Origin of the sequence: Mesorhizobium sp. M1409 (assembly GCF_040317535.1) — a bacterium.
Classification (GTDB): domain Bacteria; phylum Pseudomonadota; class Alphaproteobacteria; order Rhizobiales; family Rhizobiaceae; genus Mesorhizobium.
The window spans coordinates 1-53,612 of record NZ_JAMYKV010000038.1 but is presented as its reverse complement, the minus strand read 5'-3'; the positions used below and the strand labels follow the sequence as shown (position 1 = coordinate 53,612).

Annotated in this window: 62 protein-coding genes (1 of these 62 running past the window's edge); 35 read left to right on the top strand and 27 right to left on the bottom strand. The window is 64.0% G+C overall.

Annotated elements, in window-relative coordinates:
* On the top strand, positions 1-420 hold the 3' portion of the coding sequence (locus NKG99_RS25065; protein WP_352871481.1) for a glycoside hydrolase family 5 protein. It extends 840 nt beyond the left edge of the window; only the last 420 of its 1,260 coding nucleotides appear in the window; the start codon falls outside the window, past its left edge; the stop codon is at positions 418-420.
* Here the strand turns inward: NKG99_RS25065 and NKG99_RS25060 are convergent.
* Both NKG99_RS25060 and NKG99_RS25055 read right to left on the bottom strand, forming a co-directional pair.
* A complete protein-coding gene (locus NKG99_RS25060; protein ID WP_352871480.1) occupies positions 383-1,726 on the bottom strand; it encodes a VpsF family polysaccharide biosynthesis protein in 1,344 nt (447 codons plus the stop codon). The genes NKG99_RS25065 and NKG99_RS25060 overlap by 38 nt on opposite strands.
* Before the next feature lies 1 nt (position 1,727).
* The gene (locus NKG99_RS25055; RefSeq protein ID WP_352871478.1) at positions 1,728-3,821 is read right to left on the bottom strand and encodes a GumC family protein; all 2,094 of its coding nucleotides are present in this window, start codon (positions 3,819-3,821) and stop codon (positions 1,728-1,730) included.
* Positions 3,822-4,071: 250 nt separating this feature from the next.
* Here NKG99_RS25055 and NKG99_RS25050 point away from each other — a divergent pair, with 250 nt between their 5' ends.
* Positions 4,072-5,568, top strand: coding sequence for a glucosamine inositolphosphorylceramide transferase family protein (locus tag NKG99_RS25050; protein WP_352871513.1), 1,497 nt, complete (start codon positions 4,072-4,074; stop codon positions 5,566-5,568).
* Positions 5,569-5,664: 96 nt separating this feature from the next.
* Positions 5,665-6,861: an FAD-dependent oxidoreductase gene (locus NKG99_RS25045; RefSeq protein ID WP_352871475.1), complete on the top strand. Its 1,197-nt coding sequence runs from the start codon at positions 5,665-5,667 to the stop codon at positions 6,859-6,861.
* Positions 6,862-7,072: 211 nt separating this feature from the next.
* Here the strand turns inward: NKG99_RS25045 and NKG99_RS25040 are convergent, their stop codons facing one another.
* Both NKG99_RS25040 and NKG99_RS25035 read right to left on the bottom strand, forming a co-directional pair.
* Positions 7,073-7,282, bottom strand: coding sequence for a hypothetical protein (locus tag NKG99_RS25040; RefSeq protein WP_352608685.1), 210 nt, complete (start codon positions 7,280-7,282; stop codon positions 7,073-7,075).
* 336 nt (positions 7,283-7,618) lie between these two features.
* A complete protein-coding gene (locus NKG99_RS25035) occupies positions 7,619-8,668 on the bottom strand; it encodes a LacI family DNA-binding transcriptional regulator (RefSeq protein ID WP_352871474.1) in 1,050 nt (349 codons plus the stop codon).
* Between the two features lie 145 nt (positions 8,669-8,813).
* Between NKG99_RS25035 and NKG99_RS25030 the strand changes: the two genes are divergently transcribed.
* Positions 8,814-9,845, top strand: coding sequence for a hydroxyacid dehydrogenase (locus NKG99_RS25030; RefSeq protein ID WP_352871472.1), 1,032 nt, complete (start codon positions 8,814-8,816; stop codon positions 9,843-9,845).
* A gap of 407 nt (positions 9,846-10,252) precedes the next feature.
* Here the strand turns inward: NKG99_RS25030 and NKG99_RS25020 are convergent, their stop codons facing one another.
* A complete protein-coding gene (locus NKG99_RS25020; protein ID WP_352871469.1) occupies positions 10,253-10,456 on the bottom strand; it encodes a hypothetical protein in 204 nt (67 codons plus the stop codon).
* A 572-nt stretch (positions 10,457-11,028) separates the two neighbouring features.
* Here NKG99_RS25020 and NKG99_RS25015 point away from each other — a divergent pair.
* The 3 genes from NKG99_RS25015 to NKG99_RS25005 all read left to right on the top strand — a co-directional run bounded on the left by NKG99_RS25015 (position 11,029) and on the right by NKG99_RS25005 (position 12,554).
* Positions 11,029-11,706 carry a Crp/Fnr family transcriptional regulator gene (locus NKG99_RS25015; protein WP_352871467.1) on the top strand — a complete coding sequence of 226 codons (678 nt, stop codon included), beginning with the start codon at positions 11,029-11,031 and terminating at the stop codon, positions 11,704-11,706.
* A 195-nt stretch (positions 11,707-11,901) separates the two neighbouring features.
* The gene (locus NKG99_RS25010; protein ID WP_352871465.1) at positions 11,902-12,111 is read left to right on the top strand and encodes a hypothetical protein; all 210 of its coding nucleotides are present in this window, start codon (positions 11,902-11,904) and stop codon (positions 12,109-12,111) included.
* Between the two features lie 77 nt (positions 12,112-12,188).
* Positions 12,189-12,554, top strand: coding sequence for a hypothetical protein (locus NKG99_RS25005; protein ID WP_352871464.1), 366 nt, complete (start codon positions 12,189-12,191; stop codon positions 12,552-12,554).
* A gap of 46 nt (positions 12,555-12,600) precedes the next feature.
* On the opposite strand, the gene NKG99_RS25000 is transcribed toward NKG99_RS25005, so the two are convergent.
* Entirely contained in the window at positions 12,601-12,816 is a 216-nt protein-coding gene (locus NKG99_RS25000) for a hypothetical protein (RefSeq protein ID WP_352871462.1), read from the bottom strand.
* Between the two features lie 539 nt (positions 12,817-13,355).
* On the opposite strand from NKG99_RS25000, the gene NKG99_RS24995 reads away from it, so the two are divergent.
* Positions 13,356-14,030, top strand: coding sequence for a Crp/Fnr family transcriptional regulator (locus NKG99_RS24995; RefSeq protein WP_352871461.1), 675 nt, complete (start codon positions 13,356-13,358; stop codon positions 14,028-14,030).
* Positions 14,031-14,229: 199 nt separating this feature from the next.
* On the opposite strand, the gene NKG99_RS24990 is transcribed toward NKG99_RS24995, so the two are convergent.
* On the bottom strand, positions 14,230-14,523 hold the full coding sequence (locus tag NKG99_RS24990; RefSeq protein ID WP_352871459.1) for a hypothetical protein: 294 nt from the start codon (positions 14,521-14,523) through the stop codon (positions 14,230-14,232).
* 361 nt (positions 14,524-14,884) lie between these two features.
* On the opposite strand from NKG99_RS24990, the gene NKG99_RS24985 reads away from it, so the two are divergent.
* The 3 genes from NKG99_RS24985 to NKG99_RS24975 all read left to right on the top strand — a co-directional run bounded on the left by NKG99_RS24985 (position 14,885) and on the right by NKG99_RS24975 (position 18,168).
* Positions 14,885-15,190, top strand: a complete 306-nt coding sequence (locus tag NKG99_RS24985; RefSeq protein WP_352871458.1) for a hypothetical protein — start codon at positions 14,885-14,887, stop codon at positions 15,188-15,190.
* A gap of 406 nt (positions 15,191-15,596) precedes the next feature.
* On the top strand, positions 15,597-17,579 hold the full coding sequence (locus NKG99_RS24980) for an acyltransferase family protein (protein ID WP_352871456.1): 1,983 nt from the start codon (positions 15,597-15,599) through the stop codon (positions 17,577-17,579).
* Positions 17,580-17,859: 280 nt separating this feature from the next.
* Entirely contained in the window at positions 17,860-18,168 is a 309-nt protein-coding gene (locus NKG99_RS24975) for a hypothetical protein (protein WP_352871454.1), read from the top strand.
* Between the two features lie 59 nt (positions 18,169-18,227).
* Here NKG99_RS24975 and NKG99_RS24970 read toward each other — a convergent pair whose 3' ends face one another.
* Positions 18,228-18,824, bottom strand: a complete 597-nt coding sequence (locus NKG99_RS24970) for a DUF6456 domain-containing protein (RefSeq protein WP_352871453.1) — start codon at positions 18,822-18,824, stop codon at positions 18,228-18,230.
* Positions 18,825-19,149: 325 nt separating this feature from the next.
* Here NKG99_RS24970 and NKG99_RS24965 point away from each other — a divergent pair, with 325 nt between their 5' ends.
* Positions 19,150-19,431 (top strand): DUF982 domain-containing protein, encoded by a 282-nt coding sequence (locus tag NKG99_RS24965; RefSeq protein ID WP_352871452.1) that lies wholly within the window; start codon positions 19,150-19,152, stop codon positions 19,429-19,431.
* A gap of 108 nt (positions 19,432-19,539) precedes the next feature.
* Complete coding sequence (locus NKG99_RS24960) at positions 19,540-19,848, top strand: DUF982 domain-containing protein (RefSeq protein WP_352871511.1); 309 nt, start codon at positions 19,540-19,542, stop codon at positions 19,846-19,848.
* Positions 19,849-20,090: 242 nt separating this feature from the next.
* On the opposite strand, the gene NKG99_RS24955 is transcribed toward NKG99_RS24960, so the two are convergent.
* Together NKG99_RS24955 and NKG99_RS24950 are read right to left on the bottom strand one after the other, a co-directional pair.
* Complete coding sequence (locus tag NKG99_RS24955) at positions 20,091-20,774, bottom strand: GcrA cell cycle regulator (protein ID WP_352871451.1); 684 nt, start codon at positions 20,772-20,774, stop codon at positions 20,091-20,093.
* A 114-nt stretch (positions 20,775-20,888) separates the two neighbouring features.
* Positions 20,889-21,287, bottom strand: coding sequence for a hypothetical protein (locus tag NKG99_RS24950; RefSeq protein ID WP_352871449.1), 399 nt, complete (start codon positions 21,285-21,287; stop codon positions 20,889-20,891).
* Positions 21,288-21,355: 68 nt separating this feature from the next.
* On the opposite strand from NKG99_RS24950, the gene NKG99_RS24945 reads away from it, so the two are divergent.
* Positions 21,356-22,060, top strand: a complete 705-nt coding sequence (locus tag NKG99_RS24945) for an XRE family transcriptional regulator (protein ID WP_352871448.1) — start codon at positions 21,356-21,358, stop codon at positions 22,058-22,060.
* Positions 22,061-22,116: 56 nt separating this feature from the next.
* Here the strand turns inward: NKG99_RS24945 and NKG99_RS24940 are convergent, their stop codons facing one another.
* Entirely contained in the window at positions 22,117-22,419 is a 303-nt protein-coding gene (locus NKG99_RS24940) for a hypothetical protein (protein WP_352871447.1), read from the bottom strand.
* A gap of 186 nt (positions 22,420-22,605) precedes the next feature.
* Between NKG99_RS24940 and NKG99_RS24935 the strand changes: the two genes are divergently transcribed.
* On the top strand, positions 22,606-22,968 hold the full coding sequence (locus tag NKG99_RS24935) for a hypothetical protein (protein WP_352871446.1): 363 nt from the start codon (positions 22,606-22,608) through the stop codon (positions 22,966-22,968).
* 193 nt (positions 22,969-23,161) lie between these two features.
* On the opposite strand, the gene NKG99_RS24930 is transcribed toward NKG99_RS24935, so the two are convergent.
* The 4 genes from NKG99_RS24930 to NKG99_RS24915 all read right to left on the bottom strand — a co-directional run bounded on the left by NKG99_RS24930 (position 23,162) and on the right by NKG99_RS24915 (position 27,276).
* A complete protein-coding gene (locus NKG99_RS24930) occupies positions 23,162-23,422 on the bottom strand; it encodes a hypothetical protein (RefSeq protein WP_352871445.1) in 261 nt (86 codons plus the stop codon).
* Positions 23,423-23,505: 83 nt separating this feature from the next.
* Positions 23,506-24,516, bottom strand: a complete 1,011-nt coding sequence (locus NKG99_RS24925; protein ID WP_352871444.1) for an ABC transporter permease — start codon at positions 24,514-24,516, stop codon at positions 23,506-23,508.
* Positions 24,513-26,078 (bottom strand): sugar ABC transporter ATP-binding protein, encoded by a 1,566-nt coding sequence (locus NKG99_RS24920; protein WP_352871442.1) that lies wholly within the window; start codon positions 26,076-26,078, stop codon positions 24,513-24,515. The genes NKG99_RS24925 and NKG99_RS24920 overlap by 4 nt, the downstream gene beginning before the upstream one ends.
* A 250-nt stretch (positions 26,079-26,328) precedes the next feature.
* Positions 26,329-27,276, bottom strand: a complete 948-nt coding sequence (locus NKG99_RS24915; RefSeq protein WP_352871441.1) for a substrate-binding domain-containing protein — start codon at positions 27,274-27,276, stop codon at positions 26,329-26,331.
* Positions 27,277-27,741: 465 nt separating this feature from the next.
* Between NKG99_RS24915 and NKG99_RS24910 the strand changes: the two genes are divergently transcribed.
* Positions 27,742-28,440, top strand: coding sequence for a RibD family protein (locus NKG99_RS24910; protein ID WP_352871440.1), 699 nt, complete (start codon positions 27,742-27,744; stop codon positions 28,438-28,440).
* Positions 28,441-28,515: 75 nt separating this feature from the next.
* On the opposite strand, the gene NKG99_RS24905 is transcribed toward NKG99_RS24910, so the two are convergent.
* Entirely contained in the window at positions 28,516-29,406 is an 891-nt protein-coding gene (locus NKG99_RS24905; protein WP_352871439.1) for an SDR family oxidoreductase, read from the bottom strand.
* A gap of 90 nt (positions 29,407-29,496) precedes the next feature.
* Here NKG99_RS24905 and NKG99_RS24900 point away from each other — a divergent pair, with 90 nt between their 5' ends.
* The gene (locus tag NKG99_RS24900; protein WP_352871438.1) at positions 29,497-30,330 is read left to right on the top strand and encodes a helix-turn-helix transcriptional regulator; all 834 of its coding nucleotides are present in this window, start codon (positions 29,497-29,499) and stop codon (positions 30,328-30,330) included.
* Positions 30,331-30,370: 40 nt separating this feature from the next.
* Here the strand turns inward: NKG99_RS24900 and NKG99_RS24895 are convergent, their stop codons facing one another.
* Positions 30,371-30,499, bottom strand: a complete 129-nt coding sequence (locus NKG99_RS24895; protein ID WP_352871436.1) for a hypothetical protein — start codon at positions 30,497-30,499, stop codon at positions 30,371-30,373.
* A gap of 160 nt (positions 30,500-30,659) precedes the next feature.
* Between NKG99_RS24895 and NKG99_RS24890 the strand changes: the two genes are divergently transcribed.
* From NKG99_RS24890 to NKG99_RS24880, 3 genes are all read left to right on the top strand, one after another.
* Positions 30,660-31,412 carry a pseudouridine synthase gene (locus NKG99_RS24890; RefSeq protein WP_352871509.1) on the top strand — a complete coding sequence of 251 codons (753 nt, stop codon included), beginning with the start codon at positions 30,660-30,662 and terminating at the stop codon, positions 31,410-31,412.
* Between the two features lie 150 nt (positions 31,413-31,562).
* The gene (locus NKG99_RS24885) at positions 31,563-32,309 is read left to right on the top strand and encodes an SDR family NAD(P)-dependent oxidoreductase (RefSeq protein WP_352871435.1); all 747 of its coding nucleotides are present in this window, start codon (positions 31,563-31,565) and stop codon (positions 32,307-32,309) included.
* 42 nt (positions 32,310-32,351) lie between these two features.
* Entirely contained in the window at positions 32,352-33,395 is a 1,044-nt protein-coding gene (locus NKG99_RS24880; protein ID WP_352871434.1) for an RNA polymerase subunit sigma-70, read from the top strand.
* Between the two features lie 282 nt (positions 33,396-33,677).
* Here the strand turns inward: NKG99_RS24880 and NKG99_RS24875 are convergent, their stop codons facing one another.
* On the bottom strand, positions 33,678-34,259 hold the full coding sequence (locus NKG99_RS24875; protein WP_352871433.1) for a histidine phosphatase family protein: 582 nt from the start codon (positions 34,257-34,259) through the stop codon (positions 33,678-33,680).
* 205 nt (positions 34,260-34,464) lie between these two features.
* Here NKG99_RS24875 and NKG99_RS24870 point away from each other — a divergent pair, with 205 nt between their 5' ends.
* The 3 genes from NKG99_RS24870 (at position 34,465) to NKG99_RS24860 (ending at position 35,780) form a co-directional block, all read left to right on the top strand.
* A complete protein-coding gene (locus NKG99_RS24870; protein ID WP_352871432.1) occupies positions 34,465-34,914 on the top strand; it encodes a universal stress protein in 450 nt (149 codons plus the stop codon).
* 84 nt (positions 34,915-34,998) lie between these two features.
* Positions 34,999-35,289, top strand: a complete 291-nt coding sequence (locus NKG99_RS24865; protein ID WP_352871431.1) for a type II toxin-antitoxin system TacA family antitoxin — start codon at positions 34,999-35,001, stop codon at positions 35,287-35,289.
* Positions 35,286-35,780 carry a GNAT family N-acetyltransferase gene (locus NKG99_RS24860; protein ID WP_352871430.1) on the top strand — a complete coding sequence of 165 codons (495 nt, stop codon included), beginning with the start codon at positions 35,286-35,288 and terminating at the stop codon, positions 35,778-35,780. The genes NKG99_RS24865 and NKG99_RS24860 overlap by 4 nt, the downstream gene beginning before the upstream one ends.
* A 24-nt stretch (positions 35,781-35,804) precedes the next feature.
* Here the strand turns inward: NKG99_RS24860 and NKG99_RS24855 are convergent, their stop codons facing one another.
* Both NKG99_RS24855 and NKG99_RS24850 read right to left on the bottom strand, forming a co-directional pair.
* Entirely contained in the window at positions 35,805-36,554 is a 750-nt protein-coding gene (locus NKG99_RS24855) for a sulfite exporter TauE/SafE family protein (protein WP_352871429.1), read from the bottom strand.
* A gap of 21 nt (positions 36,555-36,575) precedes the next feature.
* Positions 36,576-36,791, bottom strand: coding sequence for a hypothetical protein (locus NKG99_RS24850; RefSeq protein WP_352871428.1), 216 nt, complete (start codon positions 36,789-36,791; stop codon positions 36,576-36,578).
* Between the two features lie 147 nt (positions 36,792-36,938).
* On the opposite strand from NKG99_RS24850, the gene NKG99_RS24845 reads away from it, so the two are divergent.
* From NKG99_RS24845 to NKG99_RS24815, 7 genes are all read left to right on the top strand, one after another.
* Positions 36,939-37,814 carry a LysR substrate-binding domain-containing protein gene (locus tag NKG99_RS24845; protein WP_352871426.1) on the top strand — a complete coding sequence of 292 codons (876 nt, stop codon included), beginning with the start codon at positions 36,939-36,941 and terminating at the stop codon, positions 37,812-37,814.
* 125 nt (positions 37,815-37,939) lie between these two features.
* Positions 37,940-38,440 carry an Lrp/AsnC family transcriptional regulator gene (locus NKG99_RS24840; RefSeq protein ID WP_027035297.1) on the top strand — a complete coding sequence of 167 codons (501 nt, stop codon included), beginning with the start codon at positions 37,940-37,942 and terminating at the stop codon, positions 38,438-38,440.
* On the top strand, positions 38,437-39,600 hold the full coding sequence (locus tag NKG99_RS24835) for a saccharopine dehydrogenase family protein (protein ID WP_352871424.1): 1,164 nt from the start codon (positions 38,437-38,439) through the stop codon (positions 39,598-39,600). Before NKG99_RS24840 ends, NKG99_RS24835 begins: the two co-directional genes overlap by 4 nt.
* A gap of 112 nt (positions 39,601-39,712) precedes the next feature.
* On the top strand, positions 39,713-40,501 hold the full coding sequence (locus NKG99_RS24830; protein ID WP_352871423.1) for an ABC transporter substrate-binding protein: 789 nt from the start codon (positions 39,713-39,715) through the stop codon (positions 40,499-40,501).
* Positions 40,502-40,663: 162 nt separating this feature from the next.
* Positions 40,664-41,335 (top strand): amino acid ABC transporter permease, encoded by a 672-nt coding sequence (locus NKG99_RS24825; protein WP_352871422.1) that lies wholly within the window; start codon positions 40,664-40,666, stop codon positions 41,333-41,335.
* Positions 41,332-42,006, top strand: coding sequence for an amino acid ABC transporter permease (locus NKG99_RS24820; protein ID WP_352871421.1), 675 nt, complete (start codon positions 41,332-41,334; stop codon positions 42,004-42,006). Before NKG99_RS24825 ends, NKG99_RS24820 begins: the two co-directional genes overlap by 4 nt.
* 26 nt (positions 42,007-42,032) lie before the next feature.
* The gene (locus tag NKG99_RS24815; RefSeq protein WP_502910908.1) at positions 42,033-42,791 is read left to right on the top strand and encodes an amino acid ABC transporter ATP-binding protein; all 759 of its coding nucleotides are present in this window, start codon (positions 42,033-42,035) and stop codon (positions 42,789-42,791) included.
* Positions 42,792-42,945: 154 nt separating this feature from the next.
* On the opposite strand, the gene NKG99_RS24810 is transcribed toward NKG99_RS24815, so the two are convergent.
* The 5 genes from NKG99_RS24810 to NKG99_RS24790 all read right to left on the bottom strand — a co-directional run bounded on the left by NKG99_RS24810 (position 42,946) and on the right by NKG99_RS24790 (position 45,718).
* Positions 42,946-43,245, bottom strand: a complete 300-nt coding sequence (locus NKG99_RS24810) for a type II toxin-antitoxin system RelE/ParE family toxin (RefSeq protein ID WP_352871420.1) — start codon at positions 43,243-43,245, stop codon at positions 42,946-42,948.
* Complete coding sequence (locus NKG99_RS24805; RefSeq protein ID WP_352871419.1) at positions 43,235-43,480, bottom strand: type II toxin-antitoxin system ParD family antitoxin; 246 nt, start codon at positions 43,478-43,480, stop codon at positions 43,235-43,237. Before NKG99_RS24805 ends, NKG99_RS24810 begins: the two co-directional genes overlap by 11 nt.
* Positions 43,481-43,662: 182 nt before the next feature.
* Positions 43,663-45,096: an aldehyde dehydrogenase family protein gene (locus NKG99_RS24800; protein WP_352871418.1), complete on the bottom strand. Its 1,434-nt coding sequence runs from the start codon at positions 45,094-45,096 to the stop codon at positions 43,663-43,665.
* A 155-nt stretch (positions 45,097-45,251) separates the two neighbouring features.
* Positions 45,252-45,521, bottom strand: a complete 270-nt coding sequence (locus NKG99_RS24795; protein WP_352871417.1) for a GNAT family N-acetyltransferase — start codon at positions 45,519-45,521, stop codon at positions 45,252-45,254.
* The gene (locus NKG99_RS24790) at positions 45,518-45,718 is read right to left on the bottom strand and encodes a GNAT family N-acetyltransferase (protein WP_352871415.1); all 201 of its coding nucleotides are present in this window, start codon (positions 45,716-45,718) and stop codon (positions 45,518-45,520) included. Before NKG99_RS24790 ends, NKG99_RS24795 begins: the two co-directional genes overlap by 4 nt.
* Before the next feature lie 751 nt (positions 45,719-46,469).
* Here NKG99_RS24790 and NKG99_RS24785 point away from each other — a divergent pair.
* The 3 genes from NKG99_RS24785 to NKG99_RS24775 all read left to right on the top strand — a co-directional run bounded on the left by NKG99_RS24785 (position 46,470) and on the right by NKG99_RS24775 (position 49,173).
* The gene (locus tag NKG99_RS24785) at positions 46,470-46,856 is read left to right on the top strand and encodes an ester cyclase (protein ID WP_352871414.1); all 387 of its coding nucleotides are present in this window, start codon (positions 46,470-46,472) and stop codon (positions 46,854-46,856) included.
* 105 nt (positions 46,857-46,961) lie between these two features.
* Positions 46,962-48,017, top strand: a complete 1,056-nt coding sequence (locus NKG99_RS24780) for a YeiH family protein (RefSeq protein ID WP_352871413.1) — start codon at positions 46,962-46,964, stop codon at positions 48,015-48,017.
* A gap of 106 nt (positions 48,018-48,123) precedes the next feature.
* The gene (locus NKG99_RS24775) at positions 48,124-49,173 is read left to right on the top strand and encodes a helix-turn-helix domain-containing protein (RefSeq protein ID WP_352871412.1); all 1,050 of its coding nucleotides are present in this window, start codon (positions 48,124-48,126) and stop codon (positions 49,171-49,173) included.
* A gap of 32 nt (positions 49,174-49,205) precedes the next feature.
* Here NKG99_RS24775 and NKG99_RS24770 read toward each other — a convergent pair whose 3' ends face one another.
* Positions 49,206-49,400: a hypothetical protein gene (locus NKG99_RS24770; RefSeq protein ID WP_352871410.1), complete on the bottom strand. Its 195-nt coding sequence runs from the start codon at positions 49,398-49,400 to the stop codon at positions 49,206-49,208.
* Between NKG99_RS24770 and NKG99_RS24765 the strand changes: the two genes are divergently transcribed.
* Positions 49,372-50,421, top strand: coding sequence for an alpha/beta hydrolase family protein (locus NKG99_RS24765; RefSeq protein WP_352871409.1), 1,050 nt, complete (start codon positions 49,372-49,374; stop codon positions 50,419-50,421). The two genes, NKG99_RS24770 and NKG99_RS24765, sit on opposite strands and share 29 nt — an antisense overlap.
* Before the next feature lie 29 nt (positions 50,422-50,450).
* Here NKG99_RS24765 and msrC read toward each other — a convergent pair whose 3' ends face one another.
* On the bottom strand, positions 50,451-50,948 hold the full coding sequence (gene msrC, locus NKG99_RS24760; RefSeq protein WP_352871408.1) for a free L-methionine (R)-S-oxide reductase MsrC: 498 nt from the start codon (positions 50,946-50,948) through the stop codon (positions 50,451-50,453).
* Positions 50,949-51,409: 461 nt separating this feature from the next.
* On the opposite strand from msrC, the gene NKG99_RS24755 reads away from it, so the two are divergent.
* The coding region (locus NKG99_RS24755) for an autotransporter-associated beta strand repeat-containing protein (protein WP_352871407.1) at positions 51,410-53,612 on the top strand (2,203 nt) is incomplete at its 3' end.

The following is a 53,612-nucleotide window of genomic DNA, read 5'->3' as shown; positions in this document are numbered from 1 at the left end:
ACGCTGGCGTCGGTCAGGGCGCGCATGGCGCAGGACACCGAAACCCCTGAAGACGCAAAGCAGGCCGCTTATGCCGAAACCGAGCGCGTGCTGAAAGTCTATTTCGACGCCCGGCCCGATCGCTGGTTTGTCGACAAGTATCTTGGCGAGGTTCGCGCCTGGGCCGACATCCACGGCCTTGCGCCGGAACGCATCGTCATGGGCGAGTTCGGCGCGCTGCGCACCGACGCGCGCTATGTCGCCGCGCCCAATCCGGATCGCGCCCGCTACATCGCCGACGTCAGGCGGAGCGCCGAGGCGTTCGGCTTCCCCTGGGCGTTCTGGGATCTCTTCGACGGCATGGGTATGATGGACGACACCACGCGGGCGTTGGACCCTGATATCATCGCGGCGCTTGGCCTGGCCATGCCGGCGGACTGACCGGTCTCAACACCGCCCGCGCCGGCCGGTACAGCACCAGAGCCAGCACCACGAACTTGGTCAGCAGCGTCGTCTTCGAAGCGACGCTTTCGGAGGTGTTGATCAGGATGATCCAGCTCAGCATCGGCAACCAGATGCCGGAATGGCAGCGGCGCGCCACCTCAAACAAGAACAGCACGAAGCCGAATGTCAGCAAAAGGGTGAAGAAGGCGCCCTGATAGACAATCGTGCGGATGATCGGGTTCTCGATGCCCTGTTCGAGACCGTTGATACGGCGCAGGCTGTCGATCAGATCGACATCCGGCCCCACGATCAGATCGCGCACCTCCAGGTACTTGAAGAGCTCGAACATCTCGACGCGGGCATTGGCGCTGCCGCTGTCCGACACGAAGCGCTCCAGCAGTGCGTCGAAGAAGCCGTAGGACGCCGCCACGGCGATGACGACCGGCAGCAGCGCGGCAAGCATGAAGCCGAGCGCCGCACCCAGCAGGTTGACCCGTCCCCGGCGCAATTTGGTGATGCCCTGAGAAAGCAGATAGCAGCCGCCGAGCACGATCGTCGTCACCATCGCCGAGCGACCGCCGAAGGCGACGAGTGCCGCCAATTGCAGGCCGATCAACCCAATGCGCACAGGCGTCGACAAGGATCTGGCGCCAGAGAACAGCGCGAGCACATAGATCGCTGTCACCATGGCATTGGCAAGCGGATGCCCCTGCAACGCGCTTGAGCGCAGATCGGTGGTAAACGCCACGCCGTCGAGGCGATAGGGGAAAATCAACGTCTTGGTGGCGAACTCGAAAAGGGCAAGCAATGCATTCGCAGTCATGACCACGTGAACGACGGTCTGCAGCCCGGCGAATGTTCGTTCGTCGTCCTCGCTGAGCATCAGCACCAGAAGTGCCGCGGCCATGAACGTATCGATCATGCCGGCCATGCCGGGACGCTGCCTGGCGATGACGACGAACAGGAGCACGATCGAGATGGCGGCCATCGGCGCGCTGGCCGGCCGCCTGTCGGCGACATGGACGATATAGCCGACCGGATTGCCAAATGTGCAGGAGCGCCAGGCAAGCAAGAGCACGATGAGATAGGTGGACGGGTGGATCTTGGTCGCCGGGTTGCCGAACAGGCCGTCGTAATTGTAGCCCACCAGCCACAGCATGCCGCCCGAGACGCTGAACAGAATCGCCACCGCCGCGATCAATCCGAAGCGCGTCAGCGCATCGACCGACGTGACGGCGCGGGGTGCGGCGGCACCATGGTTCGAAGCGCTTCCGCTCCAACTGGTGGCCCAAGGGGTGGCCATGTCAGGCCGCCTCGTCGACCAGCAAGGCGGCTGTTGGCAACCGCCCCATGACGGAAACAGCCTGCGACGTCGCGGTAACGTCGCGTATCGGCGTGGCGTTCAGCGTGGCGACGAGCACAATCTCGTCGACCATGGCAACCAGCGGCGAGGCATTGAGATTGTCAGCCAGCGCGCCGCCATCGATGACGACGAGTTCGAAGCTCCGGCTGGCGTGGGCCAGCATTTGCTGCGCGTAGTAGATGCCATGCGCTTCTTGGAAGACCGCCTTTGAGCGGCCCGTACCGAGCACCGCAACGTTGCTGCCGGCCGCGTAGTGGCTGACGGCCTCGAACGCATACTCGCCGCGCAGCACGTCGAGGATTCCCGGCTGGGCGTCCTTCTGGCCACCACCGCTGGCATTGGCATCGATGAAAAGGACACGGCTGCCCCTGGATGCTGCTGTATTGGCCAGCAAGCGTGCCACCCGGCTGCGCTGCGCGCCCTCGCCCGGCGACGATGTCACCAGGATGGATGGCACCAGCGGCCAATCCGGCGGACGCTGGCCCGAACTGAACATGCGCCTCAGCGCAAGGCCGACGACGGCATCGGTCTTCTGGCTGGAGGCGGCGGCCGCACTCCCGCCGAACGGCCACCAGCGGCGGACAGTGCCTGACTTTGCCGGCACCACGCCCAGCACCGGCGCCTCGATGGCCGACTGCATCTGGGCGCTGGAAAGCACCGTCGGCGAGGAATATTCGGCGATCAGCGCCAGACCGGTGCCGAGCCCCAGGCCGCCGAAGATCGCGCCGAACAACAGTAACGAAAACGGCGGCCAGCTCTTCTTCAGGGCCGGCATGGCGTTGGAGATGATGCGCGCATTGGTGCTGTCGACATTGATCTGCTCGCGCGTCTCCTGGGCACGCTGGAGATAGTTCGCGTAGACGGAGCGCACCGCCTCGAGATCGCGCTGCAGTTCGCGCAGCCGCACGGAGGCCTGGTCGGTGTCGAGCGACTTGCTCTTCATACCGGCGACCTTGGCTTCCAGCGCCTGCTGGTTGGCGAGCGCCCGCTCGTAGTCGGTCTCGGTGGCGGTGGCGATGCGGCCGAGCTCGCGCGCGATGAGCTGGCGCGTGTCGCGCAGCTGCTGCTGGGCCGCGATCAGCGACGGATGACGCGGCCCCAGTTCCGTGCCGAGCTGCGAGACCTGGTCAACGAGCGTCGCCTCCTGTGCCCGCAGGCTTGAAATCACCGCGGAGCGCATCGCTTCCGAGGTTGCATCCGCCGTGCCGCTCTTGCGGCGCATCTGGTCGACCTGCGCCTTCAGCGCCGCCGTGCGGCTCTGCGCCGCCGAAAGCTGCGTGTTGATCTCGGTCAGCTCTTGGTCGCTGACCAGATTGCCTGCCGCCATCACCATATTGTTGGCCGACTTGTAGGCCTCGACGGCGTTTTCGGCTTGCTGGACGCGTTTGCGCTGCTCGTCCAGCCGCGCGGTGATGGATTCGGAAGCGTCCTTGGCCATCTTCGCGCGCGCACTCGCCTGGTCGACCAGATAGGCCTGCGCGATGGCGTTGGCCAGAAGGGCGGCCTTGTCGGCGCTCTTGGCGGTGACGATGACGTCGAGGACCAGGACCTTGTCGGCCCGCTTCACCGCCAGGCGTCGGCGCAGCGCGTCGAGCGTCTGCCCCGACCTGTCGCCTTCGGCCGATCCCGAACCGAGCAGGCGCGACAGCAAGCCCTGCCCGTTGAATTCGGGATCCTGCGTCAGGTTTGTCGCCGCGATCGCCCGCATCAGCACGCCTGTCGACTGGACCACGCTGACCTGGCTCTCGACCTGCGTGATGCCGCCGTCGGGTGAGATACGGCTCGGATTGACGTCGTTGGTGACCACCTGAAGGTCTTGCGGATCGATGAGGATTTCCGCCGCCGAGCTGTAGAGCGCGGGCGTGAAAAGACCGTAGAGCAAGGTGACCAGCGTCAGCAGCGCGACGGTGCCGAAGATCCAGAACCGGCGGCGCACCAGGATGCGCTTCAGATCGCCCAGTTCGACAGTCGAAGCCGCGTATGATCCCGCATCCGGAGAGTGTTGCTGAGCAACCATTGGCAGGGATGATTGCATGGCTGCCTCCGACAATATTCCATATGCCGGCAAGATCAGATTGCGGCACTAACCTAGCTATTCCTCCAACTGTTAAAAGATTGTTAATTATGTTGAGAGGTCATGTGAATTTTGGCACGCGGTTTGCTTAAAAATATACATACCGAAGTGCTGGGTGCGCGGCGAGCGGAGACGTATGCGGATGGGGCTACAATTTGACCGGATCGGCCTGGTCGGCAGGGGCCGGATACCGCCTTTTCGGGTCTCCAACATGCGGATAAGCCTGCGCCTGGACGGCGACTGCGTCCGCGCTTTTCATGTCGCGCTGCTGGAACGCCTCGCAGCACTTGATGATGTCGAGCTGTCCGTCGACGCTAGGTCCGCGGGCGGCGGCATCCCGCGCAGCGCCGCGGCCCTGTTTCAACTCGAAACGGCGATACACGGCCTGTCCGATGATGGGCTGGCGAAGCGTGTGCCGCTTTCAGCACTCGCTCCTTACCGGACGCAGTCGCCCGCTTCGCCCGACCTGGTGGTCGACCTCTGCGGCGATGTCGAGCTGGAAGGGACGCGGGTCTGGCGTATTACCTATGATCGCGCCAGCGGCGAAGCGGCCTTGCTGGCCTTGATCCTCGCCGGCCGGACGCCGCTTGCCCGCATCGAGGAAAGCGGTGTTGCGATCGCCGCCGGGCGCCTGGGCACCGAATATGGCGGCATCGCGCTCGCTTCCTTCCAGGACATGCTGGCGCGCACGGCCAGCCTGATCGTCGCGGCGATGACCGGCTCGGCCAGATCCGTGCCTGATCTGCCCGAGCCGGCGCAACCCACTGCCCCGCCAATGCCCTCGGCCGGCAAGCTTGGCGTAAGAGCCGGCAAGGCGCTGGCGCGGCGCATCGTCCAGAAGATCTACCACCTTTGCTACAACGCGCCGCACTGGAAGGTCGGCTGGCGGCAAACCAACGGCCGCGATCTGTTCGACCTGCGCGAGCATCCGGCATCGGGCTGGCAAGAGCTGCCGGACGACGGCAGCCGCTTCTACGCCGACCCGTTCCCGATCGCTTACCAAGGCCAGCTAACCCTGTTCGTCGAGGACTATATCCATCGGCTGGGCCGCGCCATCATCTCCGCCGTGCCCTTCGGCCCGGCCGGCCCGCTCGGCTGCCCCGAGCCGGTGCTGGATCTGCCCTACCATCTCTCCTACCCCTTCGTCTTCGAGCGTGACGGCGAGGTCTGGATGGTCCCGGAAAGCTGCGCCAACGGCACGGTCGATCTCTACCGGGCCACCGCCTTTCCCGGCGGATGGGTCAAGGAGGCGACGCTTCTATCCGGCGTCGTCGCCAGCGACGCCACGCTGGTCGAGCATGGCGGCGCCTGGTGGCTGTTCGCCACCATCCGCGACGGCGGAGGAGCCTTCTCAGACGCGCTGCATCTATGGTCGGCGCCGGATTTTCGCGGCCCCTGGACGCCGCACCCGAACAATCCCGTGCTGATCGATATCGCCTCGGCGCGGCCGGCCGGCCGCATGGTCAAGCGCGGCGACGACCTGCTGCGCCCGGTGCAGGACTGCCGCGGGAGCTATGGCGCGGCTCTCGGCATCGCTCGCATTTCTCACCTTGATTTGATCGGCATGGAGCAGGTCGTTGAAACCATCTTAAATCCAGGTGCGCTATGGAGTGGGCGCAAACTTCACACACTCAACGAGGCGGGCGGGTTTGAATTCATCGATGGCTCGGCGATCGCACCGCGCTGGAAACGACGGGTCCGCGATTAACCTAAACATTGTTTCTGCCAGACACGCGTTCCGGTTGCTTGAGGTTGAATTGGGTCCGGCGGATATCTGGAAGTTGCTATCAGAAAGGGCAGCGAAATGAGTATTGCAGAGGCTGGCCAAACCGAAGTCGAAGTGGCGATCGTTGGCGCCGGACTGGCCGGCACCACCTTGGCAACCGTGCTGGGCAAGGCCGGGCGCAAGGTGGCGTTGATCGATCCGCACCGCGTCCATCACGACGAGTTCCGGGCCGAGAAAACCCGCTTCGAACAGATGCAATTATTCGACAAGATCGGCCTCGGTCCCGTCATCAGGCCCCTCGTCACTCCGACGACCGACATCCAAGTCTTCCGCTTCGGACAGTTCTTCAAGCGCAAGCAGGACTCGGAGTTCGGATTCTCCTACGGCCCGCTGGTAAATGGCCTGCGCGAGGCCCTGCCGCCGGAAGTGCCGCTGACGGTCGGCAAGGTCGCCGAGGTCTCAACTGGGCTGGACCGGCAGCGCCTTGTGCTCACCAACGGCACCGTCATTGACGCCAGGCTGCTGGTTGTGGCCACCGGCTACAGCGAAGCGGTGCGGCGCGCCATCGGGGTGGAGCGCGTTGAGCAGTCGAAGGCGCATTCGCTGTCGATCGGATTCGACCTGGCGACCTCGCCGCAGGAATTCGGTTCTCGTTCCCTCACCTTCTACCCCAGGCGCATTGGGCACCGCATTGCCTTTCTTACCGTCTTCCGGATCGGCAATCGGATGCGGGCAAACATGTTTGTCTACCGGACCGTTGCCGAGGCGTGGACGCAGGCGTTTCGCGCGGACCCGCAACAAATGCTTCTGCAACTGATGCCCGAGATATCAGCGCAATGCGGCAACTTCGCCGTCGCCAGCCCGGTCGAATTGAGACAGGTCAGCCTGACGACCACCAGTGGCCACCGCCGGAGCGGCGTCGTCTTCATAGGCGACGCGTTCTCCACGACATGCCCAGCGCAAGGTGACGGCATCCGCCGGGTGGCTACCGATGTCGATCGCCTGTCGACCCACATCCCCGCTTGGCTGGAAACGCCTGGCATGGGCGTCGACAAGATCTGTGCCTTCTACGACGACCCGATCAAGATCGCCGCCGACGCTACCGCCATGCGCTCCAGCCTCTACGCCAAGGCAATCACCACCGAGACCGGATTGGAATGGCGTATCCGCCGGCTGCGCAACAACACCGCCCGTCGCCTGATTATAGTCGGCCGCAAGATCAGACACTTTTCGCCGAGGCGGACGCTCGAGCCTATTCCGGAGAAACGAGCCTAGACGTCCGCCCTCCGCTCGACAGTATCTAGAAAGGCGTTGGCGCTTCGACATCTTCGATAAACTGAAGAAACAGTGCTGCCCCTCCCTGACTGGAAAACCTGTCAGTGAGCGGTGGGCTGAAACAGCACCCATCACGTTTCCGGAACTCCCCCACGTGACGCGCGTCCACCATTTGGACGGCATCCAATAACTCGACAGCATCCAGCAGGAGTCAGCGCCAGGCGGCCTCATTCTTTTGTTCGTAGTCACTGAAGGCCTTTTTCAGGCCGCCGAGGACTTCTGCCGCGGTTTCGAACATCGCCTTGAACTTGGGCTCGTCCACCTTGCCGATGTCCTCGCGAAGATGATCTATGGTGTCCTGCAGGCGTGCCTGCATCTTCTGGGTATGGTGCAGTGGATCGCGGTCGGCTTCGCTGGCCATGACTCTCTCCTTCGTTCTGCTGAATCCACCCGCCGAGTCCGATCGGCGAATTGCCATTTCAACGAACAAGGCTGAAGTCCGTTCCCGACATCGACACCCGAGGCCCGCTTCGAGGGCGTCATGCAACTGAGGCTCGTCGTACGTCGTCGCGAGCCGGCCTCGAAACTCTTCTCCTCGATGTGCATGTGATAGGTGTCGAGATGGATGAAGATGTTGTCGGCGCCGCCGGACCGCGCAATCACAAGGTTTGCAGCCCCAAGATATTCATCAGCTCTGGGCTCTTTGTGCGTGCGTCGCTGCGCTGATGTCGCCGCCGACGATGGCCGACGAATTCGTTCATGTCGGTTTTGGCTGTGACAAGCTTGCCGAGCCAACGGATTCCCGCATCAAAACCTTACAAGGCTCGAGCCGCGCGATCGGCGGCCCCTCCCCACCTCCGATCCTGGCAAACAAGGCCTCCATGGCGTGGCCGGCGATCTGGCGCACCGGCTGCACCACGGCGGCGATGGCCGGCCATGTCACCTGCATCCATTCGGCGTCATCGAAGCCGACCAGCGAAATGTCGTTGGGGCAGTGCCAGCCGCGCCGGCGGAATTCGGAGAGCGCCACCAGCGTACCCTTGAGGAACAGCGAGTAGACCGCTGTCGGCCGCTCTCCCTTTGCAAAATAGTCGCGCAACTGCGCCCTGAGCGGTTCGACATCGGTTTCGGCAAGCACGACGTCGATGCGCACATCCGGCACCAGCGCCCGTGCGGTGGCGCGAAAGCCCTCGAGGCGGGCGCGCATCGTGGCCGCCTGTTCGCCGAGGCCGACCACCAGGATGTGGCGGTGGCCCTTGCCGATCAGTTCGCGCGCCACCTCGGCGCTCGCGGAAGCACTGTCGGCCGATACGGTGTCGAAGGCGTCGTCGGACAGCACGCGGTCGATCAGCACGCCGGTCATGCCGTTGGCCTTCATGAACGCGGCCGCCGGGCCATGCTCGTTGCGCACCGGCGCCAGCACGACACCGGCAACACGCCAGTCATGCATGCGCGACAGGATCTCCTTTTCGCGTGCCTCGGATTCACGGCTCGATGCCGCCACCAGCGTGTAGCCGCGCTGCTCGGCGAGGCTTTCGAGCTGGGTGATCATCTGGCCGAAGAACTCGCTTTCGAACTCGGGCATGATGGCGCCGATGATGCGGCGCTTGGCCCGGCGCATGTCGGAAGCCAGCGGATCGATGCGGTAGCCCAACAGCTCGACGGCGTCGAGGACGCGCTGCGCGTTCTCGGGCTTCACCGTGGTGACGCCGGCCATGACCTTGGAGACTGTGGCGGCCGACACGCCGGCACGGCTTGCCACGTCGTGGATCGACGGACGCCGCTGCTGGGCCTGCCTATGCGCCATTGGTCCTCCTCCCGAGGCGCGGACGTCAGTATTCTTGTCCGCCACCGATGTGAGTAAATCGATTTTTCGTGGTTGTAAATCGTTTAATCCGAGGTAATTAATGCCCCGAGAAAGCGTGATGCGGATCGCGCCGGGAGGAATCATCATGTCGAACAATGCCTTGCCGCTGGTCATCAGCGCGCCGGAGCCACGCACGCTCGACCTCATCTTCACACCGCCGCAACTGGCGCGTCTCAAGTCAAAATACCGTGTCGTCGAGACCACCGCCGACGGCGTTGCAAAACTGCCGGCCGATGTGCTGGGAGAGGCCCGCTACATCGTCGGCCAGCCGCCGATCTCGCCGCGGACGCTGGAAGCGATGAAAGCGCTGCGCTGCGTCTTCAATGTCGAGACCAATTTGATCAACAACATGCCCTACGAAACGCTGTTTCAACGCGGCATCCATGTCGTCACCACCGGCCTCGTCTTTGCCGAACCGGTGGCCGAGCTTGGCCTGGCCATGGCGCTCAACCTCGCCCGTAACATCGTCGATGCCGACCTCGCCTTCCGGAACGGCAAGGAGTTGTGGGGCGGCGATGGCAACCAGACGGCGCGGCTCTTGTCCGGCGCCGATGTCGGCATCATCGGCTTCGGCGATCTCGGCCGCGCGCTGAACCGGCTGCTGTCGGGCTTCCGCACCCGCACCAAAGTCTTCGATCCCTGGCTGCCGCCATCGATCCTCATCGACAATGGCGTCGAGCCGGCGTCGCTCGGCGATGTGCTGTCGACCAGCGATTTCGTCTTCGTCGTCGCCTCGGTGACCAGCGAGAACCAGGGCTTTCTCGGCACCGAGGCCTTCGCCAGCATGCGCAAGGGCGCCGCCTTCATCCTGCTCAGCCGCGCCGGCGTCGTCGATTTTCCGGCGCTGATGGCGGCGGTGAAGAGCGGCCATATCGTCGCCGCCAGCGACGTCTTCCCGGAAGAACCGCTGGCGCCGGATCACCCGGTGCGCGCCCTGCCCGGCTTCCTGCGCTCGGCCCACCGCGCCGGCGCGCTCGACATCGCCTTCAAGCGCATGGGCGACATGGTCCTGGAGGACATGGACCTGATCGACCGCGGCCTGCCGCCGCTGCGCTCCAAGCGCGCCGAGCGCGAGACGGTGTCGCGCATGCGCTCCAAGCCGGCCGACAGGAACTGAGCCAGGTTTTCGGCGCTGGCGGCTGGGGACATGCCTGCCCGCCTCGCCCACCCTTGACGTCTTGACAAGAAGGAGGCCGGCGACGACGCTGCCGCGATCGAACTTTGCGGAGGGAAGCCATGAAGAAGACCTATGAAAAGCCGGTGCTGGTCAAACGGCAGAAGCTGTCGGCCATGACGGCGCAGCAAATCCCGTCATCGGGGTCGGCGGACTGACGCCGACCAGAGCGGTCCCGCGACGAACTTCAGCGCCAGAGCGCGACTCCAGGGCCATGCCGGCGCTGGAACCTTTGCGCGGCGTTTGCGTGTTTCACCCGGATCGTTTCTCATTCGATCCGGAATTCCTCCAATCAAATACCCCATCAGGCTCCGGCCGGCGGGGTTTTTCATTACGCACGGCCAGTCGCATCATGTGTCCGTGGCCTCGTCCTTGACCGGATCCCGGCCGGTCCGAAATATCCGCCTGAGGATGTCGCGCGCTATCTCGGCCCGATGCTTGTCCTGGCCTTGCAACTCGGCGCCGCCCAGCCTTGCCGGAGCGCCGCTCTTGTAGTCCCACACCATCCAGCTGCCAGAGGTTTCCTGCAGGCACTCAAATCTGTCTCTTGGCATCAGACGAGTCTGTCTCTCGGCATCAAGCGTCCTCGTTCACATGGGCCCGGCGATCGAGGCACCTTTATCGCTGGCCGACGCAGGGTCAGGTTGGGCGGGGGGCCGGATCCCGCGTCGGCCAAGGCGCTCCTGAGATCCGCCGCGCTGGAAACCTAGCGAGTTACCGCCAGGCGAACAATTGCGCGGGTCTCTGGGTACGCTTTCGGACAGTTTGCGAAACCATACCCTGCCGAGACAATTGCTTCAGGTGGCGGTGGAGCATCGCGCTTCCCTCAAGCTGATGGTGCTGATCACTCCGCCAATTCGTCGCCACGCCCTCCAGGGAAAAGATGCAAGCAAGCAGCGGTTCTCAAGCAGCGTTTCTAATGACTCGCTAACCGATTGTCGGAAGCGTACAGTGTTTCTGTCGCTGGCCACTGAACGGGCGCTGGCGCTTGAGAGTGTCGATCGTACTCCCGCCCTGCGGGAGTTACACTTTGAACTGCGAAATTCCAAAATCGACTGCCACTGACCAGGCACCGGCTTGTGAGACCTCCTCTCAGTCAAGATTCCGAAATGAATTGCTGCGGAGGATGACCGCCGAGGACCTTGCGCTGCTTGAGCCGAGTTTGCACCGGGTAGCCCTGCCGCTGAGAATGTCCCTCGTGACACCCGACGTGCCTATTGAAGCCGTTTATTTCATAGAGCGCGGAATTGCGTCGGTCGTCGCGCGCACGTCCAGCGGACGCGAGGCCGAGATCGGGTTCATCGGCTTTGAGGGGATGGCTGGGTATTCGCTGGTGATGGCCGACGACCGCGCACCGCAAGCCTGCTTCGTGCAACTCGAAGGCGAAGCAATGCGCATTGACGCAGGCAGCTTCAATGCGGCTTTAACGACCAGTCCCACGTTGCGATTGTTCCTGTTGCGCTTCGTCAATTCTTTACAGACCCAGACCGGATGTACTGCGCTTGTCAACGCGCGGCTGAAGTTGGCGGACCGCCTGGCTCGGTGGCTGCTGATGTGCGATGACCGCGTGGTGGGGGTGCGATTTTCCATCACCCACGAGTTCCTCGCCACGATGCTGGGCGTAAGACGGCCAGGCGTCACCATCGCCCTTCAAGAATTGGAAGGTCTTGCTCTGATCCGGTCGCGCCGGGGTGAGGTCGTCATACTGGACCGCCCTGGACTGATTGCGCTGGCCAATGGCGGATATGGGGAGCCGGAAACTGAATATATCAGGCTTTTGGGAGAGACTGGTTCGGGGGACTGAAGACCGAGACAGAGCCCGTTGCCCTTGGTCGGCCTAACCCGTTTCGTGGCCGGCGCCCCCCTCGCGGCTATGCGCATGCGCTCAATGACAAATGAGATCGGACCGGGATGATATTTTTTCCGTCCTGGACGACTTGTCGCCGGAACATTTCCTCTCGGCCGGCATTTTGAGTGCCACCGAAAGGGGAGAACTTCCTTGACCCGACTGCCTCAGGATAAAGACCGGATCGAACGTGCCACCCGCGAGGCGCAATCGATCATCGCCATCGAGCGCCAGGCGCGTGAGGCAAAGACGGCGCGGCTGCGAGAACTGCGGCTTTCCTCGGAGGCGCCGGCTTCGACCGGAGCGGCAAAGCGCAAGCCCGGCGCGCGAAAGACGACACGCAAAACGATCGACGTGAGGTGAGCTTGTCTCAACGTATTCGAACACCCCTCGCTTCGTGGACCACCCTGAACCAGCGGTTCTGGAGGGCACGCGCCTAAATGGCCTTGCCCGTGATTTTCTGCGGCGCCTCATGTGCCGTCCATCACAGGCAGGCCAACGAGAGGACGCTGACCAGCAGCAAAATTCCGGACGAATTGCTCTTACTCGAACAGACGCCGTGTGATTTTACCGTCCTCGACGATCTGGACGGCCCACTGGCAATCGATACGCTCGATGGAAACGGCGGTCGGCCTCGGCACATCTTCAGCATTCATGGCTGCTTTTTCGACCTGCGCGCGACCGCTTCCATAAAGGAGCGCGCGGCAGCGTCGCAAGCCATTCTAGACGGTCCATTTGCGAACAGCACGACCTTCGCGGCTTTCTCCGACATGCCGTATTTCTTTGCGAAGACCGCGGCGTCGTAAGGCTCGTTTTCAACCCCGGGCGTCGAGGACGTGACCCTGACCTTGGTCATTGGCGTGTTCGCCTGAAACTGTCGAGCAATTCGGTTTCATTGCTGCAGCCATCCTCGAAAAGAGCAAACACCGTGGCTGCCAGCTCCTGCACGTCCGGCTCCAGCGACATCCGGTCAAGTTTGCGTTCGAAGCAGACCTGATCGAAGACGCGTTGGCACAGCTGCAGGTCGGAAGGATGAAAGCAGGGATGGCGCTTGTTAAGGCTCGACATGAGAAACCCCCACTCCGAGCAGCGCCCCACTTGCCAGACGCTGTGGTGGAAAATCTAATTTGCCTGCGGGGAGAGTCAATATTGGCGTAGTCACTGTATGGATCGTACAATTCTCCCCCGGCAAACTGTGCCGTTGGCTGGCTTTCGAAGGGTTTGCAGGGCCGGATATCAGATGGCGCCTTTGTCGTTAGCCGGCGGATTTTATTGGCCCCGCCCCGCGATCCGCGTCCCAGACAACGTGATCCGCCTTTCTCGGACAATATGTCGGTTTTGTACCAAGCGGCGCTTGGTACGTTTCCGACACTAACGTTTGGGTCGATCTTTTCGTATGCGAGCGGCGTTGGGGGGCGCCGTGAATCGAATTCCTAGATTTTTTTGTCCAAAGCCCCTATACACAGGTGATCGTCCGCACGTTTTTACGGGCGCGGACGGCTGGGAGATCGGATGGCTCTTGCCCTGCATTGGGCTGTGCCATGACTAATTCGGATAAGCCGGATTCCAGCAAAAACCATCAACACCGGAATGAGCTGTTGAGGCGGATGAGTGCGGATGACCTCGCGCTGCTCCAGCCGCATATGCAGCGCTGCGATTTGCCGTTGCGTAAGATGCTGGCGACTCCCAATGTCCCGATCGAAGCCGTCTACTTCATCGAACAGGGCATTGGCTCGGTGGTCGCCAGGACGACGAGCGGCCACGAGGCCGAAGTGGGCTTCATTGGCTTCGAAGGCATGACCGGATCTTGCCTGGTGATGGGCGACGACCGTTCCGCGCATGCTTGCTTTGTGCAGCTCGAAGGCGAAGCGATCCGCATCGAAGCCGGCCCTTTCAAAGCGGCATTGGCGGCAAGCGCGACCTTGCGCATGTTCCTGCTGCGCTTCGTCAACACGCTCCAGACCCAGACCGGCTGCACCGCGCTCGTCAACGCACGGCTAAAGCTGGAGGAGCGGTTGGCGCGGTGGCTGCTCATGTGCGACGACCGGGTTCCCGGCGAACACCTCACCATCACACACGAATTCCTGGCCATCATGCTTGGCGTCAGGCGGCCAGGCGTCACCGTCGCCCTCCAGCTGCTCGAAGGTCGCGCGCTGATCCGGGCGCGCCGGGGCGAGATCATCATTCGCGACCGCGCCGGGCTGATCGAGCTCGCCAATGGCAGTTACGGCGACCCCGAGGCCGAATACGTCAGGCTGATCGGCGAGATCGGCGCAGCCTGACATATCAAGTTTCGTTGTCAGGCTTTGGGACCTGCAGCGTCTCGACAGTCGCGGCGCAACCGGTGCCGCGGTCGATATTATCCGCCGCTTGGATGACCAGCGGCAGAGGCAACGAGTAAGGTGGCATGCTGATCTGGTGCCAAAGCCCTTCGAACTCGTCCGTTGTGCCCGGATGCTCGAAGGAGGGCTGAGAAAAGGCTCAAGACGCGCGCCTGGCCCGCGGTTTCGGGCTCCCCGTGGCCGGCTTGCCCAACGGCATGATCTCGTCGGCCCGTGCCTCCCCACATGCATCCCACGCGCCGTGCCGGCCAACCGGCATCCCGGCGTGTTCAAGGCTCGCGAGCTTGCATCTGGTCTGTTCGGCCGCCGCGCCGAGAAGACAATCGATGGCGAACATGGTGTCGGCGTGGCCGCTTGCCGCGAGCACCTGGCGTATCGTGCTCAATTGAGCGTGCGTGTAGTCCAGAAGCTTGAGCAGATCGATATGATCCAAACCGCCCTCCATCGCATGATGTCGAGAGGCCGATCCGAGGTCGCTCTTGCCACCGGCAATACGCCCATTCGCGCGGCTTGGATAGCCGGATTGTACGAATCGTACAATTTCCCTATTGTCCAGACCGGTAAATACAGGGGGCCCCCTTGGGCATGACCACCGCGCAATCCTAATTGCGCGGCAAATGATTCCTGTCATGGAATCCCGCTTTGGCCGAAACGAGCAAAATCCGAAAAAGTTTCAATTTCTTTCCGATTGTATTTTACCCGAGATGGCCTGAATCTTGGAACTTTCATCCGAACCTGTCGTTTTTCAGGACGATCGTTACTCTACGATCTCAAAGCAACAGGAGGATGACACCATGAAAATCAAGATGATCTGTTTCGGCGCGATGACGCTTTCGATGGTTGCCGGCTCGGCTCTGGCTGCCGGCGACACTGGCACGTCGGCTCTCGACGATCCGGCCAAGATGCAGCCCTTCTACACCGACTCCAGCATGAAGACGATGGTCAGCAATGACGCCTTCGCAACAGCCTGGAAGGCGCTGACGCCGGACGACCAGACGGCGATGATGAAGGCCTGCGAGGACGAGTCCAAGAACGCCAACCCCACCAACACCCATCCGGAATTCTGCAGCAACGCGAAAGCGATCGGTGGCAGCAAGTAGGCGCCCACTGGATCGATGAGGGTCAGCGCTGCCCCTCATCCGCCTGCCGATACCTTCTTCCCGTATGGTGACGGGGAGAAGGTGACTCGCCGCAACCTGGGCTCTTCTTCCGCGACGCAGGCAAATCAGCGGAGCCATCGATGACTGCCCTTCTCCTCGTCATTATACGGGGAGAAGTGCCCGGCGGGCGATGAGGGGCGGCGCTGACTTTGCCAACATGAAGGCACCACGGTCGTCAATTGACGCCGGCTCACCCTGGTTCCTTACCGTCTCGCGGCAACCGGCGCATTCCGTGTCGCCTCCCTATTCCGCCATGTTGCACTGCGATAGATTTGTTGCATTGCGATATCAGCCCGATTGATCCACACTGCCAAGGGCTGGGCTGGGCTTGCACGAAGGATTTATCGTGGCAGCTGCGTTCCGGCCGGACATACAAGGATTGCGCGCCCTCGCCGTCGGCGGCGTCGTCGCCTATCATTTCGGCCTCACCGCGCTGCCCGGCGGCTTTGCCGGCGTCGATATCTTCTTCGTCATTTCCGGCTGGCTGATATCAACCCACCTCATGCGGGAGATCGCCGAGACCGGCCGGCTCGATCTCTGGCGCTTCTATGCCAGGCGCGCGCGGCGGCTTCTGCCGGCAGCCCTGTTCGTCATCCTGGCCACGCTCGCCGCCGGCTACTTCATCCTGGCGCCGCAAGAGCAGGCGCTCTACTCGCGCGGCGCCATGTTTGCCTCCGCCTACACCATCAATTTGTGGCTGCTGCGCTGGTCGTTCGATTATTTCGCCGCCGATGCCGCCAGCAATCCGTTCATCCACTTCTGGTCGCTGTCGGTGGAGGAGCAGTTCTACCTGGCCTGGCCGGCACTGCTTCTGCTGGCCGCATGGCTGCGTCCTGGCCGGCGAACGGCTGCGGCCTTAATCGGCGTCGCCGGCCTCGCCTCGTTCGCCGCCTGCCTGTGGCTGACCAGCGCAGCACCTGCCTGGGCGTTCTATTTCTCGCCGCTGCGCGCCTGGGAGTTCGCCGTCGGCGGCCTGGCGACGCTGGCGCCGGTGGCTTTCCTGCGGTGCCGCGCAGGGCTGCTGGCTGCACTGGGCTGGCTCGGCCTGGTGCTGATCGCGGCGGCGTATCTCTTGTTGAGCGAGAACCTGCCCTTCCCCGGCTGGCGTGCCCTGCTGCCGGTTGCCGGCACCGTGCTGGTGCTGCTGAGCGGCGCCGGCGCGGAACAGACCGGCAGGCAGGCCGAACAGCGGACCGGCTGGCAGGCTTTTGCGCCGGCCGCCGCTCTGTCGCTGCCGCCTTTGCAATGGATCGGCACGCTCTCCTATTCACTCTACCTGTGGCACTGGCCGGTCATCGTCTATGCCGGCATGCTGGTGCCGGACCTATCCGTCCAGCAGCGACTGGGCTGCGGCGTGCTGGCGCTGTCGCTGTCGGTGCTCACCTATCATCTGATCGAGAACCCCGCCCGGCGTGGCGCTTGGCTGGCGGCGGGCGCCCGGGCGCTGATCCCGGCCGTTGCCCTCACCGGTGCCGGCGTGGCGGTCGCCTATGCCAATGCGCACCTGGCCGCGCGCAACATCGACACTGCGCAGCGCGGCATCGAGCAGGCGGCCGAAAAACCTTCCATCGTGCGCGCCACCGACAAGAGCTGCCTGCTCGACTTCCACACGGTGACGCCAAAACCTTGCGTGTTCGGCGCGGCGGACGCCACCCACACCATCGTGCTGTTCGGCGATTCGCATGCCGATCACTGGTCGACGCCGCTGATCGAAGCGGCGAAGCGCAACGACACCAAGGTGATCACCTATCTCAAATCCTCGTGCCGCGCCTCGCGGCTCTCCACCTTCAATGCCGTGCTGAAGCGCGACTACACGGAATGCGACGCTTGGCGCGAGCAGGCGATATCAGACATCATCCGCCTCAAGCCGCGCCTGGTGGTGATCTCCGAATTCTCGATCGGCAATCTGATCCGCGACATGCCCGCCACCAGCCGCGCAGCCGAAACAGCGCGCTGGCAGGCCGGCCTGCGCTCGACCTTGCAGGCATTCAGCCGGGCCGGCGTCGAGACGGCTGTCATTCGCGACACGCCGATCAACGCCAGCTTCGCCGATTCCTGCGTGGCGCGCGCTTTGTGGTGGCGCGAAGCACCCTCGCCGCACTGCGACACGCCCAGGATCGAGGCCGCCAACGACAGCGCCGCGGCCGCCGAGCGCGCCGTCGTGAACAGCGTGCCTGACACGCGCTACATCGACCTCACCGACCGCTTCTGCGGCCCGACCGCCTGCCATGTCGTCATATCGGGCCAACTCGCGTTTCGTGACCGGCATCATCTGGCAACAGCCTTTGCCGAGACGCTGGAGGGACCGTTGGAGCAGGCGCTGTTTTGAGAGTGGGGTGAGAAGCGGCTCGCGCAGCGAAAGCCAATTGTTTGGCTTTTCTCGGACGCCCTGAGCCTGCGAAAGGCCGGGTGGCAGGCACATGAGGGGTGGACCCGGCCCTGCCAATCAATGCATGCCGGAAAATTTCTTTTGATGGCGCGCCAGGAACACCGACCGCAGCGGTCCAGGGCTCTCGCGCGCCGGTATCCGTATCCTTTGTCTTACGAATCCGTGGAACGCGGCCGCGTCTCGGGGGTTATATTAGGTCAACCTTGAAAAGGAGGTAGCTATGAAGAAGCTCCTGCTTGTTTCGGTTATCGCCATTGCTTCGGCGGCGGCGATGATTGCCCCCGCTGATGCCCGCAGTCGTATCACTATCGGCATCGGTGGCTATGCCGACAACTATTACGACGACTATTACGGTGACTACGGCGATCGCTATGTGTATCGTCCTTATTACCAGTACGACACTTACGACAACGGCTACAGGCCGCGTTATTACCACCGACACCACCGACACCACCGTTGCCACATCGAACTGGTGAGGCACTGGCGCCACCATCACAGGATCATCGAGGAGATTCGCGTCTGCGGATAACCTGATCTTGTGAAAACCGATCCGGCCGGCATTGCCGGTCGGATCGCCTCTTGCCCCATTTACCGCCTCCCCATCATCATCCCATAGTGCACCGCCAGCAGATCCAGCCCGACCTTCAGCAGCTTCGTCACCACATCCCGGCCCTCGCCGGTCTGCTCCGCCACCCCCTTGATGGACCCACCGGCGCAGCAGACCTTCTGGACCACGGCGGCCACCTCCCAGTGGCCCAGCGCCCTGGTGGCGGCGGCGTGGGCACGGCCGGCGTCGAGCACGCTGTCGGCGATGCCACCGCCGTGGTGGCCGCCATCGACGCGCTCGGTCCAGCGCATCGGCTTGACGCTTGCCTGCTGGCTGCAGCGGAAATCCTCGCGGTAGCGCAGCCCGGCCTCGCGCTGCTGGCGCGACAGCGAGGTGATGCCGATCAGCGGATCGATGGTGCGCATCCGCACGATGCCGCCGGTGGATGTGAAGCCGTCATTCGACACCTCGTAGACCCGCCTTGCCTCCAGCGTGCCGGCGGCCAGCCGCTTGCGGCCGAAGGCGTCATCCCTGAGCGCGAAATCATGGCCGACCTCGCGGCGAATGCGCACCTGCTCGGCCTCGCCCTTCGGCAGTTTCGGCGCCTGCGGTTTGGCGGCTTTGGTTTTCCTGGGCATGGCTGAGGTCCTCGGTTAGGGTGTTGGGATGGAATGGAACTGGCGATCCTTTGCGCGCCCCTCTGCCCTGCCGGGCCATTCTCTCCCCTCGTGGGAAGATGGCCGGCAGGCCAGGGCTGTCCCGCCGACCTATCATCGCCAACAAGAGCAGCATGTAGGCGCCGACCCGATCGGTGGAGAGTAGCAACATGTCGCCGATGAAATTGGAGACATAAAGCTGCATGAAGGGCCGTTCGCTGGATGGCAGCGCCTCCATGCCGACATCCGGGCTAATGGAACCAGCGCGAATTTTCGACGTTATGCCGCGTCTACGGGAGAGATGCCGATGACAGCCTTCATGCCGGTTACCCTGCGCTTTTGCGACAACACAACCATGCTGGTCGGCTCGGTGGCCGAGGCCGCCGGGGCGCTCAGGCAGAAATGGCCCGACAAGACAGCACCTGGCTATGTCGAGGCGGCCCGGCTCGTTGCGCTCGCCGTCGACGGCACCTGCTGCCAGCGCATCGCCTTCAACGCCCTCACCAAGGCGGCCAGGCAACAGAACATACTGGTGACCAAGCCGAAAAGCCGCGCCCATGACTGGCTGGACGCCGTGACCAGCCCGTGAGAGGCGCGCACGGGCCGAAAAATTGATGCAACCGCCCGCCGGCGCGGCGCGTTTACGAGCGCGGTAGCTGAAGCCGCGCGCAGAGCGAAGGTGAACGCCGTGGGTACCATGAAGACAGGAGTGCCGCTCAAGGTGCGGATGGACGGGGAGATCGAAGAGATCGACAGCGTCAGCGAAGCCGCCGATTTCCTGCAGCGCTGGCCGCTTGAGCGGCGCGGTCATGTGTACCGCAGCGCCCTCAACGCCTGCGGCGCGGCAATCGCCGCGCAGATTTCCGAAGCCGACGCCATGAAAGTGTTCACCGGCTTTGCCCGGGTGGCCAACATACTGGTGGCCGAAGGTGGGCCAGCCATGACGCTCGAGGCCAAGACCATGCAAGGCCGCATGCCCAAACAGGGTCGGCAGGTGCCTAAATAGGCTTGCGGCGGCTTTTCCGCCTCTTTCTCCCCGTTTACGAGGCGTGGTCCGCGCAGGGGACGAAAAGCCAATTGCTTGGCTTTTCGAACAACGAACGCCCGGCAGGGCAATTGGGGGCGGCGCCAGCGCTTCGCAATTGGCATCGGACGCTTGAAGTTCATATCCGCTCTCAATCCGCCACGTCAGCGCGCCGTCCCTCATCCGCCTGCCGGCACTTCTCCCCGTGAACGGAAAAGGGATGCTCATCCCGCCACAAACACGCGGCGCTGGAAGCGCGCCTGGTGGTAGGTGCAGTAGCTTTTCAGCGCCCCAGTCCGCATGCCGCAGCACAGCATGTCGGCGTCCGGCCGGCCGCCCGGCACGTCGTTATCGGGGTCCTCTTGCAGCGCCAGGTCCAGCGGCGCGCGGCAGCGGGAAAACAGGCAGTCGATGAAACGCATCGCCACGCCATGCGGCTGGCGGCCGACGGGCGCACGCGGCGGCACCGGCACCTTGAAACGGTAGGTCTCACCGTCGGCGATCAGCACGCCCACCTCGCGCACGAACAGGCGCGGCGGCAGCCACGCCGGCGAAGGGTCGCGCTTAGGCCCTGCGGCCGTCTTGCACACGCCGGGACCGCTGGTGGCGGCGTCGATCATGCCGGCGGCCGGCTTGGCGCTCGCCATGCCCTGCGCCGGCATGCCATTTGCCAGCTTGCTTCCAGCATACTTGCCCGCGGCCCGCTTGGCCCCGACCGGCGGCCCCTTGCCATTGGCAAAGCCGATCGCGTCCAGCATGGCGTTGCGGTGCACGATGCCGATGATGGCATTGCGCGACACGCGCGCGCCGCGCAGCGCGCTGAATGCCATCGCGATCCTGGAGGCGCAAAGCCCGTCCTTCAGCCAGCGGGCGATCTCGTGCAATTCCGCGTCGGTATAGCTTGCCATTTCCAGACTCCATCCAAGGTTCTGCCTTCGGCCGCGCGCCGCCAGGCAGGCGGTCGGGCCCGGTTGGCCGGATCGCGGTAAGGGGTTGTGGTTCGAGGGCCGGCGGGCGCTGGCTCAGCCGGACCGGCTTCGCGGCCCGGCCGGTTCGACGAGGCGCGAAAGCCGCGCCTCGGCGGTTTTTCTGTCGGGAGCGGAAACCGCCCTGCCCGTCAGCCTGTCGATCAGGATGACGGTGCCGTCTTGGGTGCGGATGCACGACCGGGCGGGCAAGCCAGCGCCATACCGGTCGAATTGGGGGCCGGAGCCGAGGGGAGCGGCGGCTCCGGCCGTTCCGGTCGCCAGGGACGGGCGGACCGGACCCAAGGCTGGTGCATTGAAGCACCAAGCCTCGGGCTTCGCCCCGGCCGGGGAGGAGGACGGCCAGGACGGAAGGGTGCCGACAGGCGCCAGATGCGCCTCATGTGAGGCAGGCGCCTCGGCACCATGAAAGCTGGACAGGTTTTGCATGGCCATATATAAGCATAACTCAAAAATAGATGCAAGCCATTCTTTCATAGACGAGAGCCGCTTTCATCGCTCACATGAGTGCCATGGCAAAAACGGAACTGTCGATCAAGGTCGGGGCGGCGATCCGCAAGGCGCGCAAGCAGCGCGGCCTGGTCATGCGCCACATTGCCGAGCACAACGACACCGATGTCGCCGCCGTCGGCAACTGGGAAACCGGCCGCAACCTGCCCAAGACCGAGAACCTCTTGAAGACCGCCGCCTTCCTGCGCGTCGATCCGGTAGCACTCGGCAGGGGCGAGGTCGTCTTCCTCGACGATGCCGGCCCGGTCGCCGACGCCGAAATCGTCACCGATGCCGCACCCCTGCCCGCCGGGTCGATGGATATCGAGGTGCTGGGCGCGGCCGTCGGCGGCGACGATGGCGATTTCACCTTCAACGGTGAGCCAGCCGGTTACGTCCAGCGCCCGCCGGGCGTCCGCAACCTGCCGAAAGTGTTCGCGCTGCACGTGCTGAGTGATTCCATGGTGCCGCGCTACGAGCCCGGCGACCTGATCTATTGCGGCGGCCGCGACGCCGTGCCCGGCGACCACGTGGTGATCGAGACGTTTCCGGAAGAAAACGAGCGCAATGGCAAGGCCTTCATCAAGAAGCTGGTCAAGCGCACCGCGGGTGAGCTGATGGTCGAGCAGTACAATCCGCCAAAGACGCTAACCTTCAACCGCTACGCCATAAAGCACGTCTGGCGCGTGATTCCACTGAAGGAGTTGCTGGGGTATTGAAGGTGGGGCGCCTCTTCCTTCTCCCACAAGGGGAGAAGGCAGAACCAGCGCCCTTCTCAAGCCCGCCGCGACCCCTCCAGCGGCACCTCCCGGTCGCTCAGCATCCGCGCTTCGCTGCGCACCCGCTGGCGTTCGTCGATGAACGCCGCCTGGATCGTAACGGTCGCTCCCGGCAGCCCGTCGGCGCGGCAGGCCGAGCAGACGATGCGGCCCGACAAGGCGGCCAGCGGCGTATTGCCCGTCACTCCGAACCGCTTCAACTGATCGGGCCGCCACCAACGGTTGCGGCCGCAATCGGCGCACTCGACCGAGATCGAGGCGACATGCGCGATTGTTGGTTCCCTGCCTGGCAATGCCATCGCCCCTCCTTCGCCTTTTGTTCCTGATTTGTTCGCATATTCCTGCGTTTCGCGCCGGGAGTCGAGTCGCCGTTTTCAAACATTCCCAAAAGTTTTTCTTCTACATATCTTTGAGTTATGCTTATATGAACTCGTAAATGTAAGTCGGAGGCGTAAGCCACCGCCACATCAAGCCCGGGAGTGACGATGGACGCCGCCGATTTCGCCCGCGCCTGCGGTTACACCGGCGGCAGCCCTGCCCTGCTCGAAGCCTTCGAAGCCATCCGCCGCGACGGTATTGCCCACGCCCGCCAGGATCACATCAGGCGCAAGGCGATGATCGACGAGCTGAAACAGTCGGAGATATTGTTCCTGGCCGCGGTCGGCCCGGCGCTATCGGCTGGGGAAGCCATCGAGGATGCCGCCCGCGTCATCGCCTGCTGGCGCAACATGCCGCGCTGGCGCCAGGAGCGGCGCCTGCCCGATCTCGTCAGGGCCAAACAGCAACGGCTCGTGGCGCGCTACTTCCGGCGGTACAGCGAGCGGCTCTGGGCGCGCGAGGCGGCGTGAGGACTGGACCAGCCATTTGCGGGTTCCATCAGCTATCTTGTCTTTCCAGACTGCACCCGGGTGGCGATCGTTCGACGTGCATGATTTGGAATGTTCAAGACTGCCCGCTCAACGGTTCAGACCTGGATAAGGGCCGGCGCGGGAACCATCGCCGCTTTGTTCGTCGCCGGGCCTGACGGGTGCCTTCGGCGCCCTACCCTCCCAGGCCCCGCACCTCGGTCACGTCGGCGAAGCGCTCGCGATCCAAGGAAATGGCTACAAAGCCGTTGCCGGCGAGATGCAAGGTCACCTGCTCGTTGGTGATCGTCACACGTTCGACCAATCTGGCATGGTGATCCGCCAGACGTGCGGACACTTCGGTATTTACAGTGGTCCCCGCCTCATCGGAAAAGCTTATGCCAATTCCGTATCCGGGCTCGCCGCTGTCAATGCTCTTGATCGACTTTCCTACCAACCTTTCGGCTAAGGGCCCTCATGACTTCCTGCTCATCTTGGACGAATGCCTCTCCGGCGGCGTAGCCGCCCGTCCCGCCTCTCTCACCGTCTCACCCGCGACTTCAGCCACCGGTCGAACGCCACCGCCAGGATCAGGATCAGTCCGATGACGATGCTTTGCGTGTAGGAGGAGACGTTGTTGAACTGCAGCCCGTTCTGCAGCACGCCGATCAATGCCGCGCCGACCACTGTGCCGCCGACCGAACCGATGCCGCCGAACAGCGAGGTGCCGCCGATGACGACGGCCGAAATGACCGTCAACTCGTAGCCGATGCCGGCGACCGCCTCGGATGAGTTGAGCCGCGCCGACAGCACGAAGGCGGCGAGCCCGGCGAAGAAGCCGACGATGACGTAAACCGAGATCAGGATGCGGTCGACGCGCAGGCCTGACAGGCGGGCCGCCTCGGCATTGCCGCCGACGGCATAGACGGCGCGGCCATAGCGCGTGTAGCGCAGCACGATGTGGCACAGGATGGCGGCCGCCGCGAAGATGAGCGCCGGCACCGGCACGGGGCCGATCAGCCCGGTGCCGAACCAGCGCATCGAGGCGTCGAAGCCCGAGATCGGGCCGCCATTGGAGATGGTCAGCGTCAGCCCGCGAAACACCGTCAGCCCGCCCAGCGTGACGACGAAGGGCGGCACTTTCAGCCTGGTGATGACTAGCCCTTGCACGCCGCCTGCCGCCGCCCCCACAACGACGGCGGCGAGCAGCGCGGCGAACCAGCCATAGCCTTGCGTGCCGGAGGTCGACAGCGACAGCGTGTTGGCGGTGCCGCCCTTGGCCACCACGGCGGCGACCATGCCGCAGAAGGCGAGCAGCGAGCCGACCGACAGGTCGATGCCGGCGGTCAGGATGACGAAGGTCATGCCGAGCGCGATCAGCCCGGTGATCGAGATCTGCCTTGTGATGTTGAACAGGTTGATCGGGTCCATGAAGCTCGGCTTCAGCACGGTGAAGACGACGATCAGAGCCACCAGGAACAGCAGCGGCCCGAAACTCATCAAAAGCCGCGCGAAATTGATGCCGCCGCGCTGTTCCTCCGCCACGCTCATGGTGTCTCCTTGCGGTCGAGTGCCATCAGTTCCATCAGTCTTTCTTCGCTTGCCTCGACGCCCGGCATCTCGCCGGTGATGCGTCCGCGGCGCATGGTCACGATGCGGTCCGAAACCGCCAGCACCTCGGGCAGTTCGGACGAGATCATCATCACCGCAATGCCGCGCGCCGCAAGCCGCACCAGGATCTGGTGCACTTCCGTCTTGGCTCCGACATCGACGCCGCGCGTCGGCTCGTCGACGATCAGCACCTTGGGATCGCGCGCCAGCCAGCGTGCCAGGACCACCTTCTGCTGGTTGCCGCCCGACAGGCCCTCGATCGCCTGCTCGGCAGAAGCCATGCGGATCGACAGCATCTTCCTGAAGCCGGCGAGCGCATCGCGCTCGCGCCGTTCGGCCATGAAGCCGAAGCCGTTGCTGAAGCTGCCCAGCGAGGCGACGGAAAAGTTCGGCAGGATGCCGAGTGCGGCAAAGATCGCCTGGTGCTTGCGGTCTTCCGGCACCAGGCCGATGCCGAGCGCGATGGCATCGGCGGGTGATGCCGGCGCGATTTGCTTGCCGTCGAGCGTGATCGTACCCGCCGCGATGCGGTCGGCGCCGAAAATGGCGCGCGCCAGCTCCGTGCGGCCCGAGCCGACAAGGCCGGCGACGCCGAGGATTTCGCCAGCCTTGAGGTCGATGTCGACACCGTCGAGCACGATGGCGTGCGGCGCCTCGGGATCGCGCACGGTGCGCAGGCCGCGCACCGACAGCACGACATCACCCGCGACCGCGCGCTGCGTCGGCCGCGCATAGAGCTCCGATGCCGCCCGGCCGACCATCTTTTCGATGATCCTGGGCAGCGCGATTGGCCCACCCTCGCGGTTAAGATGCCCGGCCAGCCTGCCGTCGCGCAGCACCGTCATGCGATCGCAGATGGCGGAGGCCTCCTCCAGCCGGTGGGTGACGAACATGATGGCGACCTTGTCCTTGCGCAGCCGATCCATGATCGACAGCAGGCGCTGCACCTCGGTCTCGGTCAGCGCCGATGTCGGCTCGTCCATGATGATCAGCCGGCTTTTCAGCGACAGCGCACGGGCAATCTCGACCAGCTGCTGTTCGGCCACCGACAGCGCTGAAACCGGTGTCGTCGGATCGATCGACAGGCCGACGCGGGCGATGATGTCGCGGGAGTCTCGCTCCATGCGCCGCCAGCTGACCAGTCCGAGCGGACCGAGCGGCGCGCGGCCGATAAAAATGTTCTCCGCCACCGTCAGCGTCGGGATCAGGCTGAGCTCCTGATAGATGGTGACGATGCCGAGCCGCTTGGCATCCTGCGGGCTCGATGGCTGATAATCGGCCCCGTCGAAGATGATGTGCCCGCTGGAGGGCGGCATGACGCCCGACAGGATCTTCAGCAGCGTCGACTTGCCCGCGCCGTTTTCGCCAAGCAGCCCGAGGATTTCGCCGGTGCGGATGTCGAGCGAGACATCGCTCAGCGCGGTCACGCCGGAAAAACGCTTGGTGATGCCCTCGACGGCGAGCAGGATGGGCGATGGGGCGTTGGCTTCAGCTGGCGACAAGGGGTGCTCCCGGATTGCGGTTCATACCAGCCCCTGTCAGCGCTTGAACACCCCCCTCTGTCCTGCCGGACATCTCCCCCGCAAGGGGGGAGATTGGCAGCGTCATTTGTGGCGCTCTTCCTTGCAGCGTTGAAGATTTGGCGAAAGCAGAACAAACAGCCGATCTCCCCCCTTGCGGGGGAGATGTCCGGCAGGACAGAGGGGGGTGCTGTCCCGCCGGCTTTGCGAATCGGCCGATCCCCGCCAAGTTCTACTTCGTCTCGCCAATCCGCTCCGCCTTGTCGAGATTGTCCTTGCCGATGACGATCGGCGTCAGCAGCACCAGCTTCTCCTTGGGCTCGGTCTTGTCCTTGGCGAACGCCACCGCGATGCGGACCGCCGTGCGCGACTGCTCGCCGGGGAATTGCTCGACGGTGCCGGCAAGTTTGCCGTCACGCACCGCGACCAGCGCCTCGGGAAGCGCATCGAAGCCGTAGATCTTGACGTCGGTGAAGTTGCGCGCCGCGCAGGCCTCCATGGCGCCCAGCGCCATATCGTCATTGGCGCAGACGATGGCGTCCGGCTTGCCGTTGGCGGCGAGCCCCGCCTCGGTCACCGACAGCGCCTCGGCGCGGGCGAAATTGGCGGTCTGCTCGAAGACGATCTGGTACTTGTCCTTCAGGGGATCGAGCACATTGTGCACGCCCTTGTTGCGGTCGATCGCCGGGCCGGCACCCGGCTGGCCCTGCAGATGGAAGATCTTGGCGCCGTTGGGGAACGCCGCCACCATAGCCTGGGCTTCGGCCTCGCCGCCCTTGACGTTGTCGGCGCCAACATGGGCCAGAATACCCTCGACACCGTCGACGCGGCGGTCGATCGTCACCACGGGAACGCCGGCCTTGACCGCTTCCTCGATCGCCGGCGCCAGCGCGTTGACGTCGAGCGGCGAGATGACGATGGCGTTGACCTTCTGCACCAGGGCGGCCTCGATGTCGGCGGTCTGCTTGGTGGCCGAGTTCTGGCCGTCGCTTTCGGTCAAATTGACGCCCTGCGCGGCGGCTTCCGCCTTGATCTCGTTCAGCATGTGCACGAAGAACGGAAAGCCGAGATTGGGCACCGAGCCCAGGATGGTGAGCTTGTCCTGCGCAAACACCGAGGGTGCGGCAAGCATCATGGCGCCAAAGGCCGCGGACGACAGCAGGAATTCGCGTCTGTTCATGGGATCCTCCTCCACAAGAACGCACGCCCCCGAAAACCGGGATCGGTTTCAGGAAGGATCATGCGTCGGTTCAAAGTGTTGGAGCATCCTCCCTGCGCCCGAAAACGCATGCCGCTCCAGCTGGCCGCCGCTGTAAAAAAGAGCCTCCCACCGACGCCTGCGCGGGGATGCTAGCCCAGGGTCAATCATTTGTGCAACATCGATATAACAGAGCTGCCGGGCAACTTATCGGAATTGTCGGATTTTTGAATTGCGGGCTTCCTGCCCTTCGCCGATCGGCTCCGGTGCGCTGCCCCAACACCGCGTGGCGGCCGTCTCGCATGATCGGCGCGCCTGGCTTCCATTCCCTGGGTCCGGCACTATTTCTGGACAATGCGGATCGCCCAGTAGTGGCACCGGTTTTGGGAGAACGATATGCACGACAACACGGCCTGAACTTTCAAAGCCCACGATTTGGAGAATTGCATGAAGCCGCAAATCATCTGCCATATGCTGGCATCCCTTGACGGCAGCCTCCACCCGAGCCGCTACACCAGGAGCCCCGACGGCACCCTGGCCGAATGGTCGAGCCTCTATGAGCATATCCACAATGACCTCGCGGGCGACGCCTGGATCGTCGGCCGCGTCACCATGGCCGAGATGAGCAAGGCCGTCGCGCATCCGCCGGCCAATGCCGGCAAGGTCGACCGGCCCTATCATTTCGCGCGGGCCGGTGCGGGCATTTATGCCGTGGCGCTCGATACCTCGGGCAGGCTTCACTTTTCCAAACCCGACATCGGCGGCGACCATGTCGTGGTGCTGCTCGGGCGTGACGTCGCGGACAGCCATCTGGCCGAGCTCGCCGCCGACGGCGTGTCCTATGTCGTCGCGGAAACCGCCGACATCGATCTCTCGGCGATGGTCGAGGTTCTCGGCCGCGAATTCGGCATCCGCAGGCTGCTGCTCGAGGGCGGTGCCGGCATCAACGGTTCTTTCCTCGCGGCAGGGCTCGTCGATGAGTTGAGCCTTCTCGTCGCGCCGGCGCTCGACGGGCGCGCGGCAAACCAGGGTTTCGTCGAGTTCGGCGAGAGCGGCCTGGCGGGCAAGACGCAGTTGTCCCTGAAGAGCTGCGAGGCGCTGACGCACGGGGTCGTCCATCTGCGCTACGCCGTCACGCCTGGTTGAGCGCTCGCAAAACGGCCGGTAACCTGACTGTTACCAGCCGTATCTCGCCAGCCTTGTCGCCGAGGCTTCAGCCCGTCAGGCGGCGTATTGCATGGCTTCGAGATCGGCGATCAGCGTCGGGCCGGTCGGATGCCAGCCGAGCCGAGCCTGGGTCAGCTGGCTGGAGGCCGGCAGATCCATGGACGCGAACATCCCCATCCAGCCGAAATGCTCCGCCGCCTTTTCCGGCGGTATCGAAACGACCGGCAATTTCAGGCCCCGGCCAACCGTCGCGGCGATCTCGCGCACCTCGACGCCTTCCTCGCCGACGGCGTGATAGCGCGCGCCGGGCTGCCGCTTTTCCACGGCGAGACGATAGAGGCGCGCCGCGTCGAGGAGATGGCCCGCGGAGAAGCGATTGCGGCCTTCGCCGACATAGGCCGAGACGCCCTTCTGACGCGCGATCTCGATAAGCGGCGAGATGAGGCCCTGTTTGACCGGGTTGTGGACCTGCGGCAGCCGCACCACCGACAAATTGACGCCTGCCTCCAGCAAGGCATTGCCGGCCAGTTCCGACGCGATGCGCGGATTGGGATGGCTGGTGTTGAAGACGTCCTCGCTGGCCAACTGGCCGTGTCCGGGGCCGCCCATGCCGACGCCGGAGGTGATCACCAGCGGCCGGTCGGATCCGGCGAGTGCGGCGCCGAGTGCCGCGATGACGCGCTTGTCCTTTTCGCAGTTGTCGGCAAACCGCGAAAAATCATGATCGAACGCCGTATGGATCACGGCCTCCGCCTTGGCCGCGCCGTCACGCAAGCCCTCGGGATCCTCGAGGGTTCCGCGATGCACTTCGGCGCCGGCTGCGGCAAGCGCCTCGGCGCCGGCGTCGGAGCGGGTCACGCCGACCACCTGGTGGCCCGCGTTGATGAGTTCGGGAACAATCGCCGACCCGATGAAACCGGTCGCGCCGGTGAGAAAGATACGCATGCAAAATCTCCTGCATAGTTGCCTGCGTAATATTGCTGGTCTATTATTCTATTAAAGTAGTGACCCTATCATGGTATAATGGCTAACAGGATGCCCTCCAATTCCGCCGGCTCACTGGCAGCGTTCCTGAAAGACCGGCGCACCCGGCTCGATCCCGCATCGTTCGGGTTTTCCGGGCGCAGGCGCACGCCGGGGCTGCGCCGCGAAGAGGTCGCCCAGCGCGCCAACATCAGCCCGACCTGGTACACCTGGCTGGAACAGGGCCGAGGCGGTGCGCCCTCGGCCGATGTCCTCAACCGCATCGCCAAGGGCCTGCTGCTGACCGAGGCGGAACGCGAACATCTTTTCATGCTCGGGCTGGGGCGCCCGCCCGAGGTCCGCTACAGGGGCGTCGAGGGCGTCAGCCCCCGGCTGCAGCGCCTCATCGACACGCTCGATGCCAGCCCCGCTTTGATCAAGACCGCCACCTGGGACGTCGTTGCCTGGAACCGCGCCGCGCAGGTCGTGCTGACCGACTACAGCGCCCTGCCCGCCGGCCAGCGCAACATCCTGCGCTTCATGTTCCGCAGCCCTGTCATCCGTGCCAAGCAGCACGATTGGGAAGGCCTCGCCCGTTTCGTGGTGGGAGCGTTCCGCGCCGATGCGGCCCGCGCCGGCGCGGTCTCAGAGGTCGCCCAGCTCGTTGACGAGCTTTGCAGCGTCAGCCCCGAGTTTGCCGCGCTGTGGCGCGAAAACGACGTGCTCAGCCACGGCGACGGGACAAAGCGCCTGAAGCACCCGGAACTCGGCGATATCGAGCTGGAATATTCGGGGTTCGCGGTCGACGGCCGGCCGGATTTGAGCCTGACCGTCTACAACCCGGTCGACAGCGCCGTCGCCGATCGTATTCGCGCGCTGGCTCTCGCCCGACACCCCAAAGAGTAAGGGCAGGATGACCCATCCGCCGCGATGACGCCCGCCGCCCTCAAGCGCGCTCGCAGACCGCCTTCAGGATCTGCAAGGTCGGCCCCCAGTAGAGATTGGCATGCCAGACGCTGGCCGGCGCGGCGGCGATGACGATTGTCTTGATGATCGGCGCGGCAGACTCATTCATGCGGTGCAAGTCTACCGCGTATGCAGCGGCGACAATATCGCCGTTCCAGGCGGTGCGGATGCCTTCACTGCTTCATGCCCTGCGCACGAAGGCAGCAGCACGGCTTGCGAAGCCATCGCGGCCCGTGGCATCTGTCGGCTCCACCAACACAGACGGCACCATGACACCACGGCGGACACCACCAAGCGGCAGGCAGGCGGCGCCCGGCGTCAGCTTAAACCGCGCGCTGTCGAAGCTCGGCCTGTGCTCGCGCACGCAGGCCGAGGTGCTGATCGCGGAAGGCCGCGTGCGCGTCGGCGGCAAGGTGGTGCGCAATGCCTCACTGCGCGTCGACCTCAACCGCGACCGCATCGTCCTCGACGGTGAGCAAATTGTTGCCGAGCGCAAGGTCTATCTCATCCTCAACAAGCCGCGCGGGCTGGTCACCACCCGCGACGACCCGCAACAGCGCGACACCGTCTATGCCTGCCTCGAAGGGCTCGATTTACCCTTCGTCTCTCCGGTCGGCCGCCTCGACAAGGCCAGCGAAGGCCTGCTGTTGATGACCAACGACACACAATTTGCGAACCGGCTGATGGATCCGGCCTCGCATTTGCCCAAGACCTACCACGTGCAGATCGGCACGGTGCCGGATGAGGCGATGCTGGACAAGTTCCGCGCGGGCGTGACCGTCGACGGCGAGACCCTGACCGCCAGTTCGATCGAGCTTTTGCGCAGCGGTGGCCGCACCGCCTGGCTGGAGATCGTGCTCGACGAAGGCCGCAACCGCCACATCCGCCGCCTGCTCGCGGCGCATGGCATCGAGGTGCTGCGCCTGATCCGCATCGCCATCGGCCGGCTGCAGCTTGGCGACCTCGCCAAGGGGAGCGCGCGGCATCTAACGCCGGAGGAACTCGCGCTGCTGAGCGGGTAAGCGAACGGGCTCAAGGTAGCGTTCTGTGGCGGTGGGTTCTTGAGAGCGCCGCAGAAAAAACTTTTGCACCTCACCGATGATTCCCACCCACCTCCGCTGTCTTCACCTACAGGCACCGGAATCCTCCGGGCCGCAAAAGCGAGGTGATCCATGGGATCGTTACAAGGTCAGAATGTCGTTGTTGTTGGAGGCAGCCGGGGTGTCGGCCGCGCCATCGTCGAAACGGTGTTGAGCGAGGGCGCGACCGTGCTCGCCGTCGCCCGTGGCACGGAACCCCTTCAGGAACTGTCCTGGGAGCACCCCAGGGTGAAGACGCTTGCCGCCGACGCCACGCAGGACACGGCGCCCGAGGCGGTGTTCGCAGCGCTGCAGCCTGACGTGCTGGTGATCTGCGCCGGCGCGCTGGCCCCATCAGCGCCTATCCCGGAACAAAACTGGGAGGACTTTTCCGCCAACTGGGACATGGACGTCAAGGCATCCTTCCTGTTCTGCAAGGCGGCACTCCAGGGCAGGCTGAAGCCGGGCAGCCGCGTAGTGCTGATTTCCAGCGGCGCCGCGCTCAGCGGCGGGCCGCCGAATTCCGGCGGCTATTCCGGCGCCAAGCGCATGCAGATGTTTCTTGCCGCCCACAGCCAGAAGGAGGCCGACCGGCTGGGCCTTGGCCTTCGCTTCATGGCGCTAGTGCCGATGCGCATCATGGCCGGCACCGGCGTCGGCCAACACGGCATTACAGGCGTTTCGGCCTATCTCGGGATCAGCCCGGCGGATTTTCTGGCCAGCATGACCGATGTGCAGACGCCGGCCGATGTCGGGCGCGCCGTGGTCACGCTCGCCGGCGGCAGGCTGCAAGGCGTCTCCTTCACGGTGAGCGGCAGCGGCCTTGCGGCGGCAGCATGAGGCGCGCAGGATGCCGGCCGAAATCAGCACTGCAGGCTCGCTATGACAGATGCTCCCGGCCCGCTTGAGCCGCTGGGCCAGCCGATCCTCGATCGGCTGGCCTTCGAGCGCCTGACAACGGCCCACCGCCGCGAGCTCAAGCTGCACTGCTACCGGATGATGGGTTCGCTGCACGAGGCAGACGACCTCGTCCAGGAGACGTTCCTGAAAGCCTGGCGCGGCCGTTCGCAATTCGACGGGCGCGGTTCGCCGCGCGGCTGGCTCTACACGATCGCTACCAACAGTTGCCTCAACGCCATCAAGGCAAGATCCACGGCGTATCGCATTCTCGAACCGCCCGGACGGCCGCCGACCGAGGGGCGCGCCGCCGGCGGACCCGCCGCCGAGCTCGCATGGCTGGAGCCCTACCCGGACGTCGAGCTGCCCGATCTCGTCGACGGCGAACCCGGTCCGGAAGCGCGCTACGAGACCCGCGAAGCCGTGCAGCTTGCCTTCGTCGCCGCGATCCAGCTTTTGCCGCCCAGGCAGCGCGCCGCCCTTTTGCTCTGCGATGTCCTGGGCTGGTCGGCGCTCGAGACGGCGCAATTGCTGGGCGGCTCAACCACCTCGATCAACAGCGCCCTGCAGCGTGCCCGCGCAACGCTGGTGACGCGCTATCCCCAAGGACGACCCCTACAGCGCGATCGGCCCAACCGCGAGGAGCGCCTGCTGCTCGAGCGCTACATGCAGGCCTGGCAGGCCGCCAATCTCGACGACTTCGTCGAATTGCTGCGCGAGGACGCCACCTACCACATGCCGCCATGGCTGGACTGGTACCGGGGACGCCGGGCGATCCGAACTTTCTTCGAGACTGTCTGGGCCAATTTCGCCGGCTACCATGCGGTCGCCACCAGGGCCAACGGCCAGCCCTCCGTCGCGATCTATGCGCGGCGCCACCAGGATCCCGAGTGGCGCGCGCAGTCACTGCATGTGATCGAGCCGGCCGACGGCCAGATCGCCTCGCTGACTGTTTATGTTGGTCCGCTCGGTCCCGACCTGTTCGCCGCCTTCGGCCTGCCGCCCGTCTGGCCCGAGCCGAACAAATGATCATCGCATCCATCTCCTGACAGAAAGCTGCCGAGGCGATCAGGAAGTTCGACAAGCAGAGACATTTGGAATTGGCCGAAGCATCCCCCAACCACGGGGCGGAGCAGGAGCGAAGATCCGTCGCGAAGACCCGTGAAATGCAGCGGACACAATTCTGCACCGTAGCAACGCTTTGAAGTCGCGGCATGGATCCCCGGGTCTGCGCTGCGTCGCTGCGCTCCTTGCTTCGCCAGAGGATGACGAAGCGACGGCGTGTTGCGCCGAGCCGGCGTTGCTGCCGCCCTACTTCTGGTTCCATTTCCGAATGACCGGTTCGCCCAGATCGTGCTCGTAGCCGAGCACGCTGATGCTGGCCGTGTCGAGCACGAACAGCGCGCCGCCTTCGGGTGGCAGGCCGATCCAGCGCGCCGCGAGCACGCGCAAAAAATGCGCGCTGGAAAACACCAGTATCGAGCCGCCAGCTTCACGAAGCTGTCTGATGATAGCATCCGCCCGCGCACCGACATCGGCCGCCATCTCGCCCTTCGGGCAACCGTCGCGAAACACATTCCAGCCGGGCCGCTCGGCTTGGATCTGTTTTGTCGTCAGCCCCTCATAGGCGCCGTAGTCCCATTCCTGCAGATCGTCCTTCTTGACGCTCTCGGAACCGAAGCCGGCCAGCACGCTGGTGTTGTAGGCGCGCTGCGACGGGCTCGACCACACGGCCGCAAACGACAGGTCTTTCAGGCGATCCGCGACACCGCGCGCGGCCGCCTCGCCGGCCGGCGTCAACGGCATGTCGGTGCGGCCGGTATGCCGCCCCGAAAGGCTCCACGCCGTCTCGCCATGCCGGACCAGATGGATTTGGGGAAACGCGCTGCCCATGAGATGCCTTTCGATGTCGCGAGCACCTTAGGGGACGATATGGGAAAGGGGAATTCGGTTGGTACAAAGTGCGTGGTCGCCTGGCCTTGATCCGCGTCAGGCTGGACCTGTGAGGAGCCCTATACCGCAACTATATCAGGGGTAGCCGCTTCAAGGCTCCCGCCATCCAAGGGCATCGGCCCTTGCTCAACAGGTCGAGATCATCATGTACAAACATCTGCTCATTGCCACCGACGGATCGGAACTGGCCGACAGGGGCGTTGCCCACGGCCTGGCGCTGGCCAGCGGCATTGGTGCCGCCGTCACTTTCATCACCGTCTCCGAACAATTCCCGGTCTTCGCCTGGGGCGGCGCCATGGCCGGCTTTGCCGCGGGCGATGAACTGGCCGCCTACCAGGAAGAGGCGCGCAAGTATGGCAAGGAGGTTCTCGACAAATGCAAGGCATCGGCGGACGCGGCCGGCGTCTCCGCAGAGGTCGTGCATGTCGAGGACAAGAGGCCCGCCGAGGCGATCCTGGAGCTGTCGCAGGCTCGAGGCTGCGACTTGATCGTGATGGCCTCGCACGGGCGTCGCGGACTGGGCAAGCTGCTTCTGGGAAGCCAAACGACGGAAGTGCTGTCCTACACCGAAATCCCGGTGCTGGTGGTGCGCTAAACCTGTCCGCAAATCTCAGCCGCGCGACTGTAATGACAATGTCATTACAGTCTGCTATGATCTGGACGAAGAAGGGAGCTATTCATGCCACCGTCACATCATCCGCTGCCGAAGAGCGTTCCGCTCAATATCCGCGTCAAGCCGGAAGTTCGTAATCTGATCGACCGTGCAGCGGAACTGCTCGGCAAGAATCGCACCGACTTCATGCTTGAAGCGTCGCAACGGGCCGCAGAGGACGCGTTGCTCAACCGGCTTGTGTTCACCGTCGAGCCGGATGTCTACGCTGCGTTTCTGACCCGTCTCGACGCGCCGCCGCAATCGAACGATCGGTTGCGCCGCACCATGACGACAAACGCTCCATGGGACGCTGCGTGACGCTGTCGGCCCCGGTTCCGCTCGCGGAACATCACGAACTCAGCGAATTTTTATCGGGCATACCCTCACTCGACGATTGGTTGAAAAAACGTGCCCGGACCAATCAGGCGGGCGGTGCATCCCGTACCTATGTGACCTGCGATGGCAACCGTGTCGTTGGCTACTACGCCATTGCCAGCGGCGGCGTGAAGATGGTCGAAGCTCCTGGTCGCTTCCGGCGCAATATGCCCGATCCGATCCCGGTTGCGGTGCTGGGCAGGTTGGCGGTCGACAAGGCACATCATGGCCGAGGCATCGGTCGTGCGCTCGTGAGGGATGCCGGTCTACGGATACTCCAGGCCGCTGAGATACTGGGAATCAGAGGCATATTGGTGCACGCCATATCCGAAGACGCCCGAGCCTTCTATCTGGCTGTCGGATTCGAGCCTTCTCTGGTCGAGCCATTGACGCTGATGGTCACGCTCGCCGATCTCAATGCGAGTCTCAGCTGACGATCGCGGGCTGCAAAGCGTCCGCTAGCGCAGAGCCTCGCCCACAAGATATACCCCCAGCGCCATCAGCCCGACGAAGAACATCTTGCGGAAGGTCTCGACGCTCATCTTCTGGCGCAGCGCCTGGCCGGCGAACATGCCGGCCAGAGCCGGCGCCAGCGCTAGGATCGACCCCGCCAGTTGAGCCGTCGGCGATGCCAGAGCGCCGGTCCTGAACAGCCCGATGGCGAGCGCTGCCGTCGACACGGTGAAGGACAGGCCAAGCGCCTGGATCAGGTCTTCCCTCCCCAGCCGCAGCGATTGCAGATAGGGCACCGCCGGGATGACGAAGACGCCGGTGGCGCCGGTGACCAACCCGGTCGCCACGCCGACCAGCGGCGACGCCCACACTTCGTGGTGCACCGGCGTGATGAAGCCTGCCTTGGCGAGGCCGACAAGCGCATAAAGCACCAGCGCCGCGCCCAGCCCCGCCGAGGCCACGCCCGTATGCGTGCCGGTCAACAGGCCGGCACCGGCTACGGTGCCGAGCACAATTCCGGCCGTCATCGTCCATAGCCGCCTGCACAGGCCGCCAAAGGATGGCCCAGTCAGCAATTGCCAGAGATTGGTGACCAGCGACGGGATCAAAAGCAAAGCGGCGGCCTGCGCCGGCGGCATCGTCACCGCCAGCAATCCCATCGCCACGGTCGGCAAGCCCATGCCGACGACGCCCTTGACGAAGCCGGCTGTCAGGAAGACGGCGCCGATCCAGGCGAGGACGCCGGCGCTCAGCATGGTGGCATCTTCAGGGCGGGATCAGTCATGCAGCAGCATGTCCGTGGCGTCGGCATCCGGGCTGGCGGCCTCGGGTGTGGCTTTTGCCGGCGCGGCATCGCGGCTGACAGGAGTCGTCGCCGCGCATCTCTGCAAGCCGGGCTCCGCCCGCGCCATGGCAAAGCAGGCCACCGCAATTGCCAGCGCAATCGCCGCGCCTTCAAGAAGGCCGAACCGGCCCGATGCTCGTTCGCTCATCACAGACCTCTACGCAAAACTGTTTGACGAAGATCTCGGCCGATCACAATGTGGAAGTTGCGTTGCCAGCCTTCGTCCAGAGCGAAGGCTGGCGCAAGGAACCGACCGCCTCCCCCGGGGCGCCGGACCGTTTGCAGGAGCAAAAAAATGCGCTTCGATCTGGTCGATCTCCGGCTGTTCCTGCTGGTGGCCGAGCGTGGCAGCATCACCCATGGCGCCGAGCTTGCCGGACTGGCCCTGGCGTCGGCCAGCGCCCGCATCAAGGGCATGGAGGAGCGGCTCGGCGCGCGGTTGCTGGAGCGCCGCCGCCGTGGCGTGGTGCCGACGGCGGCCGGACAGGCGCTGCTGCACCATGCAAGGGCGGTGCAGAACCAGATCGAGGCGATGGCCGGCGACCTCGCCGCCTATGCCACGGGTCTCCGCGCCCGCGTGCGGTTGATGGCCAACACCGCCGCCACAGCCGAGTTGCTGCGCGACATCCTGCCTGCCTTCCTTGCCGCGCACCCCGGGATCGACATCGATCTCGACGAGCGCCCCAGCCACGAGATCGCGCAAGCCGTGGCCAGCGGCACGGCCGATCTCGGCATCGCCGCAACCTGGGCCGGTCTGTCGCATCTCGAGCAGAAACCGTTCTTCATCGATCGGCTGGTGGTGATCGCCGCGCGGAACTGGCCTGGTCTTCCAGGCTTGCGTGCAGCCAGTCTCAGCGACGTGCTCGGCGAGCCGTTCGTTGGCCTCAGCACTGGCCATGCGCTGCAGGAGCACATCGCCCGCCAGGCCGCCCGCCTTGGCGGCCATCTGCATTTTCGCGTCCGCGTGCCCGGCCTCGACAATGTCTGCCGGCTGGTCGCGCAAGGTGCGGGCATCGCCGTCGTGCCGGAAAGTGCGGCGCGCCGTTCGGCGCGGACGCTGCGCACATTGCGGCTGACCGACGACTGGGCGACGCGCCAGCTCAACCTCTGCGCCCGCCGCTTCGACGATTTAACGCCGCAGGCAAAACTGCTGGCGGCAGCGCTGGTCTGAAGCGGCGCCGCTATCCCCATCAACACTGAATCATTGCCTTGCATTTCAAAAATTCGTGACGTAGCTTGTTTGCACATTGGCAAAAAAATTGCCAAAGTTTTTTCCTTTTATGAAAGACGGGGACTTTGCGGGAACATCTCGATCTGACCGATCGGCGGCTGGTCAAACAGCTGTCGCAGGATGCACAGCCGGGCATCAACCGCATCGCCGAGATCTTGGCGATTTCGGTGCCGACGGTGCGCACGCGTCTGCGCAACCTGCTCGACCGCAACCTGCTCAAGATCGTCGGACTGCTTAACCTGACCGAGCGCCCCGAACTGATCTCGGCCATTGTCGGCATCAACGCCCAGGGGCGCGGCCGGGCCCGCGAGCTGGCGCAGCGTATCTCCGAACTGCCCTTCGTCAACTCGGCCTCGGTGGTCACCGGGCGCTTCGACATCATCGTCGATGTGACGGTGGCCGGCGACGTCGCCGATCTCTACCGCGTCACCAGCGAGCTGATCCCTGGCGCCGGCGAACCGGGCGAAGTCGTTCGCAGCGAGACCTTCGTCGTCATGGCGTCCTGCAACAAATGGGTCAGCCTGCCGGAAGGCTGCTGGTCGGACGATCGCAAGGAGCCGGCATGAAGGTCGCGGTTCTCGGCGGCCTCGGCCTGCAAGGCCGCGCGGCGATCGCCGACCTCGTCGCCAGCAACGGCGTCGAGGAAATCGTCTGCGTCGACACCGCAGCGGACGGCCCGGCCCGGCTTGCCGGCCTGACCGATCTTGCCCGCGTACGCTTCGTCGTGCCTGAAGGCGCGATCGGCCCGGCGCTGGCCAATGTACTTGATGATGTCGACGCCGTCATCGACCTGTTGCCGCAGCCATTGATGCACGAGGCGGTTCAGGCCGCGATCACCACCCGCACGCCCTTGGTCACCACAAATTACGCCAAGTCGATCGCCGACCTGGCGCCGGCCGCAGAACAGGCCGGCGTCTCGATCATGACCGAATGCGGGCTCGACCCCGGCATCGACCTCGTGCTCTACGCGCGCGCCGCCAGGCAGTTCGACTCTATCACAGCAATCGATTCCTATTGCGGCGGTATCCCCGAGCCGAAGGCGATGGCCAAACCACTGTGCTACAAGGTGAGCTGGAATTTCGACATGGTCCTGGTCAGCCAGAACCGCGACAGCGTGATGATCGAGGATGGCGAACGCGTCGCGGTGCCGGCCGGCCAGCAGCACGCCAATCCCTTCATCCATGAGATCGAAGTCGCGGGCCTCGGCAGGCTGGAAGCCTTCCCCAATGGCGATGCGCTGCATTATGTCGAGATGCTGGACGCAGCCAAGGGGTTGCGCCGCTCCGGCCGATACACGCTGCGCTGGCCGGGATGGTCGGCCTTCTGGGCGCCGCTGAAGGAACTCGGCTTCCTCTCCGAAGACAAGGTGCCTGGCACCTCCAACAGTCCGCGCGAATTCCTCGGCCGGCTGCTCGGGCCCCAATTGCAATATGGCCCCGGCGAAAAGGATCTTTGCGTGATGCGCAATGTCTTTTCCGGGCTCGAAGACGGCCGCGCCAAGACGGTGACGTCGGACCTGATCATCGAGCGCGACCTGGCTTCGGGCCTGTTCGGCATGAGCCTCGGCGTCGGCTATCCCGCCAGCATCGTGGCGCAGATGCTGGCGCGTGGCGAGATCACCAGACCCGGCTTGCTCAATCCGCTGCTCGATGTGCCTGACGAGCCCTTCTTCGACGAGCTTGCCAGACGCGGCATCAAGGTCACCGAAACGGTGGCCTGGGACTGAGGATTTTCGAACGGTGGCCGCCGCCGACAACGGCGCCGCCGCTCAAAAAAGCACCCCCAAAGGGTGAAAAATAACGAAGACGTGGAACAATAAAACAAGGAGGACTACCAAAATGAAGATTGCCAGACTTTTCATCGCCGGACTTGCGCTCGCTGGGCTCACCACTGCCGCCACAGCCGGAACACTGGACGACATCACCAAGCGCGGCGAACTGCGCGTCGCCGTGCAGACCCAGGGACCTCCCTTCTCACTGGTCGGCGCCAATGGCGAACGCACCGGCAGTTCGGTTGAACTCGCCGAACTGATGGCCAAGGAAATGGGTGTCAAGATCACCTTCCTCGACTTCGACTGGGACGGGCTGATCCCGGCGCTGCTTTCGGGCAAGGCCGACTTGCTGGTCGCCGACATGACGCCGACGCTGGCGCGCGGCATGAAGGTCGCCTTCACCACGCCTTACATGTATACGGGCAGCACCGTCTTCACCAAGGCCGACAGCAAGTTCAAGACCACCGAGGATTGCAAGGCCAAGGGCACCAAGATCGCCGTGCTGCTGGGCGCCACGGGCGAAAAGGAAGCCAAGACCGCCTTCCCCGATGCCGATATCAAGAGTTACAAGGGCGGCGGTCCGCTGCTGCTCGACGCCGTCAACAACGGCCAGGCCGATTGCGGCGTCAACGACATCTCGGCGGTCAAGGGCCAGTCGACCGCTTATCCGGCCGGCTCCTTCACCATCATGCCGGACCTTTTGTCGAAGGAACCGCTTGCCTTCGCCACCCGCTATGACGAGCCGGAACTGCTGGTCTGGATGAACCTGTTTCTCAACCAGGTCAGCATCGACGGCCGCCTGCAGAAGAACCTCGACTACTGGGTCAATTCCGACGCCTGGAAGAAAGACCACTGAGGAATTAGCAAGTAAGGGAGTAGCGAATAGGGAGTAGCGAGTAGGGAATGGCCGTTCCGGCCATGCTCTGCTGCTCCCTACTCCTCTACTCCTCTACTCCTTATTCGCTACTCGCTACTCGCTATTCGCTATTCGCCCTTCCCTCTTCACCGCCGCGCGCCCATGCTCGAAAATTTCAGCTTCCGCACCATCGTCGAATATCTGCCTCTGTTTGGGCAGGGCCTGATCACGACCGTCTGGCTGTCGGCGCTGTCCTTTGTCGGCGCGCTCATTGTCGGCATCGTGCTGTGCGCCATGAACCTGCAGCGCGGCTGGCTGTTTCGCGTGCCGGCCAAGGCCTATATCGACGCGGTGCGCGCCACGCCCTTGCTGGCGCAGCTCTATTTCCTCTATTTCGGCTTGCCCCGGCTCGGCTTCGTCCTGCCCGAACTGGTCGTCGGCATCCTGGCGCTATCGCTCAACAGCGGCGCCTATATCACTGAAATCATTCGCGCCGGCATCCTGTCGATCCCGCGCGGCCAGGTGGAAGCCAGCGTCGCCTCGGGCATGACCTATGTCCAGCGCATGCGCCTGGTCGTCCTGCCGCAAGCCTTCAAGGTGACGATCCCGCCGCTGCTCGGCCAGGCGATCGTGCTGGTCAAGGATTCCGCACTGCTGTCACTGATTTCGGTTTCCGAACTGACGCGCGCCGGCCAGCTGCTCGCCTCCGACCGCTTCATGCCGGCGGAAGGTTTTCTCACCATCGCCGCCTTCTACCTGCTGCTCTATTACGGACTGAAGGGACTGGCTGGCCTCTCCAGCCGCTGGCTCGGCACCGCGGGGGCGCGGACATGATCTGGCAACAGTTGCAAAGCCTCGCCGGCTCCTATCCACTGGCCCTGCGCGGCCTCGGCATGACCGTGGTGCTGTCGCTGATCAGCCTGGTGCTCGGCACCTCGCTCGGCTTCGGCCTCGGCATCCTGCGCACCGGCGGCAACCGGTTGATATCAGGCGCCATCGGCGCCTGGGTCGATCTGATCCGCGGCACGCCGTTCCTGGTGCAGATCTTCCTGATCTTCTTCATCCTGCCGGAGTTGGGCATCGAGCTCGACGCCTTCACCGCAGGCATCATCGCGCTGACCAATCTGGCCGCGTGCTTCATCTGCGAGATCGTCGCCGCGGGCATCCGCTCGGTACCGACCGGCCAGGTCGAGGCGGCACTCGCGTCGGGCCTGTCGCGCTGGCAGCGCATGCGCCAGGTGGTGCTGCCGCAGGCGATGCGCATCGTGCTGCCGCCGCTGGTCGGGCAGTATGTGCTGCTGATCAAGGATTCTTCCGTCGTCTCGGCGATCGGCCTCACCGACCTCACCCGCGTCGGCTGGCTGGTGGTGCAGCGTGTGCCGAACGGCCTCTTGGTCTTCTTCCTCGTTGGCGTCGGCTATTTCATCGTCTGCTATCCCCTGATCATGCTTGCCCGCCGGCTCGAACGCCGCATGGGTGCGGCGCATGGCGAGGTGCAGCTGTGACAGCGAATTCCAAAGGGCCAACAGCCATGAGCAACCCAAGCCTGACAAAAACCGGCATGATCGACTTTCGCGGCGTCAACAAATGGTTCGGCTCGCTCAACGTGCTGAAGGACATTACGCTGAGCGTCGAGCCGCGCGAAGTGGTCGTCGTTTGCGGCCCGAGCGGCTCGGGCAAGAGCACGCTGATCCGCTGCGTCAACGGCCTGGAGGCGATCAAGGACGGCGACCTCGTAGTCGACGGCCAGCGCCTCGGCGATCCCGCCACCAACATGACGCAGTTGCGCACCGAGATCGGCTTCGTCTTTCAGGCGTTCAACCTCTACCCGCACAAGACCGCGCTCGAAAACGTGACGCTGGCCCCCATCCATGTCCGCAAGATCCCGCGCGCCGAGGCCGAAAAGGCCGGCCGCGAATTACTGGCCAAGGTCGGGCTGGCCGACAAGGTCAATGCCTATCCGGCGCAGCTCTCCGGCGGCCAGCAGCAGCGCGTGGCGATCGCGCGCTGCCTCGGCATGCGGCCCAAGATCATGCTGTTCGACGAGCCGACCTCCGCACTCGACCCCGAGATGATTTCCGAAGTGCTCGACGTCATGGTGGCGGTCGCCGAGGAAGGCATGACCATGATGGTGGTGACGCACGAGATGGGCTTTGCCCGCAAGGTCGCCCAGCGCGTGGTGTTCATGGACGCCGGCGCCATTGTCGAAAGCGGCACGCCCGACGAGTTCTTCTCCCACCCCAAGACCGACCGCAGCCGAGCTTTTCTGAGCAAGATTCTCAGGCATTAAGGCGCGGTGTGGAGCCTGTCAGTCGATGGCTCTCTCTCGGGCGGCCGGTAACGATCCCACTGTTATCGTTGCTGAAAAGGCCAATATCCAGGGTGCGATTCACTGCCATTCCCGCCAAATCGCACGGATCTTGGTAGCAAACGCACTTCGCCCGTCACAGATGTCGTTCGATGTCCATTCGTTGATGCAGGATGCGGATGACATCTAGGATCATTTCGGATTGACGGAAGAAAACGAAGTGTTGACCGAGGGGATATTTGAAATAGTTCTCGCGCACTTCGGTGCGGCGGCCGTTTTTGACGCCGCTGGCCAAGGCCTCGATAGCACCGATCAGATCGTGGTGATACCGATCCGCTTGTTCAAGCGACCAGTGTTTGAACGTGTAGAGCCAGATATCTTCCAAGTCAGCTTCGGCGAGCGGTGAGAGTCGATATTGGCGGCTCTCATTTGGCATGCTTGGCCCGCATCTTCCTCAGGAATGCAGTGCTATCGAAGGCAACGGGTACGCCAGATTCCTCGCCGGCAATGAGTGCGTTTTGCAAGGCACGGACCTTGGCCTCATGCTCTTCGAGCAACCGCAGGCCTGCACGCACGACATCACTCGCCGAACCGTAACGGCCTGTCTGAACCTGCGTATCGATAAAGCCGGCGAAATGGTCGCCAAGGGAAACAGAGGTATTTCGGGACATGAGCTTCACCCTGAGGTAACGATGCAAACATATACCAAAAATTGGTATATGTCCATGTTGTGGCGCCCAGAAGGGGTAAGGTCCCGGTCGGTCGACGGACTCCAAATGGCAAGGGCGCGCCCGCGCCCTTAGAGTTCCCTAGTGGGATCGGCGCCGGCCGCGCCCCCAAAAAATGTCAAACACTACTCGGCCGCCTCATACCCGGCGATGCCCTTGATCTCCAAAAAATCCTCGAGCCCGTATTCGGCGTATTCGCGGCCATTGCCCGACTGCTTGTAGCCGCCGAACGGCAGGCCGGCATCCCACTCGGGATAGTTGATGTAGACATTGCCGGTGCGCATGCGCGCCGCCACTTCACGCGCCTTCTTCATGTCCTTGGCCTGGATGTAGGAGGCGAGGCCATAGACGGTGTCGTTGGCGGTGGCGATCACCTCGTCGACGCTGTCATAGGGCATGATCGTCAGCACCGGCCCGAAGATCTCCTCGCGGGCGATGCGCATGTCGTGGGTGACGTCGGCGAACACCGTCGGCCTGACATAGTAGCCGCGGTTGAGTTCGGCCGGACGGCCGGGGCCACCGGCGACCAGCGTCGCACCCTCGTCGATGCCGGCTTGGATCAGGTCCTGGATCTTGTCGAATTGGATCTGGCTGACCACCGGGCCGAGCTTGGTGCCCGCCGCATCGGCGGGGCCGACGGTGAATTTTTCCGCAGCCGCCTTGGCATAGCCGGCAGCCTCGTCATGGCGGTCGCGCGGCACGAACATGCGCGTCGGCGCGTTGCAGGACTGGCCGCTGTTGCTGAAGCAACTGGCGACGCCCTTGGTGACGGCGCTTGCGAGATCGACGTCTCCGAACAGGATGTTGGCCGACTTGCCGCCAAGTTCCTGATGCACGCGCTTGACCGTGTCGGCGGCGGCCTTGGCCACCAGGATGCCGGCACGGGTCGAACCGGTGAACGACATCATGTCGATGTCGGGATGGCTGGACAGCGCCTGGCCGACGCCCGGACCGTCGCCATTGACGAGGTTGAACACGCCCTTCGGTACGCCGGCCTCGTCGAGGATCTCGGCGAAGATGATGGCGTCGAGCGGCGCGATCTCGGATGGCTTCAGCACCATGGTGCAGCCGGCGGCGAGAGCGGGACCGACCTTGCAGGTGATCTGGTTGAGCGGCCAGTTCCACGGCGTGATCAGACCGACGACGCCGATCGGTTCCTTGACCACCAGATGGTTGCCCTTCACGTGGCGAAATTCGAACGTCTTCAGCACGTCCGCCATCTTCTGCAAATGCGCAAGGCCGATGCCGACCTGGCTGTCCAACGCCATCTGGCGCGGCGCACCCATCTCACGCGACACGGCAATCGCCAGATCGGGGCTACGCTTCTTGTAGATCGCGATGATGCGGTTCAGGAGCTCGAGCCGCTCGCCGACCTCGGTGAAACCAAAGCTGTTGAAGGCGCGCTTGGCGGCGGCCACCGCCTTGTCGACATCGGCCTTGGAGCCGAGCGATATTTGCGCGAAGGCATCCTCGTTCGACGGATCTATGACGTCGAACGTGTTGGGCACAACAGGATCGACCCACGCGCCATCGATATAGAACCGCAGATTGTGTGACATGGTTTCTCCTGGGGATGCACCGCGTGGCGGTACCGGCCGTCATATGTGGCTGGAGATAACGATGCACAAACGCCGCTGTCAAACGCAACCCCCGAAGTCGTTGAGCCAGTGCGTCAGTCGTTGAGCCAGGGCCAGCGGCAATCTGGCTGTTTGCGTCAGCCTGCCGATCGTTTGCTCATATAGACCGTCACGCCGTTCATGAACGGCTCTTCGCGGTCGATCGTATAGCAATGCTTTTTGTAGAGCGAGACATTGGCCTCGAACGCGCCATTGGTCAGCAGGCGAATCTCGAGGCGACCCGCTTCGACTGCCTTCTGCTCGGCCCGCTCGAGCAGCAGCCGGCCGATCCCCCTGCCCTGCTCATCCGGTGCGACGCAGACATTCTCGATCCAGAGGTGATCGTTGGTCAGGATGGTTTCGATCATCCGACAATGCCGCCATCCTCGACAGCGAGATCGAATGGATGCTCGGCAACGGCCTTGTCGTAATCGGTGCGCATCGGCAGCGGCTCGCGGCCGATGACCGGCACCCATTTGGCATAGGCGGCCCGCACGATATTCCTGATCGCGGCGGCATCCGCCGGCACGGCCGGCCGAAGCCGGATGGAAGAAACGATGGTCATGAAAGTGCTCCAGACATGAAAACCCCACCGGCTTATGTCGCGGGCGGGGCTGGAAACGAACGAACCGGATCTATTCCGCCGGCCTTTGTCGTCGCGCAATCAGCTTGCCGTTCCGCATGGTGCGGGGGCGGCGTCGCTTGTCGGTGGCGGGCGCGAGAACGAGCATGGCCTCAAGCTGAAGCAGGAAGCGTGGCGCTGTCAAGGCGCCGCTCGATCGATAGCGCGTCTCGCATCGGCAAAACGCGGTTCTGGTCCTCGCGCCTGTTGGGCATGGAATCGCTATATACTTTGCGCCAACGGCAATTTGATCGATGGAAAAATATGACCGGGACGCTGAACAAGACGGTGGGGATGGTTGCCATCCTGAACGCGAGTTCGCACAAAGCCAAATTTCAAACTGAGCCGCTCCCGCCCGATCCGGACACAAGCCTTGCGTCCTCAATACTTCCGCGCCGTCGGCCTAAAAGGATCTCGTTGATGTCGACCTCGTCAGGCTGGCTCATGGCGAACACCACCATCCTGGCGAAGGAATTGGCCGGGATGGCGACGCGGTCGTAGAGCGCGTGCTCGACCTATGGTGGGCTCCATGCCTGGAAAAGACCCGTCGCATGAATCCATGCGAACGCGACGCGCTTTAGGAGTCGGCCCCCCGTGGCACCAGCAGCGCAATCCATCTGGATTGAATCCGCCGTCGTTCTATCTTCCTGCTCGACCGAGACCTTTCCAAGGACGCCAGCACCGGAGCAATGCCGTGACCGACACCGACCTCGCCGACGCCTATCGCGGCTACATCGCTTGCCTCAACAATCAGGATTGGGCGCGGCTGCATCGCTTCGTCCATGACGAGGTACACTATAATGGCGACCGGGTCGGGCTGGCGGGTTACCAAGAGATGCTGGAGCGGGATTTCCGGGAAATTCCGGACCTCTATTTCGACATCCAACTGCTGATCTCGGATACGCCCTTCATAGCCAGCCGGCTCCAATTCAACTGCACGCCGATCGGAAACTTCCTCGGCCTGCCCGTCAACGGCAGGAAAGTCTCGTTCAGCGAGAACGTCTTCTATGAATTTCTGGATGACAGGATAAGGCACGTCTGGTCGGTGATCGACAAGGCGGCCATCGAAGCGCAGCTTTAGTCAAAGCTATCGTTCGTAAAAATCGATCGTTCTAACGAAAATAATTCGTTGGAAAGATTGGTTCTGGAATGGCATTCCTCCGGCATACCCACCCGGAGCATTACATTGTCTTCCTTTACCCACATCACGAACGATATTCCGAATAGCCTGATTTCCGCCGAGCTCGCCCAAGGACGAAAATCCCTCGACTGGAATGGCGTCGTCCCCGGAATCGTCTTGGTCGCGATGATTACAGCCGTCGCCTTCTCGGCCCGCAATGTCTCGGGCTTCGCTTTGTTCAGCCCGATGATAACAGCCGTCGTCGCCGGGATGATCTATTCCAACGTGCTCGGCACGCCTGCCCACGCCAAGGCCGGCATCGCGTTTTCGCAGCGCCGGCTCCTGCGCTTCGCCATCGTGCTGCTCGGCTTCCAGCTGACGCTTGGCCAGGTGGTGTCGATCGGCGCCGGCGGCGTCGGCATCGTCGCTGCCACGCTCGGTGCCACCTTCGTCTTCACCATCACGCTCGGCCGGCTGATCGGCGTCGACGCCAAGCTGGCGCGGCTGATCGCCGCCGGCACCTCGATCTGCGGCGCCTCGGCCATCGTCGCCACCAACATCGTCACCGATGCGCGCGACGAGGACGTCACCTATGCCGTCGCCTCGATCACTTTGTTCGGCACCGTCGCCATGCTCGGCTTCCCGCTCATGGCGCCGATGCTCGGCCTCGACCAGCACGCTTTCGGCCTGTGGGCGGGCGCCTCCATCCATGAGGTAGCGCAAGTCATCGGCGCCGGCTTCCAGAACGGCACCCAGTCCGGCGAGATCGCCACCGTCGCCAAGCTGACCCGCGTCGCCATGCTGGCGCCGATGGTCATCGCGCTCGGCCTGATGGCCCGCCGCAAAAGCAGCGGTCAGTCGGCAGCGCGGCCGCCCATGCCGTGGTTCGTCGCCGCCTTCGTCGCCGTCGTGGCGCTGAACAGCCTGGTCACCGTGCCGGCCGAGGTGAAGTCGGCAATGGCGCTCGCCACCACCATCATGCTGACCATGGGGCTGGCCGCCATGGGCCTGCAGGCAGACATTTCGCGGCTGCGCTCACGCGGCCTGCGCCCGCTGGCGCTCGCCTTCTCGGCCTTCCTGTTCATCGGCTGCTTCAGCCTGATGCTGGTGAAGTTCGCATGAGCATAATTCCGGGAGCCAAAGGCCCGGTCCGCGCAAGCGCGTTTGGGAATCAAAACCACATCGGCTAGGCTCCACTGCGTATCAGCATACGAGCCCCAACCGATCCATGCCGTTTGTTCCCTTGCCCTTCGTCGTCGCCCTGTTGCTGTTCATCCTGCTTTGGGTGGTCGCCAGGCGCGAGGATGAGTCGGCACCGAACCTGCCGTTTCTTGGCCTGATCCTGCTAGCCGCGCTGCAATCGGTGTTCACCGGACTGCGGTGGGGCTATGGCGTCGGCGAAGTCGGCTATGTCGCGCCCGTATCTGCCGCGATCATGCCGTCGCTGCTCTACGTCGGCGTCTCGAAGCTCATCCGCACCAGCGACCGCCGATGGCCGGCCCTTTTGGTGCTTCACGCAACGCCAGCCGCCCTCGTCCTCGTGCTGGTCCTCTTCTGGCGCGATGTGGTCGACGTGGCGCTGATATCAATCGAGTTCATCTACGCCGCCGCCATTCTCTGGCTGCTTCGCTCCGGCGCCGACGGCCTGCGTCTTGCCCCTTTCGACGGGGCGGTCCCGGCCTATCGGGCCATCGTTGCCGCGGCCGTGACGCTGTGCCTGTCGGGAATGGTCGACATGCTGGTGTCCTTCGAGGTTGCGTACGGGCAAAGCGCTCGCGCGGCGACCGTGATCGGTGTCGCCAATCTTTTCATCCTCATCTTTGTCGGCGTGGCGGCGGCGGCTGCCAGCCAAAGCCATGTGCCGATCAATGCCGCCGAGTTCGCCGAGGCTTCGTCCCCATCCGATGCCGGCAAAGATGCCGAGACGATCGCCAGGGTCAACGAACTGATGCAGGAGAAAAAGCTCTATCGCGACGCCAATCTCAACCTCAACCGCCTTGCCCGGCGTGCCGCAATTCCGGCACGGCAGATTTCGGCCGCGATCAACAGGGCCACGGCCAGGAACGTGTCGCAATATGTCAATGAGTACCGCGTCACCGAGGCTTGCCGGCTGTTGAGCGAGACCGATCAGTCGGTGACGGAAATCATGCTTGCGGTCGGATTCCAGACCAAGTCGAACTTCCACCGCGAATTCCGCCGCGTCACCGACATGACGCCGCTCGCCTGGCGCGACCGGAGCGCGCAATCGCCCGCGCTCGCGAGCGCCGTGAGTGGCTGAACCAGGAAGCGCCATTCCGCACTGAACGGTGCTCAATCGCGATAAAGCACGTCCTCGAACGCGATCGAGGTCGCGGGCTTCGCACCGATCCGCTGATATCGGGGCGTCAACACAGCAATCGAACATGACCGCCACTTGCCCGGACGCTGAGCCTCCGGGCTCGCCAGCCAAAGCCCGTGTTCGACAACGGAGATTTCAATGAAATTCTGGATCACGCTCTGTGCCATCGCTGTTTCCACGGCGCTGATGCAACACGCGGCCGACGCCGGCGACATTGTCGGCGTTCGTCAGCTTCCCGCCCCATCCAAGGAGCGCGGCATCGATCTCGATGTGACGGTCTGGTATCCGGCGCAACCGGGCGGTGAGATGGTTATATCAGGCGACACCGCGCTTTTCGTCGGGACTTCGGCCATGCGCGACGCGCCGATCGCTGGCGGAAAATTTCCGCTCATCCTGCTTTCGCACGGCGCCGGTCTGGCGGGGAACCCGCAAGCCCTGAGTTGGATCGCGACGCCCTTGGCCAGGCAGGGATTCGTCGTCGCCGCTCCCACACATCCGGGAAATACGGGGAAAAACAATTCCGCCGCCGAGACGATGAAACTCTGGTTGCGGCCCGCCGATCTCACGGCAACCCTGACCGCAACGGAGAAGAACGCCTTCTTCTCAGCGCATCTCGAGCAAGGCAAAGTGGGCGTCATCGGTCTTTCCATGGGCGGCAACACCGCGCTCGCGATAGCCGGTGCGCGCGTCGACCCGAAATTGCTCGCGTCCTATTGCGATACGGACCTGCTCAACGCTTCGCTTTGCGAATGGGTCAGGCAAAGCGGAGTCGATCTCCACGCCATGGATTTGCGGCCCGCCGGCCGTGACAACAGGGACGGGCGCATTCGCTTCGCCATGGCAATTGATCCCGCCCCCTCCGATGTCTTTGACACCAAAAGCTTTGCCGGCATCAACATTCCGGTCGACATCGTCAACCTTGGCCGGCCTGGCAAGATCCCCGCGACTGCCGACGCATCCGGGATCGCAAAAGCAATTTCAAAGGCGAGCTATGCGACGATCGAGGATGCAAGCCACTACAGCATGTTCGGTGAATGCAAACCCGGCGCCTCCGGCATCATCGTATCCGAAGAGATAGGCGACCCGGTGTGCGATGATGGTGCAGGACGATCGCGCGGTGAGATCCACACGCAGCTGATCGATATGGTGTCAGCGGCCTTCAACCGCGCGCTGAAGGCTGGGCCGTAGGTTCGGCCGCCTTGCAGTCAGGCCGCGCTTCAGTCCTCGAAAGAACTCGCCGCCACGTAGATCGCCGCCAGCGTCTCGATGCCGGCCTGGTCGGCCTTGTCGAAGCGGGCCGGCAGCGGGCTGTCGAGGTCGAGCACGCCGAAGACGCCCTGATCGTCCTCGAGCACCACCACCAGTTCCGAACGCGAGTCGGCGTCGCAGGCGATGTGGCCGGGAAAATCATGCACGTCCTTGATCAGCATCGAGGTGCCGAGCTCGACCGCCGTTCCGCACACGCCCTTGCCGACGGCGATGCGCACGCAAGCCGGCTTGCCCTGGAACGGCCCGAGCACCATTTCCTCGTCCGATTGCAGGAAATAGAACCCCGCCCAGTTGAGGTCCGGCACCATCTGGAAGATCAGCGCGGCGGTGTTGGCGGCATTGGCGATCGAATCGCGCTCGCCCTCGAGCAGCGCCTTCAGTTGGGTGGCGAGGTCGCGGTAGAACGCGGCCTTGTCCGAGGTGTCGATGGCCTTGGCCGTAAACATGAACTTGTCTCCGTATCGAGGATCGCGGCTTCGCACAGGTCGCTTGCCAAAGTCCGGCAAGCCCCGCGCCCAACGACCACCGGAACAACCTAGCGTGAATCCCGGTCAAAGCCAGCAGAAGCGCATTCAACTGATAGTCCGGGCTCGTGTGCCGCCCCCTGCCTTCAGCAGCATCGCGCGGCACCGGCCACCGTATTCACGGCGAACCTTGCGACGGTCACTGATACCCGACGTTGCAGCCGACGAGCGGATCCACGTCATTTAACAGAACTTCCATTTAACAAGCAGAAGCTAATTTAAAATATTCTGTCGCGCAAACATCACAGGCTTGCCTTTCCTTGCCAACATTAGCGATTTGGTAGTCCTCCCGAATATAGGTCTATTGCGGGGCGAAGTTCTGCGTCGTAAAAAATCAGAAAAATGAGTCGGGGCGGCGGCCTCGGATATTAGGGGCCATACCGATGTTCGCCACGCATATCCGTTCCGGCCGCAAGCCGGCCGTATCGCTCCGTTCCAGCGCTTCTGTCATTACGATCCTTACTGTCGCCCTTGCGCTGAGCGCCGCGCCCGCTTGGGCTGATGGCGGCAATGGCAGCGGCGCAGGTGCTGGACAGGGAGGCGTTGACGGCGCGCCCGCAAGTGCCACAGGTCAGAATGCCGCCAATGGCGCGACCGCCGGTGGCGGCGGCGGCGGCGTTGACCTCACAACGGGCAACGGCGCTCCAGGAGGATCGGGAGGAACCTCGACGACATTTGGCGACCCAAACGGCGTTCCCGGTGCGACCGGTGCTACGGGCCAGGTCATTTCCACAAGTGGGACTATCTCCACCAGCGTCAGCGGTGGGACCGGCGGTGCTGGTGCCGCTGGCGTGGGCGGTACCGCCAGGGGCGGTGGCGGTGGCGGTGGCGGTGTCGGCGTCAGTGCCACGGCGGACAGTATCGTCACCAGCGGCGGATCGGTGACAGGTGGCACCGGCGGCGTTGGGGGCACTAACTCCAATGGCGGTGGCGGAGGTGGTGGCGTCGGTATGTTTTCGTCAGCCAATGTAATCGTCGAAGCCGGCGGCAGCGTCAGGGGCGGCGTTGGCGGCCGCGGCACCTCGCAGGGCGGCGGTGGCGGTGGCGGTGCTGCCATCGTCCTGACCGGTGGCGGAACGATAGAGAACAGCGGAAATCTGCTTGGGGGAACAGGCGGAAGAACCATCACGGGCGGCGGTGGCGACGGCGGAGCCGGTGTTCTGTTGCTGTCGGGCGGAACCATCATCAATGCGTCAGGGGCGACGATCATTGGCGGGACTGGTGGTCAGGGCGGGACAGCCGGTGATGGCGGCGCGGGGATCAAGGGCGCCAACATCGCCATCATCAATGCGGGCACGATCAGCGGCGGCGCCGTCGGTGCAGGCGGCGGAACACCGATAGCCGGCAAAGCCATCGAGTTCACCGGCGGAGTCAATTCGCTGGAGATTCAGGCCGGCTCGACCATCACGGGCAATGTCGTTGCCTTCAGCTCCGCCGACACTTTCAAGCTGGGCGGCGATACCAGCACCAGTTTCGCTGTGTCCCAGATCGGCGCTGGCGCCAAATACGACGGGTTCGGGTTTTACGAGAAGACAGGGAACAGCACCTGGACGCTGACAGGGACGACGGCCGCCATCACGCCGTGGACGCTGAGCGGCGGCATCCTACAAATATCGAGCGACAGCAATCTGGGTAATTCGAGCGGCGGCTTGACCTTCAATGGCGGCACGCTGCAAACCACCACCAACATCACCAGTGCCAGGACCGTCACGCTGACCGGCAGCGGAACGTTCCTGACCGATCCCGGCACGATCCTCACGCTGAGCAATGTCATCTCCGGCGCAGGCGTTCTCACGAAAGCCGGCGACGGCACGCTGGTTTTGACGGGCGCCAACACCTACACTGGCGGCACCTCGATCACCGCCGGCACGCTGGTCGGCAATGCGGCTTCGATCCGTGGCGACATCGGCAATGCCGGCACTGTCGTGTTCGACCAGACGGCGGACGCCAGCTTTGCCGGCGATATCTCCGGCACAGGCGCGATGGTGAAGGACGGCGTCGGCACGCTGACGCTTGCAGGCACCTCGCTGCTCGATTGGACCATCGACCAGGGTGGCCTCGTCTCGGCGGCCGAGCGCTTCGGCGGCGATGTCTCGATCGGCGCGGGCGGCTCCTTGACCTTCGACCAGACGGCCAATGCCAGCTATGCCGGCGTGTTCTCGGGCGCCGGCACTTTCGTCAAGGATGGCCAAGGCACGCTGGTGCTCGCCTCGGACAACTCGGCATTTACCGGCGCCACGTCGGTCAGCGGCGGCACGCTCGCCGCGGGCGCGGCCAAGGCGTTCAGTTCCTCCTCGCAGTTCTCCGTCGCCTCTGGCGCCACGCTTGACCTTGCCGGCACCTCCCAGACACTTGCCGGTTTGACCAACGCCGGAACGGTGCGCATCGCCGGCGGAGGTCTCGGCAATACGCTGACCATCAGCGGCGATTATGTCGGCGATGGCGGCACCGTCGTCCTCAACACCGCGCTCGGTGCCGACGGTTCGGTGACCGACATGCTGGTTGTCGCAGGCGGCACATCGGGGACGGGTACGCTCCAGGTCGCCAATTTCGGCGGCGCGGGAGACCAAACGCTCGAAGGCATCA

What these genes read in the sequence shown, in the direction of transcription:
- NKG99_RS25060 (WP_352871480.1), bottom strand. Translation starts at nt 1,726, where the DNA reads ATGGCCACCCCTTGGGCCACCAGTTGGAGCGGAAGCGCTTCGAACCAT.
- NKG99_RS25055 (WP_352871478.1), bottom strand. Translation starts at nt 3,821, where the DNA reads ATGCAATCATCCCTGCCAATGGTTGCTCAGCAACACTCTCCGGATGCG.
- NKG99_RS25050 (WP_352871513.1), top strand. Translation starts at nt 4,072, where the DNA reads ATGCGGATAAGCCTGCGCCTGGACGGCGACTGCGTCCGCGCTTTTCAT.
- NKG99_RS25045 (WP_352871475.1), top strand. Translation starts at nt 5,665, where the DNA reads ATGAGTATTGCAGAGGCTGGCCAAACCGAAGTCGAAGTGGCGATCGTT.
- NKG99_RS25040 (WP_352608685.1), bottom strand. Translation starts at nt 7,282, where the DNA reads ATGGCCAGCGAAGCCGACCGCGATCCACTGCACCATACCCAGAAGATG.
- NKG99_RS25035 (WP_352871474.1), bottom strand. Translation starts at nt 8,668, where the DNA reads ATGGCGCATAGGCAGGCCCAGCAGCGGCGTCCGTCGATCCACGACGTG.
- NKG99_RS25030 (WP_352871472.1), top strand. Translation starts at nt 8,814, where the DNA reads ATGTCGAACAATGCCTTGCCGCTGGTCATCAGCGCGCCGGAGCCACGC.
- NKG99_RS25020 (WP_352871469.1), bottom strand. Translation starts at nt 10,456, where the DNA reads ATGCCAAGAGACAGATTTGAGTGCCTGCAGGAAACCTCTGGCAGCTGG.
- NKG99_RS25015 (WP_352871467.1), top strand. Translation starts at nt 11,029, where the DNA reads ATGACCGCCGAGGACCTTGCGCTGCTTGAGCCGAGTTTGCACCGGGTA.
- NKG99_RS25005 (WP_352871464.1), top strand. Translation starts at nt 12,189, where the DNA reads ATGGCCTTGCCCGTGATTTTCTGCGGCGCCTCATGTGCCGTCCATCAC.
- NKG99_RS25000 (WP_352871462.1), bottom strand. Translation starts at nt 12,816, where the DNA reads ATGTCGAGCCTTAACAAGCGCCATCCCTGCTTTCATCCTTCCGACCTG.
- NKG99_RS24995 (WP_352871461.1), top strand. Translation starts at nt 13,356, where the DNA reads ATGAGTGCGGATGACCTCGCGCTGCTCCAGCCGCATATGCAGCGCTGC.
- NKG99_RS24985 (WP_352871458.1), top strand. Translation starts at nt 14,885, where the DNA reads ATGAAAATCAAGATGATCTGTTTCGGCGCGATGACGCTTTCGATGGTT.
- NKG99_RS24975 (WP_352871454.1), top strand. Translation starts at nt 17,860, where the DNA reads ATGAAGAAGCTCCTGCTTGTTTCGGTTATCGCCATTGCTTCGGCGGCG.
- NKG99_RS24970 (WP_352871453.1), bottom strand. Translation starts at nt 18,824, where the DNA reads ATGCCCAGGAAAACCAAAGCCGCCAAACCGCAGGCGCCGAAACTGCCG.
- NKG99_RS24965 (WP_352871452.1), top strand. Translation starts at nt 19,150, where the DNA reads ATGACAGCCTTCATGCCGGTTACCCTGCGCTTTTGCGACAACACAACC.
- NKG99_RS24960 (WP_352871511.1), top strand. Translation starts at nt 19,540, where the DNA reads ATGAAGACAGGAGTGCCGCTCAAGGTGCGGATGGACGGGGAGATCGAA.
- NKG99_RS24955 (WP_352871451.1), bottom strand. Translation starts at nt 20,774, where the DNA reads ATGGCAAGCTATACCGACGCGGAATTGCACGAGATCGCCCGCTGGCTG.
- NKG99_RS24950 (WP_352871449.1), bottom strand. Translation starts at nt 21,287, where the DNA reads ATGGCCATGCAAAACCTGTCCAGCTTTCATGGTGCCGAGGCGCCTGCC.
- NKG99_RS24945 (WP_352871448.1), top strand. Translation starts at nt 21,356, where the DNA reads ATGAGTGCCATGGCAAAAACGGAACTGTCGATCAAGGTCGGGGCGGCG.
- NKG99_RS24940 (WP_352871447.1), bottom strand. Translation starts at nt 22,419, where the DNA reads ATGGCATTGCCAGGCAGGGAACCAACAATCGCGCATGTCGCCTCGATC.
- NKG99_RS24935 (WP_352871446.1), top strand. Translation starts at nt 22,606, where the DNA reads ATGGACGCCGCCGATTTCGCCCGCGCCTGCGGTTACACCGGCGGCAGC.
- NKG99_RS24925 (WP_352871444.1), bottom strand. Translation starts at nt 24,516, where the DNA reads ATGAGCGTGGCGGAGGAACAGCGCGGCGGCATCAATTTCGCGCGGCTT.
- NKG99_RS24915 (WP_352871441.1), bottom strand. Translation starts at nt 27,276, where the DNA reads ATGAACAGACGCGAATTCCTGCTGTCGTCCGCGGCCTTTGGCGCCATG.
- NKG99_RS24910 (WP_352871440.1), top strand. Translation starts at nt 27,742, where the DNA reads ATGAAGCCGCAAATCATCTGCCATATGCTGGCATCCCTTGACGGCAGC.
- NKG99_RS24905 (WP_352871439.1), bottom strand. Translation starts at nt 29,406, where the DNA reads ATGCGTATCTTTCTCACCGGCGCGACCGGTTTCATCGGGTCGGCGATT.
- NKG99_RS24900 (WP_352871438.1), top strand. Translation starts at nt 29,497, where the DNA reads ATGCCCTCCAATTCCGCCGGCTCACTGGCAGCGTTCCTGAAAGACCGG.
- NKG99_RS24895 (WP_352871436.1), bottom strand. Translation starts at nt 30,499, where the DNA reads ATGAATGAGTCTGCCGCGCCGATCATCAAGACAATCGTCATCGCCGCC.
- NKG99_RS24890 (WP_352871509.1), top strand. Translation starts at nt 30,660, where the DNA reads ATGACACCACGGCGGACACCACCAAGCGGCAGGCAGGCGGCGCCCGGC.
- NKG99_RS24885 (WP_352871435.1), top strand. Translation starts at nt 31,563, where the DNA reads ATGGGATCGTTACAAGGTCAGAATGTCGTTGTTGTTGGAGGCAGCCGG.
- NKG99_RS24880 (WP_352871434.1), top strand. Translation starts at nt 32,352, where the DNA reads ATGACAGATGCTCCCGGCCCGCTTGAGCCGCTGGGCCAGCCGATCCTC.
- NKG99_RS24875 (WP_352871433.1), bottom strand. Translation starts at nt 34,259, where the DNA reads ATGGGCAGCGCGTTTCCCCAAATCCATCTGGTCCGGCATGGCGAGACG.
- NKG99_RS24870 (WP_352871432.1), top strand. Translation starts at nt 34,465, where the DNA reads ATGTACAAACATCTGCTCATTGCCACCGACGGATCGGAACTGGCCGAC.
- NKG99_RS24865 (WP_352871431.1), top strand. Translation starts at nt 34,999, where the DNA reads ATGCCACCGTCACATCATCCGCTGCCGAAGAGCGTTCCGCTCAATATC.
- NKG99_RS24855 (WP_352871429.1), bottom strand. Translation starts at nt 36,554, where the DNA reads ATGCTGAGCGCCGGCGTCCTCGCCTGGATCGGCGCCGTCTTCCTGACA.
- NKG99_RS24850 (WP_352871428.1), bottom strand. Translation starts at nt 36,791, where the DNA reads ATGAGCGAACGAGCATCGGGCCGGTTCGGCCTTCTTGAAGGCGCGGCG.
- NKG99_RS24845 (WP_352871426.1), top strand. Translation starts at nt 36,939, where the DNA reads ATGCGCTTCGATCTGGTCGATCTCCGGCTGTTCCTGCTGGTGGCCGAG.
- NKG99_RS24835 (WP_352871424.1), top strand. Translation starts at nt 38,437, where the DNA reads ATGAAGGTCGCGGTTCTCGGCGGCCTCGGCCTGCAAGGCCGCGCGGCG.
- NKG99_RS24830 (WP_352871423.1), top strand. Translation starts at nt 39,713, where the DNA reads ATGAAGATTGCCAGACTTTTCATCGCCGGACTTGCGCTCGCTGGGCTC.
- NKG99_RS24825 (WP_352871422.1), top strand. Translation starts at nt 40,664, where the DNA reads ATGCTCGAAAATTTCAGCTTCCGCACCATCGTCGAATATCTGCCTCTG.
- NKG99_RS24820 (WP_352871421.1), top strand. Translation starts at nt 41,332, where the DNA reads ATGATCTGGCAACAGTTGCAAAGCCTCGCCGGCTCCTATCCACTGGCC.
- NKG99_RS24815 (WP_502910908.1), top strand. Translation starts at nt 42,033, where the DNA reads ATGAGCAACCCAAGCCTGACAAAAACCGGCATGATCGACTTTCGCGGC.
- NKG99_RS24810 (WP_352871420.1), bottom strand. Translation starts at nt 43,245, where the DNA reads ATGCCAAATGAGAGCCGCCAATATCGACTCTCACCGCTCGCCGAAGCT.
- NKG99_RS24805 (WP_352871419.1), bottom strand. Translation starts at nt 43,480, where the DNA reads ATGTCCCGAAATACCTCTGTTTCCCTTGGCGACCATTTCGCCGGCTTT.
- NKG99_RS24800 (WP_352871418.1), bottom strand. Translation starts at nt 45,096, where the DNA reads ATGTCACACAATCTGCGGTTCTATATCGATGGCGCGTGGGTCGATCCT.
- NKG99_RS24795 (WP_352871417.1), bottom strand. Translation starts at nt 45,521, where the DNA reads ATGATCGAAACCATCCTGACCAACGATCACCTCTGGATCGAGAATGTC.
- NKG99_RS24790 (WP_352871415.1), bottom strand. Translation starts at nt 45,718, where the DNA reads ATGACCATCGTTTCTTCCATCCGGCTTCGGCCGGCCGTGCCGGCGGAT.
- NKG99_RS24775 (WP_352871412.1), top strand. Translation starts at nt 48,124, where the DNA reads ATGCCGTTTGTTCCCTTGCCCTTCGTCGTCGCCCTGTTGCTGTTCATC.
- NKG99_RS24765 (WP_352871409.1), top strand. Translation starts at nt 49,372, where the DNA reads ATGAAATTCTGGATCACGCTCTGTGCCATCGCTGTTTCCACGGCGCTG.
- NKG99_RS24770 (WP_352871410.1), bottom strand. Translation starts at nt 49,400, where the DNA reads ATGGCACAGAGCGTGATCCAGAATTTCATTGAAATCTCCGTTGTCGAA.
- msrC (WP_352871408.1), bottom strand. Translation starts at nt 50,948, where the DNA reads ATGTTTACGGCCAAGGCCATCGACACCTCGGACAAGGCCGCGTTCTAC.